The organism is Mesorhizobium marinum (assembly GCF_040813675.1).
Classification (GTDB): domain Bacteria; phylum Pseudomonadota; class Alphaproteobacteria; order Rhizobiales; family Rhizobiaceae; genus Mesorhizobium_K; species Mesorhizobium_K marinum.
The window spans coordinates 55,662-111,796 of the sequence record NZ_JBFOCI010000008.1 but is presented as its reverse complement, the minus strand read 5'-3'; the positions used below and the strand labels follow the sequence as shown (position 1 = coordinate 111,796).

Genomic DNA, 56,135 nt, shown 5'->3' with positions numbered 1-56,135 from the left:
CCTGCCTGCCGCTCGGCGACCTGATCGACCTCGGCGCGGAGGCGGCCAGGCTGCAGAAGGAACTCACCAAGGCCAGCCAGGAAATCGCCCGCCTGGACAAGAAGCTGTCGAACGAGAAGTTCGTCGCGAACGCGCCGGACGAGGTCGTCGCGGCCGAGCGCGAGAAGCTCGAGGAATACCGGGAAACCGAGGCCAAGCTCGCGACCGCGCTGTCGCGCGTGCGCAGCGAGGGCTGAGGGTCAAGGCGCATCCGGGTGTCCGTACTGGGGCGGACGCCCGGATTTCCGGTGAGCTCCGGTGCTTTTTCTGCGTAATGTTGCATTTTTGTTACAAGGTCGTCGGCGAGGCCGAGGGCAAACGCCGGTGCCCCAGCGTCTGCGGGGCTTTTTCGGCCGGAAACCATTGAATTTTGTCCGGTTCGGCTCGCCTTGCCTGCTCCCTGCAGCCGCCTCGGCGACAGAATGACCGCGTCGGCGCCCCGTCGTGCGGATCGCCCGCCAAATTGGCAGTTGCACAGAATCGGGGAAATCCATTTAGCTTGTAGAAGTGCTCCGGGGAGGGACCCATGAACAGGCTTCGTACCACCGCGCTTCTAGGGGGATGCGCGTTGCTGGCCGGGGTCGGGGCGGTGCAGGCCGGCGGGTTCGCCCGGGGAACGGCCGACACCGACATCATCTTCGAAGAAGGCAATTTCAACATGCGCGCCGGCGTGACCTTCGTGTCGCCGCAGCGTGGCTACGAGACGATCACAACACATCCCGGGTTGGGCGGCACCGGCAGCCCGGAAAAGACCAGCGACAGCGACCATGTGGACGGCTACGCGGTTCCGAGCATCGCCGTGAAGTTCAACCTGTCCGACGACCTGCGCTGCGCGGGCACCTACACGCAGAGCTTCGGCGCCGGCGCGACCTACGGCCCGGATGCGATCACCGCCGGCCTTATCGACGGCACAGGCACGATATCCGAAGGCTTCGAGTCGAACGAATTCGGCGCGACCTGCGGCTACAAGTTCGACCTGTCCAAGGGGCGCGTCTGGCTGATCGGCGGCGCTTTCGCGCAGGACTTCTCCTACCAGCAGGTGGTGCGGTTTGCCCCCGGACTGCCTTTCCCCTCGGGCGGCACCGGCACGCTGTCGTTCGATGACGACTGGCGCGCGGGCTATCGCGTCGGCGTCGCCTACGAGATTCCCGAGATCGCCATGCGCGCGCAGCTGATGTACCGATCAGCCGTAACCCATTCTCCCTCCGGCGGACCCGGCGATACCTTCGTCGTGAAGCTGCCCAATGGAACGACAGTCGCATCGTTCCCGACCGACGGCGAAGGAACATTGCCGCAGTCGCTCGAACTGAAGGTCCAGAGCGGCATCGCGCCCGGCTGGCTGGCGTTCGGCTCGGTCCGGTGGACCGACTGGAGCGTGCTCGACGTTTTGACCTACAACATCCAGGGCGTGCCAGTTAACCCGCGCGTACTCGAATATTATTACGAGGACGGGTGGACGGTCAGCGCCGGCATCGGGCACGCCTTCAACGAGACCGTGTCCGGCTCCGTCGGGCTCAGCTGGGACAAGGGCGTCTCCACCACCGAGGATGCGCTGACGGACACCTACACCGTGTTTGCCGGCGTTTCGCTGCGCGACAAGATCGGCGGCGAACTGCGCGCGGGCGCGGCGCTGAGCTACCTGACGTCGGGCTCCGTCGATGCCGATCCGACGCCATTGACGCCGGGACCCGGCAACAGCTTCGCCTATACCGTCGGAGACGACTGGAGCGTCGCGGGAACCCTGTCCTACGCCATCAACTGGTAGGCTGACCGAACGCCCGGGAGCAGGGAACCCGGCCGCCGCCGGTCATCTTTGATGTCCACTGCGGTGTTGCCGGCTTGCTACGCATGCCGCCTATCCGCGCGCTGTGGTGATTCGGCAACACTTTCTGAACAGAGTCTGCGGTAAGTTTCCCCGCGAGGAAATTGCCCCGATCCCGCCATAAACGCGGAGCACCGGAGAAGCCTCTTCTGGAGAGCAGCCGTCGGTACAAGGCTGCGGGAAGCATGCCGCGGGGCTGCGCGGCAAGGAAACGAATGGACGTCAGGTTAGTCGTGAACGCCAGTATGCCGAGCAATCGCAGGACAGACCGTCAGGCGCGCTCAGGCCGTACTTTGGCCGAAATGGGAGCGCATCGTCCTCCCCACGATCAGATTGGCGGCGTCGTCAGGCTCGATGTCGCGGGCGACCTGGGCGGTACGGCCCGGTCGAAGGCTCAGCAGGCGGAGCGGGCGAACGGTTGGAACACGCGCGGGCATAGTGCCGGCGCGACAGGAAGGCACTCGCATATCGTTGGCCCGGCGCGTCATGCCGCCGGCCATGCGGCTGCGGGAGAAACAAAAGCTGATGCGCACATTTGAGTTAGTCCGTGTCTGTGTCTTCGGCGCCAGCATGGCGGCCGCGTCGGCCGCCTGCACGAGCGCCGCTCTGGCTTTCGACGACGTCTTCGACGACGCCGGCGACGTCAGGGCGGAGTCGAACCCGTGGGCGGTCTTCCAGTTCGGCTACTCGGCCTACCAGAGTGGCCACAAGGACCAGGCGGCGGAAGCCTACCGCTATGCCGCCGAGAAGGGACAGATCGGCGCGAGCTGGAAGCTGGCCCGCATGTATGCCGCCGGCGACGGCGTCGCCCGCGACGACTACGAGGCGTTCAAGTTCTTCTCCGAGATCGCCGCGCAGGACGTCGAGCCCGGCAGCCGCGAGGAGAGCTATGTCTCCGACGCGCTGGTCGCGCTCGGCGGCTACCTGAGGACCGGCATTCCCGGAACGCCGGTGCTGGCCGATCCGGTTGCGGCGCAGGAATACTACATGCGCGCGGCGGCCAACTACCGCAATCCGAACGCCCAGTACGAGATGGGCAAGATCTTCCTCAAGGGCGAGGGCGGCGTGAAGGCCAGCGTCAGGCAGGCCGGGCGCTGGTTCCAGCTGGCGGCTGAAAAGGGCCATGCGGGCGCGCAGGCGACGCTCGGCAACCTGCTGTTCCAGAGCGGCAAGGTCGTGCGCGGGCTTGCCATGATGACGGCCGCGCTCGAGCGGGCGTCGCCTTCGGACCAGATCTGGATCCGCGGCATGCAGGAAGAGGCGTTCTCGCTCGCCGCCGAGGCCGACCGCCGCACGGCGATTGCGCTGGCGCAGGACATTCTCGGCAAGGGCACCAGCCAGTAGCCGGCCAGCGTCTTTGCACCGCCGCTTCAATCGCCTGTGCTAAATCCCTATTTTTGCTCGACTTGATCGCACCATTGCGGAAACAATGGCGCGGGCAAACCATTGAGTCTCGGAACGGGCAGACATGAGCAGCGAGCGACCGTCGCGCGATCCACTGGTGCGTGAGGCGAAGACAATGACGGCGGCGCCGGAGCCGGCGCAGCGCCCGTTCGTCCACCTCCGTGTGCATTCCGCCTATTCGCTGCTGGAAGGCGCGCTGCCACTGCAGACCATCGTCTCCCAGGCGGCGGGCGACGCCGCGCCGGCGGTCGCCGTGACCGACACCAACAACCTGTTCGGGGCGCTGGAGTTCGCGCAGAAGGCCGTCAAGGACGGCGTGCAGCCGATCGTCGGCTGCCAGCTGGATACGGCCTTCGCCGACGCCAGCGACGACGCCAATCGCGCGTACCAGAAGCGACAGGGACCGGAGCTTTTCCCGCTGGTTCTGATCGCTGCCACCGAGGCCGGCTACGGCAATCTCGTGCGCCTCGTCAGCCGCGCCTACCTCGACAACGGGCCGGGCGACCCTGTGCACGTCTCGCTCAAGTGGATCGAGGAACTGGCCGAGGGGCTGATCTGCCTGAGCGGCGGGCCGCGCGGGCCGATCGGCGCGGCGCTGAAGACCGACCATGTGCAGCTTGCCGAGACGCGCCTGCGCGCGCTGAAGCGCATCTTCGGCGACCGGCTCTATGTCGAACTGGAGCGGGTCGCCGGCTACGACCGCCAGGTCGAGGCGAAGACGATCGACCTCGCCTACGCGCTCGAACTGCCGCTTGTCGCTACCAACGAGGCCTACTTCCCGGCGCGCGACGACTACGAGGCCCATGACGCGCTGGTCGCCATCGCCGAGGGGTCGGTGATCGCCGTCGACGACCGAAGGCGGCTTGCCCCCGACAACTTCCTGAAGACGCAAAAGGACATGTCGGCGCTGTTTGCCGACCTGCCCGAGGCGCTCGACAACACGATCGAGGTGGCGAGGCGCTGCTCCTACTATCCGAGGAACCGCAGCCCGATCCTGCCGCGCTTCACCGGCGCCGACGCCGCCGACGCCGACGCCGCGCTGGAGGCGGAAGCCGACGAACTCGCGCGCCAGGCGCATGAGGGCCTGAAGAAGCGGCTCGAGGCGCACGGGCCGACGCCAGGCTACACCGAGGAGGACTACAACAAGCGGCTGGAGTTCGAGATCGGCATCATCACCCGGATGAAGTTCCCGGGCTACTTCCTGATCGTCTCGGACTTCATCAAATGGGCCAAGGCGCACGACATCCCGGTGGGGCCGGGCCGCGGTTCGGGCGCCGGCTCGCTGGTGGCCTACGCGCTCACCATCACCGACATCGACCCGCTGCGCTTCTCGCTGCTGTTCGAGCGCTTCCTCAACCCGGACCGCGTCTCGATGCCGGACTTCGACATCGACTTCTGCCAGGACCGGCGCGAGGAGGTGATCCGCTACGTCCAGCAGAAATACGGCCGCGACCAGGTCGGCCAGATCATCACCTTCGGAACGCTGCAGGCGCGCGCCGTGCTGCGCGATGTCGGCCGCGTGTTGCAGATGCCCTACGGACAGGTCGACCGGCTCTGCAAGATGGTGCCGCAGAACCCCGCCAACCCGGTCAAGCTCGCCGACGCGATCGCCAACGAGCCGCGCTTCGCCGAGGAGGTGGAGAAGGAGCCGGCGGTCCAGACCCTGCTCGACATCGCGCAGAAGCTGGAGGGGCTATACCGGCACGCGTCGACGCACGCCGCCGGCATCGTCATCGGCGACCGGCCGCTGTCGGAACTGGTGCCGATGTACCGCGACCCGCGCTCCGATATGCCGGTCACCCAGTTCAACATGAAGAAGGTCGAGGACGCCGGCCTGGTTAAGTTCGACTTCCTCGGCCTGAAGACGCTGACCGTGCTCGACCGCGCGGTGAAGCTGATCCGCCGGCGCGGCATCGACATCGACCTCGCGCACATCCCGCTCGACGATCCCGACACCTACGCCATGCTGTCGCGCGGCGAGGTCGTCGGCATCTTCCAGGTTGAAAGCGCCGGCATGCGCAAGGCGCTGGTCGGCATGAAGCCCGACCGCATTGAGGACATCATCGCGCTGGTGGCGCTCTACCGCCCCGGCCCGATGGAGAACATCCCGACCTACAACGCGCGCAAGCATGGCGAGGAGGAGATCGCCTCGATCCATCCCAAGATCGACCACCTGGTGAAGGAGACGCAGGGCGTCATCGTCTACCAGGAACAGGTGATGCAGATCGCGCAGGAACTGTCGGGCTACTCGCTCGGCGAAGCCGACCTGCTGCGCCGCGCCATGGGCAAGAAGATCCGCGCCGAGATGGACGCGCAGCGCGTGCGCTTCGTGGACGGCGCCGTGCAGAACGGGCTGACCAAGCCGCAGGCCGACTTCATCTTCGACCTGCTCGCAAAATTCGCCGACTACGGCTTCAACAAGTCGCACGCCGCCGCCTACGCCGTCGTCTCCTACCAGACGGCCTACCTGAAGGCGCATTATCCGGTCGAGTTCCTGGCCGCGTCGATGACGCTCGACATGGGCAACACCGACAAGCTGGCCGACTTCCGCCAGGATGCGCTGAGGCTCGGCATCGACGTCGTGCCGCCGTCGGTGACCTCCAGCTTCCGCGACTTCGAAGTGGGCGAGAACAGGATCTACTATTCGCTGGCGGCGCTGAAGGGCGTCGGCGACGCAGCGGTCGAGCACATCGTCGCCAAGCGCAAGGAGAAGCCGTTCGCGAGCCTCGAGGACTTCTGCGAGCGCGTCGACCCCAAGGTCGTCGGCAAGCGCGTCCTGGAAACGCTGATCATGGCGGGCGCGCTCGACTGCTTCGGCCACGAACGCGCGGCCATGATGGCGGGCCTCGACCGCATGATGGGCCTGGCCTCGCGCGCCTACGAGGATGCCGCGCTCGGCATCACCGACATGTTCGGCGGCTCGGCCGCCAGCCAGCAGAAGCTGCACCTGCCGGTCACCGATGCGTGGCTGCCGGCGGACCGCCTGCACCGGGAGTTCCAGGTCGTCGGCTTCTACCTGTCGGCGCATCCGCTCGACGAGTATCGCGCGGCGCTGAAGAAGCTGCGCGTGCAGACCTGGTCGGAATTCAACGCGGCGGTGAAGCAGGGGGCGACGGCCGGACGCCTCGCCGGAACCGTGACCTCCAAGCAGGAGCGCAAGACGCGCACCGGCAACAAGATGGGGGTCGTCAATTTCTCCGACACGTCCGGCCAGTACGAGGCGGTGCTGTTTTCGGAGGGGCTGGCGCAGTATCGCGACATGCTGGAGCCCGGCCGCTCGCTGGTGATCACGGTGGCCGCCGAGGACAGGCCGGAGGGCGTCAACCTGCGCATCCAGACCGTGCAGTCGCTGGAGGACATGGCGAGCCAGGTGCAGAAGGCGCTGCGCATCTACCTGCGCGATCCCGGGCCCGTCAGCGCGCTAGCCGGCCAGCTGACCACGCGCGGCGAGGGACAGGTGAGCTTCGTCGTCATCAAGGACAACGCCGCCGGCGAGGTGGAGATCGAGTTGCCCGACCGCTACCGCGTCTCGCCGCAGGTCGCTTCGGCCATGCGCGCCGTGCCCGGCGTCGTCGAAGTCGAACTGGTCTAGGACGAGGCAAAGTGGCGAGCGGACGCGCCGACGATTCCCCGCTGACCGGCATCGCCCGGCTGCGCGACACGTTGCGCCGCCTCTATCACGGGCGCACGAAATCGGCGGTGCGCTTCCAGCTTGCGGTGGTGGTCATCGACCTCGCCATCATCGGCTTCTTCATCGCAACGCCTGTACTTTCGGAGACGCCGTCGTTCCTGTGGATCGACTATTCCGTCGCGGCGCTGGTGGCCGCCGACATGATCGCCCGGCTGCTCGCCTCGACGGACATGCTGCGGCTGTTGCGGCAGCCGACATCCTGGGTCGACATCTTCATCCTCGCCACGCTGCTGTTCCCGCAGGCGCTGGCCAATCTCGGCTTCCTGCGCATCCTCAGGCTGTGGTCTCTGGCGCACAGCCGGGCGCTGCTGACGCCGCTCGAGCAGCGCGGACTGATCAAGTGGCGCGAACCGATCGTCGCGGTCGTCAACCTGGTGACATTCCTCTTCATCGCCACCGGCTTCATCTACACCTTCTTCTTCATCGACGGCTCGGGGATCGAGGGCTACATCGACGCCTTCTATTTCACGGTAACAACGATGACGACGACGGGTTTCGGCGACATCACGCTGCCCGGCATCGCGGGCAAGCTGACGTCGATCGTCACCATGATCGTCGGCATCTCGCTGTTCGTGAAGCTGGCGCAGGCGGTGTTTCGGCCGGCCAAGGTGTATTTCGAGTGCCCGAGCTGCGGGCTGCGCCGGCACGAGCCCGACGCGGTCCATTGCAAGGCCTGCGGCTACCTCCTGAAGATCCCCGACGACGGGGTCTGAGAGTCAGGGCGCCGCCGCCTCGACGGCGCGGACGTTGCGCCGCAGATTGAACAGGTTGCCGGCGAGGATGAGCGTCGCGCCGACCGCGGTGTAGACGTCGATCTGTTCGCTGTAGAGCAGGACGCCGATCAGCGCCGACAGCGGCAGCCTGAGGAAGTCCATCGGCATCACGACCATCGCCTCCGCATGCCACAGCGCGCGCGCCATGCAGAAGTGCGACGACATGCCGGTGAACGAGACGAGAAGGATCCACGGCCACATCTCGGGCGTCGGCGTGCGCCACACCGCGATCGCCGGGACGAGGCCGATGAGCGTCTGGACCACCATCATCCAGAAGATGATGGCGACGACGCTGTCGGTGCGCGTCAGCGACTTGACCATCACCACGGAGGCGCCGAAGCAGACCGCGCCGGCCAGGATGATGAGGTGGCCGGGGTCGACGGCCGTGGCGCCCGGCCTGACGATGATGATGACGCCGACCAGGCCGAAGGCGATCGCCGCGGCCTTGCGCACGGTCAGCCGCTCGCCGAGGAAGAACGCGGCCAGCAGCGCGCCCCAGATCGGCGAGGTGAACTCGATCGACATGAGCTGGGCGAGGGGGATCATCGTCAGCGCCTGCAGCCATGCGAACTGGCCGGCATAGTGAACGACGTTTCGGCCGACATGCAGCGCCGGCCGGCGGGTGCGCATGACGGCGAAGCCGCCGGAGGCGAGGACGAGCGGCAAGAGCAAGAACCAGCCGATGACCGACCGCATCTCCATGACCTGGAAGACATGGAGCTCCGGCATGATGGCGCGTCCGGCGACGGTCATGGTCAGGAACGAGGTGATCGACCCACCCATCCAGAGGGCGGCCTTGATGGTGGATTGCGTCTGCGACATGACCCGCTCTCTCGCAGGCGGCGGCAGGCTCCGCAACCTGTAGTCGGCTGAAACGGGTGGGCCAGCCGCCGGGGCCTACACATGGCTGTCAAGGACGGGTGCGACAAGGCGACTGGTTCAACCGTCCGATTCGCAGGAGGGACTCCAATGTCTCGGCTTTCGAGCTTGCTTGCCGCAGCAGCCCTGTGCAGCGCCGCCTTTCCCGCGCATGCCGACGATGCATCGTTCCTGGCTTCGTTTGCCGGCAACTGGTCCGGCGCAGGGCAGTTCCGGATTTCGACCGCGTCGCCGCCGGTTCCCGTCACCTGCGCCTTCGATGCGACGACGTCGGCGACGCGGCTGACGCTCGACGGCAAGTGCCGCGGCATGGTCGTTGTCTCGCGGCGAATCGGCGTCACCCTCAACACGGAGGCGAACGGCGTGTCGGGATCCTATGTCGGCTCGACGACCGGCCCGGCCGGCCTTGCCGGAGGCCGCTCGGGCGACGCCTTCGACCTGGCGATCCGCTGGGCCAAGACGGTCAACGGCGACCGCGACGCGAGGATGAAGGTCGAGAAGACCGGCGCGGGCGGCATGCGGCTCACCACCACGGACGTCGACCCGAAGACCGGCCGCAGCGTCGTGACCGGCAAAATCGAACTCACGCGGCTGTAGGCAGCCTCAGTCCTCGTCGGGTTCGGGCGGATCGGGCGGCAGCGTCTTGCGGCCGCGGCCGAAGGTGTAGCCGGTCTCGACGGCCGTCCTGCCGAATTTCTCGCGCAGGCTGTCGATCGCGCCCTCGGCGAGCGCGCGCTTGCGCGCGCCGGCGTCGACCAGGTCGGGCGGATCGGCCCGATCGGAGCCGGTGAGGTCGCTGACGCCGATGCCGAGCAGCCTGTACTTCGTGCCGTCGGTTTCCTTGCGGAGGAGGTGCAGGCCGGTCTGGAAGATGCGGTCGGCAAGCCGCGTCGGGTCGCCCAGCTGCCGGTTGCGGGTGCGCAGCTTGAAATCCTGCGTCTTGAGCTTGAGGACCACCGTGCGGCCGGCGAGGCCTGACTTCTTCAGCCGTGCCGAGACCTTTTCCGAGAGCGCCCTCAGGACCGGAACCAGGTCGGCCGGCGAGGCGAGGTCGGTGTCGAAGGTGGTTTCGGCCGACACGCTCTTGGCGTCGCGGTCGGGGTGCACGACGCGCTCGTCCTGGCCGCGCGACAGGTGGTAGAGCCGGTCGCCCATCGAGCCGTAGCGCCGCATCAGCTCGGCGCGGTCGAGCCGCTGCAGCTGGCCGATCATGCGGATACCGTCGCGCTCCAGCGTCGCGGCGAAGGCCTTGCCGACGCCCCAGATCAGCGTCACCGGCTGCTCGGCGAGGAACCCGACAGCCTCCGCCTCGCCGATTACCGAAAAGCCGCGCGGCTTGCGGAAATCCGAGGCGACCTTGGCGAGGAACTTGCAGTAGGAAAGGCCGGCCGAGACGGTGATGCCGATCTCGCGCTCGACGTCGCGGGCGAAACCGGCGAGCACCAGCGCCGGCGGGCGGCCATGCAGCCGTTCGGTGCCGGACAGGTCGAGGAAGGCCTCGTCGATCGACAAGGGCTCGACCAGCGGGGTGAGCGCCTGCATCATCGCCCTGACCTCGCGGCCGACGCGCACGTATTTCTCCATGTCCGGCGGAATGACGACCGCCTCCGGGCAGGCTTCGAGCGCCTTGAACATCGGCATCGCCGAGCGCACGCCCTTGATGCGGGCGATGTAGCAGGCGGTCGAGACGACGCCACGCTTGCCGCCGCCGATGATGACCGGCTTGTCCTTGAGGGCCGGGTTGTCGCGCTTCTCCACCGCCGCATAGAAGGCGTCGCAGTCGATGTGGGCGAGTTGCAGGCGGTAGAGCTCCGGATGCCTGGCGATGCGCGGGCTGCCGCACTGGCCGCAGCGCCGGGTCTCGCCCGACTGCAGGGCAAGGCAGTCGCGGCAGAAGCCGTGGTCGGGAGCGTTGACAGTCACCGGAATCGCTGCGAACATAAAGAGAACATCGGAAATCATATTGCAGCGCGCCGCCTCGAACAAGCGGCCAGGGAGGCCGTCTTGTCCATCGCCATCGCGCCACTGACACCGGACCTCTGGCCGGCCTTCGAGGACCTCTTCGGCAAGCAGGGCGCGTGCTACGGCTGCTGGTGCACCTATTTCCGGCTGCCGCCGGCGGCCAGAAAGGTCAACGACAGCCAGCAGAAGAAGGCGATCATCCGGCAGCGCATCGAGGCGGGTCCGCCGCCGGGCCTGCTCGCGCTGGATGGCGAATGCGCCGTCGGGTGGATGCAGATCGGCCCGCGCGCCGACGTTCCCGAGTGGAACAATGCGGGCAGGGGTTCGGCCCCGCTCGAGCCGGGCGATGCCGCCGACCCCGCCGTCTGGGCGATTTCCTGCTTCTTCCTGCGCGCCAGCGCGCGCGGCAAGGGGCTGACGCATGCACTGGTGGCGGGCGGCCTGGCTTTCGCGAGGGAAAGCGGCGCCCGATTCGTCGAGGCCTGCCCGATGGACCAGGCGAAGAACGCGCGTTCGATCGGGCTATTCGTCGGTTCGACCGGCGTGTTCGAGAAGGCGGGTTTTACAAGGCTCGCGGAACGCAAGCCGGGGCGGCCGCTGATGCGCTGCGCGCTTTGACCGGCGCCGGACCGTGTCAGACGGAGCGGTCGTGGTTGTCGTCGCCGAACGGCAGCGCGCGCATGGCCGCGGTGACCTGCTGCGGCGGAATTCCGGTTTCCTCCGAGAACCGCATCAAGGTCGGCTCGTGCGCTACGATGAACTGCAGGACGCCGGCCAGGAAGCCCGGCTCGCGCGCCGCCTGGCGTATCGCCTGGGCGTCGATGCCCGATATCGCCAGGAACCGCGGCAGCAGTTCGGGATCCGACGCGACGAAGGCCAGCGCCTGGATCGCCAGCGCCTCGGCGTTTTCGCTGTTGCGGTCATCTCTCGTCATGCGCGGCCGGCCTTTCGGATTGCCGATCGAGTATCTATCCTGGAGGCGGCGCGCAAGGCCGGTTTCGGGCACCCGGTTTGTGTTTCGTCAATGTTCTTGTCGTAGGGTCACGACGGGGTCTGAGCCCCCGCAACGGCGTTGCGGCGATGCCCGCCCAATCGGTGCGGGAGGCTGAAACGGGAAGTCCATGCCGAAGAAAGTCATGATCGTCGAGGACAACGAGCTCAACATGAAGCTCTTTCGCGACCTGATCGAAGCCAGCGGCTACGAGACGGTGCGCACCCGCAACGGGCTCGAGGCGCTCGACCTGGCGCGCCAGCACAGGCCCGACCTGATCCTCATGGACATCCAGCTGCCCGAGGTTTCCGGGCTCGACGTGACGCGCTGGCTGAAGGAAGACGACGACCTGCATTCCATCCCGGTGATCGCGGTGACCGCATTCGCCATGAAGGGCGACGAGGAGCGCATCCGCCAGGGCGGCTGCGAGGCCTACATCTCCAAGCCGATCTCCGTGCCCCGCTTCATCGAGACCATCAAATCCTACCTGGGCGACGCCTGATGACCGCGCGCATTCTCGTCGTCGATGACATGCCCGCGAGCATAAGGCTGCTCGAGGCGCGGCTGCTTGCCGAATATTTCGAGGTCGTCACCGCCGCCAACGGCGCCGACGCGATCGCCGCCTGCGAGACCGGCGAGGTCGACGTCGTCCTGCTCGACGTGATGATGCCGGACATGGACGGCTTCGAGGTCTGCCGCCGCCTGAAGTCGGATCCGGCCACCTCGCATATCCCGGTCGTGATGATCACGGCGCTCGACCATGTTTCCGACCGCATCCGCGGGCTGGAGGCGGGGGCCGACGATTTCCTGACGAAGCCGGTCAACGACCTTCAGTTGATGACGCGGGTGAGGAGCCTGGTCAGGCTGAAGATGCTGACCGACGAACTGAGGCTGCGGGCGTCGACCACGCGCAACATCGGCATCGAGGAGATGCTGGCGCGCCGCGCGCCCGCCGGCGAGGCAAGGCCGCAGGTGCTGCTGATCGACGAGGATCGCCAAGCCGGCCGCCGGATCGCCGAGATGCTGGAGGAAACGGCCGACGTGCGCGTCGCGCCGGACCCGCAGGCAGGCTTCTTCGAGGCGGCCGAGGGCGCCTTCGAATGCATCGTCGTGTCGGCCGGGTTCACCGCTTTCGATCCGCTGCGGCTCTGCGCGCAGTTGCGCTCCCTGGACCGCACCCGCTTCGTGCCGATCATCCTCCTGGCCGGCGATGGCGAGGAGGACCGTATCGTGCGCGGCCTCGAACTGGGCATCAACGACTTCCTGCTGCGGCCGGCCGACCGCCAGGAACTGACGGCGCGGCTGCGCACCCAGGTCCGGCGCAAGCGCTACAACGACCATCTGCGGGCCAGCGTCGTGCAGACGATCGAGATGGCCGTCACCGATCCGCTGACCGGCCTCCACAACCGGCGCTACCTCGACAGCCACCTGCAGACGCTGTTCGATCGCGCCAGGGCTCGCCGCCGGCCGCTTTCGCTGATGATCGCGGACATCGACCGCTTCAAGTCGATCAACGATGCGCATGGCCATGACGGCGGCGACGCCGTGCTCCTGGAGTTCGCGCGCCGGCTGCGCGCCAATGTGCGCGGCATCGACCTCGCCTGCCGCTTCGGCGGCGAGGAATTCATCATCGTCATGCCGGATACAGAAGGCGAGGTGGCCGAGGACGTCGCCGAGCGGGTTCGTGCCGAAATCGCCGGAAATCCCTTCCGCGTCGACGGCAAAGAGGTCGCGGTGACCGTGAGCGTCGGCGTCTCGTCGTTGAAGCGGGGCGACGATTCGGTGCAGGAGCTGCTGAAACGCGCCGATATCGCGCTCTACGAGGCCAAGACGGGCGGCCGCAACCGCGTCGTCGCCAGGGCGGCGTGACGGCAGGCGACGGGCGGTGGCGTCAAGCCGGCAAGGTTAGGAATTTACCTTAACCCACGCGATTCGCGGGCCGTGGTTAAGAAAGTATTGATTTTCAAGCGCCTCTGAGCAAATGTGACGCAAAAGCAGGCGGCGGAACGAGAAGACGCAAAGTCCGCATCGCCTGCGACAAACCCCATGATGCTCAGGTCCGCCGCATCTCCTGGGTCCGTGGGGTCGGCCGGCCGGCGTTGGCACATAGTGGCCTCCTCGTACCGCTGCCAGACGTCGTCCGGCCCCCATCTCTCCTCGAATCAAGAAAGAGCGCCAACCCGTTGATCGGGTTGGATATTGCGTGTTCGATGGCAGGGTGGGCCGGCGCCGCGACGGGCTGCGCGGCATGGCCCGCAAACAAAAACGCCGCCAGACGGCGGCGTTCTTTCTGCGGCGGATCCGAGATCGTTACTTGATCTTGGTTTCCTTGAATTCGACGTGCTTCTTGGCGACCGGGTCGTACTTGCGGAACGACAGCTTGTCGGTCTTCGTGCGGCTGTTCTTGCTCGTCACGTAGAAGAAACCGGTATCGGCGGTCGACAGAAGCTTGATCTTGAGTTTTGCAGCCTTGGCCATTTTTTCGTCCGTTCGATTGTCTGGAGTTCATGCCGCCTGAACGCGGGTAGACCCCGGACGCGGAAAACTTGGCGCGACACATAAAGAACGTTGCCCGAAAGTCAAGTGCGGCGGGCGCGTCGGCGGCGTCAGCCGAGATGCCGGCCGATGCCGGGCACGGTGCGGCATATGACGACGGCGATGTAGAACGCGAAGAAAAGGCTGAGCGACCAGCCGAATCCATCGGTGCCGAAAACGTCCATGCCGATGCCGATCGCCTGGGGACCCAGCACCATGCCGAGCCCGTAGCAGAGCACGAACGCCGCATTGGCCGACGCCAGGTCGCGCCCGGAAAGCCGGGAGCCGAGATGGGCAAGACCGATGGTGTAGAGCGCGGCGACGACCCCGCCCCAGATGAACAGCAGGCCAGCCATGACATGCCAGTTGGCCGAAAGGTGGGGCATCAGGAGCGTGCCGGCCAGCCCAACGACGGCGCAGGCCAGGAGCAGGTGGCGCCGGTCGCCGATGCGGTCGGACAGCATGCCGATGGGTATCTGCAGCATGACGTTGCCGAGCCCGATCATGCTCAAGAGCAAGGCGGCGTCGGCCTCGGAATAGCCGATGCGCGCGCCGTAGACCGGAAAGAGCGCAAAGCCACCGGTCTCGACGGCGCCGAAGACCAGCACCGCCGCGGTGGCCGTCGGCACCAGCCAGATGAAGCGCAGGAAACCCGTCGTTTCCTCTTCGCTCCCGGTCGATATGCGCGGGCTCTCGCGCCATGCGGCCAGCACCGGAATGGCAGCCAGTGCGACGAGGCAGAAAGTTATCCCGAACGGCAGGAAGCCCTGGCTGCCTACCTGCGCGAAGATCCAGGGGCCGCCGGCGAAGCCGAGCGACAGCACCGTCGCGTAGATGCCGAGCACGAAGCCGCGCCTGCTGGGCGGGGCAGATGCGCTGATCCAGAATTCCGAGAGGATGAAGAGGACGGTGAGCGCGACATGCAGCGCGACGCGCAGCGGAAACCACATCCAGAACGCGGTAGCGAAATGGAAGCCGATGAAAGCGAACGCGCCGAGCGCGATCATGCCGAGCATGGTCCAGACCACGCCGTAGCGGACGGCGAGGGGAGTGGCCAGCGGGGCGGCGACGATGGAGGCGATGCCCGCAACCGCGGTGTTGAGGCCGATCATGGTGGCCGAAATGCCGCGCGATTCGAGGATCACCGAAAGAAGCGGCATGCCGAGCCCGATGGCGATGCCCACGACGCTGATCGACGAAACGGCGGCGATGATCGGCAGCCAGTGCAGTCGGTCATCTTGAGGGGAGGCTGACGGGCTGTGCATGGAAGGCGGGACGGCCGGTTGCGGGAGTGACGCGAGGCGCGTCGCCCAATTTGGCGGCGATGTCAATGGACCCGGGCAAAGCAGGGCTTGGGACAGGGCGGCGCGGGCGGCGTGCTCGCGGCATTGTCCGGCCTGCTCGGCGGTTTAGCGGTCCGTAAGTTGGAGACGACCGTCGCGCTGTTCGACCAGTCCCTGGCGCACGTCGGCGAAGTCGCCTTCTGTCCAGAAGCGGCGTCCGGCGTCCAGTTGCGCGGCACGGCGGGCGCGCGTCGGCTCGTCCAGCTTGCCACGCAGCCGGCGCGACACGCGCTTGAACTCCCAGGCGACGCTGCCCCAGAGGTCCCTGGCGCTCCATTGTTCGTCCAGCCAGCCGGGCCACGGCGTTTCTTTCAGAAACGCCTCGTAGTGCCGGTAGGCGGCGCGATCCGGAAACAGGCGTTTTCGATAGCCGTAGCGACGCCACGGCTTGTCGTGGCCGGCATAGTGGAGGACGACCGGCTCGATGAATGGCAGGGCGGCCCTGCCTTCTCCCGAAGGCGGTCGGGCATTCCAGACCAGCGTCAGTTCGGCGAGACTGCCGTCCAGCACGGCGTTGAGGGCATGCTCGTCGGGCAGGAAGCAGAGGTCCGGGTTGTCGCGGATATAGGCAAGGGCGCGATCACCCAGTCGGGCGCGGTTCCACTTGTTGACGTCGATGTAGAGGACCCCGCTGTTGAAGAAGCGGAAGGGCTCGGTCATGCCGAGAGCCCGGAAATGCGCAAAGGTTTCGTCCCGCTGCTTTTCGGTCAATTGAAGGAGAAGGCGACCGGCGGGGACCGCGGCGATCTCGTACCCGCCCGTGTCCAGCGAGAAGATCCGGCCGATGTCGCCATGAATGGAGACATCGCTGTCGAGATAGAGAATACGGTCGTAGGAACCGGCCAGATGCTCCGCCAGCAGCAATTTCATGAGCGTCGCCGCGGTCAGCCGGCCGGAGAACCGCTTCAGCGCCGAGAGCCGCGCCATGTCCATGTCGTCGCGAAGGACGATGCCGCGATCCTGCATCCAGCGCCGATGGCCCTCCGTTACCTCGGAGGCCTCGCAAAACACGATGACGTCATATCGATGCGCCGATGCAGGCAGGCGCGATCGGACGGAATCGGCGACGAACAATGCCGGAATGAGCATGTTCCGGTCGGTGCAGAGGCAGACGGCGTTGCGCGACGGCCGCTCGCCGCTTCCGGCAAGACCGGACGCGCCAGGGGCCGGCCGGTCCGCGACGCCTGGCCCAGGCTTCATTCAATGGGCTCGAAGGGGTGCAGGTTGGTCTTCGTCAGGTGCGGAAACGGCTTGACGTTTCCATGGAGGTCGACGCCGCGCTGGTAGTGCTTCTGCCACCCTGCCTTCCGAGCTGCCGATCCCTTGACCTTCAGATCCTCGTTGAAGCGTTCTCGCGACGCGAGCCACTCGGCATGGGCCGCGTCGAGTTCCGGGTCATCGGACATCGGCAGGAATTTTGGGCGGACCTCTTCGAGCGCGCCGCGCCGCGCCAATGTGAGGCTGCAGAACGGCTCGCCCTTTTCGAACCGGATCGCCGTCTTCGCCCGCGTGAACTTCCAGTTCATGGTGAAGCTGAACGGGCCCCAATCGCTCTCGATCACCCCGGTCAGCGCTGCTATCGCGTCTTTCGGCCGATTGACCGGTCCCTGGACGATCAGGTCGGTTCCGGGGTCTGTCCTGAACAGGAGCGGCATCCGGAAGGTGAGGATGCCCTCGCCGAAATGGCTGACGGCGGGCGGCGTGGTGCCGCGATCCTCGAGAATGACGACGCCGTCGATGGCAGGACCGCCGTTCCAGATCGCCGTGAAACCGACCGGGCAGAGGATGTCCCAGCCATGACGGTTCGCCATGACGAGCGGAAGGCACCTGTACGGCGAACGCTCGTGCGCCGCATCCATCCAATCGCGACGCGACGGCGCAGGCACGATCTCGAAATCGCTATTGCCGTCCCGGACGTAGCAGACAAGTTCCATGGCGACGCGAAGTATCCGTCACACGTCTTCGGATTCTCAACGATCCGAACCTGGCGCCAGCAGGGTGTCGCCAGAAAATCCTGACTCAGGGGGCCGGGGCCGGGCCCGGAACCAAAGGCGCCGATCCGCCGCCGGCGGTGACTGACGGCAGTACCACGCGCTTGTCGAGAAGCGGCTTCGAGTATCCCTTCTTCATGCAGGCCTCCAGAAAGTTCCAATCCAAACGATGTCGCAAGCTTAGCTGTGCGTCCACCGAAATGGAATAGCCCGCCGGCAGTCCGTTTTCTGAAGCCCAATCAACACGCTACGCGGGCCGCCGCTACGACGTGCGCCGGTTTCTCCAGTCACCAAGAAGCAGGGTAGCGTGACGCGATTCGCGGCGTCCGTGCACCCGGAAAGCCCCCCGATCGCGGGGGGACGAAGATTACCTCAGTTAGGCGGAGGTACCAAGGGCGCCGATCCGGAGGCTGCGGTGACTGTCGGCAAGACGACGCGCTTGTCGAGAAGCGGTCTTGAGTACGCCTTCTTCATGCAGGTCTCCTGTGTCTCTCACAATGAAGTCTATGTCCTCGGATCGCGAAATGGAACAGCTATGAATTTCCCTTCTCTTGGGATCAAATTCAATGGCTTGTCTTGCCTTTCCTGACGCTCGGACCAGCGGTGCGGGGGGCGCAGAAATTCGGCGGGCAATACGATTCGCGGCGTGCGCGAGGCTCGACAGCCTTGTTCGGCGCGCCGAACCGTGCCAGCACCAGCCGACGCCCCGAATTGCCCGGCAAGCAGAAGGAGCACCACCGCCCCGATGTCGATCCTTGCGAATGTTGACCTGCTGATCGTCGGCGCGGGTTTCTACGGTGCCACCATCGCCGAGCGGGCGGCCGCAAGGCTCGGCCGCCGGGTTCTCGTGATCGACCGGCGCAACCACATCGGCGGCAACGCCTATACCGAGACCGACGCCGAAACAGGCATCGAGACGCATCGTTATGGCGCGCATCTGTTCCATACGTCGAACGAGGCGGTGTGGCGCTACCTGCGCGGGTTCACCGGGTTCAGCGCCTACCGCCACAGGGGCGTGACGCTCCATGCCGGCAAGGTCTATTCGCTGCCGATCAACCTCGGCACGATCTGCCAGTTCTTCGGGCGGCATTTCTCCCCCGACGAGGCGCGCGCGCTGATTGCCGAGCACGCAACGGAGATGGTGGGTCGCCAGCCGGAGAACCTCGAGGAAAAGGCCATCGCGATGATCGGCCGGCCGCTCTACGAGGCGCTGGTTCGCGGCTACACGGCGAAGCAATGGCAGACCGATCCGCGCGAACTGCCGCCGGGCATCATCGCGCGGCTGCCGGTGCGCTACACGTTCGACGACGCCTATTTCACCGACCGGTTCCAGGGCCAGCCGCTCGACGGATACACGGCGATCTTCGAGAGGATGCTGGCGCATCCACTGATCGAGACGCGGCTCGGCGTCGACTTCTTCGACCTGCGCGATGAGGTGCCCCGCGACATGCCGGTGGTGTTCACCGGGCCGATCGACCGGTATTTCGACTATGCCGAAGGCGCCCTCGGCTGGCGCACGGTCGATTTCGAGAACCAAGTCGTATCCACCGGCGACTTCCAGGGCGTGTCGATCATGAACTACGCCGACGAGGACGTGCCCTTCACGCGCATCCTGGAGTTCCGACACTTCAACCCCGAGCGGGCCTACCAGACCGAGAAGACGCTGATCGCGCGGGAATATTCGCGCTTCGCGGGGCGCGCCGACGAGCCGTACTATCCGATCGGCACGGCGGCCGACAAGGCGATGCTGGCGCGCTACAGGGCGCGGGCGGCGGCCGAGCCGAACGTGCATTTCGGCGGCCGGCTCGGCACCTACCGCTATCTCGACATGCACCAGGCGGTCGCCGCGGCCCTGAAGGCGTTCGAGACGGTGTTCGAGCCGATGTTCGCAGGCGAGGGCAGCGCGGCCCTCGCGGCCGGCGGGACGACCTGATCGCCGCCACTGCGACCGGCTTGGGCTAGCCCGCCGACGGCTCCCGCAGCGCGATGGCGTAGCGGGGAATATGCGCGGTTTTTGGCCGCCGCCATGGCCGCAGCCGATCCTTCAGCCGCTTGTGGTCGACCGGCTTCTCGTAGTGGGGAACCGGCAGTCCCGCGAGCTCGTAGTATCTGTCCAGGATGTCGGTCTGAAGGAGCTTCTGCTCCTGGGTGTAGAAGCTGAAATGCGACACGAAGAGGTTGCCGAAGACGTGCCCGCATGTGTCGAGCCTGGCCGGCAGCGCCGCTGAAAACCACTCTTCCTCGTTGCCGGCCGGCGGAAAGAAGAGCTCGCCGAGCCGCCTGATGTCCTCGCCGAAGAAGGCGATGGCGTTGATCGAGAACCGCGAGAGGCGGATGTCGCGGTCGGGCACGCGAAAATCGTCGAGCCGCCCGCGCTTGACGGCGTCGATGAACACCGGATGGAGGGCCTTGGGGAAGGCCGCATATCTCCATGCGTACGGACACATCGCCTGGCAGGTGATCGGCCCGTCGATGATGACCTTCGAGAGGTTCTTCAGCAGCGAGCCGCAGATCGTGTTGTTGATGATCATCGGAGCGAACCACAGGGCCGAACCCCGGGCGGCTATCGCCCTTGCCTTGAAGGCCTCGAAGAAGCCGGGCTCTGCGTAGACGACGTCGTCGTCGAGACGAAGGTAGAGCGCGTCCGGATCGTCGCAGAAGCGGTAGAAGTCGCCGATAATGCCAAAGCCGCCGTCGGCGCCGGGCAGTTCCTTGATGGTGCATCGGGGGTCGCTGGCCGCCAGCGTCCGCAGGTACCGGCGATCGCTTTCGTTGCGGCAATTGTCCCACAGCTGCCACTCGACCACCTCCGCGCAGCCGAGAACATAGTGGCTGAGAAGGCGCAGGTAGCGCTCCCGGCCGGCCGGCGTGACGACGATCAGCTTCATTCTGGCGGTCCCTCGCTTCCGAACCGGAATAGAGCGAAGAGCGCTCCGCCGTGCAAGGCGCGGGCCGCATTCGACGTGGGCCGATGCGTTTCGGCGCCGGCGTCATGCAGCCGACGGATCTGTGCATGGCGCACGCCTCGATGCCGTCGGCCATTGACAATGCATCGATCCGACGGTGTAGTGGTCTGACCACTGTAAGGCCAGTTAGGGAGGAGGCCGGCCGGATGGCGACGATGCTTGCCGAAAACAACGACCTGTCGGGCGCGGAGAAGGTTTTCGCCTTCTTCCGCAATGCGCTGGTCGACGGCACGCTGAAGGCGGGCGAGCGGCTGCTGGGCGAGCGGGAGCTGTCGCTGAAGCTCGGCGTTTCCAGGCCGCTTTTGCGAGAGGCGCTGCGTTCGCTGGCCATGCTCGGCTTCCTCGACATCCAGCACGGGCGGGGCGCGTTCGTGAAGAAGGCCGACATCTCCGTGCTGTCCGACTTCTTCACCTTCAGCCTGGCGCAGCAGCCCGACATCCTCGACGACGTGATGGAGGCGCGCATCGCGATCGAATGCCAGGCGATCCGCATCGCCTGCGACAGGGCGAGCGAGACCGACCTGAAGCGGATCGGATCGAAGCTGTCGCGGCTGATGGACACGCTGAACGACCCGGTCGAGGGCGGTGCTGCCGATTTCGCCTTTCACCAGGCGATCGTCGAGGCGAGCCGCAGCGAGGCGCTGATCACGCTCTACGGCGCGATCGGGGACCTCCTGCGCCGCAGCCACGTGCAGCGTCGCGAGGTGACCGTCATGGAGCCCGGCATCGTCGACTACCTGGTCGAGGCGCATCGCGAAGTCTTCCTGTCGATCGTCGACAGGAACCCCGATGTCGCGGACCGCAAGCTGCGGGAGCATTTCGCGATCGGCGACGAGTTCCGCCGGCGCAGCCTTATCTCGGCCTTCGCCCGAAGGCCGGCGACCTGAGCAAGACGTGAAAACCAAGGGAGGAAGTGCATATGTTTCACAGTAGAGTCCTGGGCGCCCTGACCGGCGCCGCGATGGCGCTCGGCATGACCGGCGCCGCGTCCGCGGCCGAACTTCGGTACGCGCATGTCGGCGCTGAAGGCGATATCCAGACGATCTTCGCGGCGCAGGCGGCCGAGGGCATCGGATCGGCTACAAATGGCGAGGTGACGGTGAACGTCTATCCGGCCAGCCAGCTCGGCGGCGTCGCCGAGATGGTCGACGGCGTCCGCATGGGTTCGATCTCGCTCGGCCACCACGACTTTGCGTCGCTTGCCCGGCTCGTGCCCGAGGTGGCGGTCTTCAACGCGCCGTTCATCTACCGCGACGGCGCCCATGCGCTGGCGGCGACCGACCCGGCGACCTCGCCGGCGCTGCAGGCGATCAACGAGAAGCTGGTGGCGCAGGGCGTGCGCATCATCGGCCGCATCTACCGCGGCGACCGCCAGATTTCGGCCAACTTCCCGGTCAAGTCGCCGGCCGACCTCGCGGGCAAGCCGTTCCGCGCGGTGCCGCTGGAGCTCTGGGTGTCGATGGTGAAGGGTTTCGGCGCGATCCCGACGCCGGTCGAGGTGGCCGAGCTGCCGACCGCCCTGATGACCGGCGTCGTCGTTGGCCAGGAGAACCCGCTGACGATGATCGCCGCCAACAACCTCAACGAGGTGCAGTCGCACATCGCCATGACCGGCCACATGCGCGCCGTGCTCGCCGTCTTCGTCAACGAGGACGTCTGGCAGGGTCTCACCGAGGAGCAGCGGACGGCCATCACCAAGGTTTTGGACGACGAGGCGAAGAAGTCGCTCCAGATGGCGCAGGAAGGCGAGGCCAAGCTGGTGGAGGAACTGAAGGGCCGCGGCATGACCATCATCACCGAGGCGGACGGGCTCGACATCGCCGCCTTCCGCGAGAAGGTCAATGCGCAGATCGCGCAGGACTTCCCGAACTTCACGCCGCTGATCGAGCAGATCGCGGCCATCCAGTAGTCAGGTGTCCAGGCTCCGGGCCGGGGCATCGCCCCGGCCCGGATATCGACCGAAGCCAGCGGCCGGAATAGCCCGCCGCCGCGCCCGACGGAGGAACAATGCGCTTCGCTGAACGCAGCCTCACCGCCCTCGTGGTGGCGATCATGGCGGGCCTGGTGCTCGTGCCGACGGCGCAGGTCATCATGCGCGGCGTCTTCGTGCTGCCGTTCATCGGCGCCGAGGAACTGACCCGCTTCCTGCTGATCTGCCTGATCTTCTGCGCCTATCCGCTCGTCGTGAAGAACGGCGAGAACATCGTCATGGGCGAATTCAAGGCGGCCTTGCCGGCGCGGCTGCGCGGGGTGGTGAACTGGTGCATCTCGATCTGCGCCGTCGCCATCACCGGCTTCATCGCGTGGGTCACGGCAGCCAATATCTCGAAGAACCTCAACAACGCGACGCCGACGCTCGGCATTCCCTTCTGGATCTTCCTCGGCGCCACGCTGTTCGGCTTCGGGGCGGCGGCCGTGGTGCATCTGCTGCACCTGCGCAAGGCGCCGCAGGCCGACAAGAACGTCGCGGTCTAGCAGCCATGGGATTCGCCATCGTCATCGCCTTCCTGGCGCTCTTCATGCTCGGCTTTCCGGTCGTCTATGCGATCCTGCTGCCGTCGGCGGCCTATGTGCTGATCGAGGGCCTGCCGGTCGGCCTTGTCGCGCAACGCATCACCTACGCCCTCGATTCATTCCCGCTGGTGGCGGTGCCGCTCTTCATCTTCGTCGGCAACCTGATGAACCTATCGGGAATCACCGACCGGATCTTCCGCTTCGCCTACACGCTGGTCGGGCGCATCCCGGGCGGGCTCGCGCAGGTCAACGTCTTCGGCAGCCTGGTCTTTCCGGCATGTCGGGCGCGGCGCTTGCCGACATCGGCGGGCTCGGGCGCATCGAGGTCGACGCGATGAAGAAGCGCGGCTTCGATCCGGCCTTCGCGGGCGCCGTGACCGGCGCCTCCGCCACGATCGGCCCGATCTTCCCGCCGTCGATCCCGCTCATCGTCTACGGCTCGGTGACCAGCGTCTCGATCGTCCAGCTGCTGGTCGCCGGCATCATGCCGGCGATCGTCTGCACGATGCTGCTGATGCTGACGGTGTTCATCATCGCAACCCGCAACAAGCATCCGCGCGCCGACCGCTGGCCGACGCCGCGCGAACTCGTCCGCGATTTCCTGCCCGCTCTGCCGGCCATCGTCGCGCCGGCCCTGATGATCTCCGGCATGATCTTCGGGGCCTTCACGCCAACCGAAGCGGCGGCCATCACGGCGGTCTACGTGATCATCATCAGCGCCTTGCTCTATCGCGAGCTCACCGTGCAGCACCTGTGGAACTCGGCGGTGCTGACGGCGCGCAGCTCGTCGGCGATCCTGATCATCGTCGCGGCGGCCTCGCTGTTCGGCTGGATCCTCGCGGTCGAGCAGGTGCCGCAAACCTTCGCCGCCGCCTTGCTCGGGCTCTCCAAGGACCCGATCATGCTGCTGATCATCGCGAACCTGATCTTCTGCGTGGCCGGAATGTTCCTGGACTCCACGACGGCCACGCTGCTTCTGGTGCCGATCATCGCGCCGCCGCTGGTGCTGGCCGGCGTCGATCCGGTCCAGCTCGGCATCGTCACCATCTTCAACCTGATGCTGGGGCTGCTGACGCCGCCTATGGGGCTGTCGCTGTTCCTCGTGTCCGACATCGCGAAGGTCTCGATCCGCCAGCTCCTGCGCGCGCTCCTGCCGTTCTACATCCCGCTCATATCCACGCTTGCGATCCTGACCTTTGCGAAGGATTTCACGCTGTGGCTGCCCCGCCTGATCGCACAATAACCCCTGGAGACTTCCAACAATGCGTATCGTCATCGGCTCCGACCACGCCGGCTTCCCCCTCAAGGCAACGATCGTCGATCACATCAAGTCGCTGGGGCACGAGGTTCACGATGCCGGCTCCTACGACGCGAACCCTGTCGATTTTCCCGACATCGCCAAGGCGGTGACGTCGGCTATCATCGGCGGCGAGGCCGACCGCGGCATGATGGTCTGCGGCACGGGCGTCGGCGCCTCGATCGCGGCAAACAAGGTGAAGGGCATCCGCGCCGCCGTGTGCCACGACGTGCATTCGGCGCACCAGTCGGTCGAGCACGACGACGTGAACGTCATGTGCATCGGCGCGCAGATCGTCGGCGCCTGGCTCGCCAAGGACCTGGTCGACGCCTACCTCAAGGCGGAGTTTTCGACCGACGAGGATTTCCGCCGGCGCGTGCGCAAGCTGGCCGAGATGGACGGCGAGCGCTCCTGAATCGATCCGCCCCGTCGGCAAGTGCACTAGGCGTTCGGCCCTGACATGCTATGGTGACGCGAAACGCCTGCCGCGGCAGGGCAGGCGGGAGCGTGTGAGAGGACGGGGATGAAGGTTTTTCTGCGTACGGCGATGCTGGTGGCCGGCATCTTGATCGCGCCCGCGGCGGCTTCGGCCTGCGAGGGCGGCAAGGTGCTGATGGAGGACAGTTTCAACAAGCTCAACCGGGCCTGGGGCGTGGCGATCGATCCCAAGCTCGAGCGGATCGACGGCGATGGCCTGTCGACGGACTATCCGCCGGGCACGGTGAAGCGCGCCATCAGCCAGTGGGGCTTCTTCGACAATGCGGTGGCCTGCGCCACCTTCTCGGTCGCCTATAGCTGCACCGACGCGGATCGCTGCGAGACGCAACCCTATGTCGGCCTGATCGTCTGGGGCGTCGACCTCGAGAACTACTACGCCTTCGAAGTCGCGCCGCTGGTCGGCATCTACAGCGTGCAGCGCCTGCAGAACAACAAGTGGCTGACGCCCGTCAACTGGACGGCGCTGCCCGGCCGCACCAAGTTCAATGCCGGCGACAAGTTCGAGATTTCCGCCGTCATGAAGGGCGGCCTGATCACCTTCAAGGTGAACGACCGGCCGGTGATCGAATTCGAGGCGATGGCGCCGGATGGCGGCTCGCTTGTCGGCTTCGAACTGGCGGCGGCGCAGACGGGCCGCTCCAAGACGCAGCTCAACCTGTCGCGCTTCGAGGTCAGGGAACTGACAGCCGAATCGCAGTGAGCCGGANGTCGGCTTCGAACTGGCGGCGGCGCAGACGGGCCGCTCCAAGACGCAGCTCAACCTGTCGCGCTTCGAGGTCAGGGAACTGACAGCCGAATCGCAGTGAGCCGGAACCCGTGGCGCGCCGGGCTGGCCCGGCGCGTGGCTCGTTCCCGGCGTGCCGAGCGAGCGCTACCGGTGATCAGAGCAGTTCGCGGATGAAGGTCTTGCCGACCATCCTGTAGCAAGGGACGGACCTGCCGGGCGAAAGCCTGGGGTCGTCGGCCAGCTGCATCTCGAGTTCGCCGAGCACGGTGCGGGTGATCTCGGGAATGTCCGCCTGCCGGGCCTCGGCAAGCGGCAGCCAGACCAGTTCCTCCAGTTCGTCGGTCGGACCGCCGCCCGCCAGTTCGGCGGCGGCGTCGCCGCGCCAGGCGGCGAGGAAGCGCGTGTCGTAGCGGCGCACGCGGCCCGGCGGCGTGATGGCGCGCGCGATCATGCGCAGGCCGGACAGCGCAGGGCGCACCTCGTGCTCGGCAAAGGCCTGCCATTCGGCGCGGCTGGCGGCGAACGGCCCCTTCTCGCCGATCAGGATGCCGGCTTCCTCATAGGTCTCGCGGATCGCCGACAGCGCGATGGCGCGCGCCCGCGCATGGCTGGTCCGGCCGACGCCGGCGATGAGCTTGGCTTCTTCTTCGGGATGCAGCGCGGAGGCGACCGGCACGCGGCTGTCGGTCGGATCGGTTCGTCCGCCCGGAAACACGTACTTGCCGGGCATGAAGGCGTGGCGCATGTGGCGTCGGCCCATCAGGACGCGAAAGCCGGAGCCCTGCCGGTCGATGAGGATGAGCGTGCCGGCGTCGCGCGGCCGGAGCGGACCGGGGCCGAGCGCCTTCGCCTCGAGCCGGTCGACCTCGGCCTTGCTCAGCCCTTCCACGGATTACGTCCGGCGCTGGCGGGGGAGAGTTGCCGCACCGTCCCGCCTCACATCTCCGGGTGCGACTCGACGAGGTCATGCTCGCCGCCGAAACCGTGCATGTAGAACGCCCATTGCAGGCCGACCACGGCGCCCTTGATCGGGCGAAGCAGGGCCAGCGACATGGCTACCGTGAGCGGCGCCCAGATGGCGAGATGCTGCCAGGTGGAGAGCGTGCTGGTCGCCTCCACGCCCATGAAGGCGCCGATGATGACATGGCCGACGATGACCACCACGAGGTAGGCCGGGAGGTCGTCGGCGCGGTGGTGGTGCATCTCCTCGCCGCAATGCGCGCATTTCGGCGTGATCTTCAGGTAGGACGAGAACAGGCGGCCTTCGCCGCAATGCGGGCACTTGCCGCGAAAGCCGTTCCACATGGCGTTCCAGAGCGGGCGCGTCGGACGTCCGGTGTGGCGCTCGCCGCCGAAAACCTGACTTTCCATTCTCATCTCCTTGCGCGGCCGCGCGACTGGGAAGCGCGTTCCCGCGAACGCCGGCCGGTTTTCGACTTGTGATACGAGCGCTTCGAACCCGGCAGGGGTTTCGGCTCGCTCAGCATCTCGAAGCGCATCGCTCCTGCGAGCGGCGCCACTTCGAGGAGACGGACCTCGACATGGTCGGCGAGCTGATAGCCCTTGCCCGACTGACTGCCGAACAGGGCGCGCGCCGCTTCATCGAAGTGGTAGTAGTCGTCTCCAAGCGAAGATATGGGTATGAAACCATCCGCGCCGTATTGCGGCAACTGGACAAATAGTCCCGCCTTGGTGACGCCGGAGACGCGGGCCTCGAACGTCTGGTCGACCTGTTCGGCCAGATAGGCGGCGATCAGCCGGTCGACCGTCTCGCGCTCGGCGGCCATGGCGCGACGCTCGGTCGCGGATATCAGGCCGGCGATTTCCTCCAGGCGTTCCTCCTCGGCTCGCGTGATGCCGTCTGAGCCGAGCTTCAGCGACGAGATCAGCGCGCGGTGGACGATGAGGTCCGCATAGCGCCGGATCGGCGAGGTGAAATGCGCATAGCGGCGCAGGTTGAGGCCGAAATGGCCGAGATTCTCGGGCGAATAGATGGCCTGGCTCTGCGTGCGCAGCACCACCTCGTTGACCAGCGCCTCGTTGTCGGCGCCTTCGACCTGCGCCAGGATACCGTTGAACGAGCGCGGGGTGAGCGAGGCGCCGCGCGCCAGCGACATGCCGAGCGTGGCCAAAAACTCGCGCAGCGATTCCTGCTTGGCGAGCGAAGGTGCGTCGTGCACGCGGTAGACCAGCGCCTGCAGCTTCGATTCGAGGGTCTCGGCAGCCGCCACGTTGGCCTGGATCATGAACTCCTCGATCAGCTTGTGGGCGTCGAGGCGCTCGGGGACGATCACCTTGTCCACGGTGCCGTCGGGCTTGAGCAGGATCTTGCGTTCCGGCAGGTCGAGTTCGAGGGGCTGGCGCGCGCTGCGGCCACGCTTCAGCACCGCATAGGCGTCCCAGAGCGGCTTCAGCATGGTATCGAGGATGGGGCTGGTGGCGTCGTCGGGCGCGCCGTCGATGGCGGCCTGCGCCTGGCGGTAGGCGAGCTTCGCGGCCGACTTCATCATGACACGGTGGAAGGTGTGGCGAATCTTCTTGCCGTCGGCCGAGAACGTCATGCGCACGGCCAGCGCCGGGCGGTCGACGCCCTCGCGGAGCGAGCAGAGATCGTTTGAGATGCGCTCCGGCAGCATCGGCACGACGCGGTCGGGGAAGTAGACCGAGTTGCCGCGCCTGAGCGCCTCCCGGTCGAGCGCGGAGCCCGGTCTGACATAGGCGGCGACGTCGGCGATGGCGACGGTGACGATGACGCCGCCGGTGTTCTTCTCGTCTGTGTCCGGTTCGGCGTGGACCGCGTCGTCATGGTCCTTGGCGTCGGCCGGGTCGATGGTGATCAGCGGCAGGTCGCGAAAATCCTCGCGGCCGGACATGGTGGCGGGCTTCACCGCTTCGGCCTCGGCCAGCACGTCGGGCGGGAAGATGTGCGGGATGTCGTGGGCATGCAGCGCGATCATCGAGACCGCCTTCTCGCTGGTCAGCGAGCCGAGCCTCTGGAGGACGCGCCCGCGCGGCAGGCCGTAGCGGGACGAGGACAACTGCTCGACCTCGACGAGGTCGCCTTTCTCGGCGCCGTTCAGATCGTCGCGCGAAACGGTCATTTCCGGCTGCCGGCGTTCGACCGGCTCGATGCGGAATGAGCCGTCGTCGGCCTGGCGCAGGACGCCGAGGACCGCCTCGGGGCGCTTCTCGAAGACCTTCATGACGCGGCCGGTGTAAGCCGGGCCTTCGCCTTCGTCGGACGGGAACGTCTTCGCCAGGACGCGGTCGCCGAGGCCCGGCGCCGGACCGTTGCGCGACGGCCTCAGCGAAACGACCGGCGGTTCGCCGAAGCGGTCGTTCCATTCGCTCGGGCGCGCCAGCAGTCCGCCGTCGGCGTCGCGCGCATAAATCTCGAGCACGCTGACATGCGGCAGGCTGCCGGCGCGCGTCAGGCGCTTGCGGTCCTTGCTGAGCAGGCCCTCGTCCTGAAGGTCGCGCAGCACGTCCTTCAGCCAGACCCGGTCGTCGCCCTTCAGCGAAAATGCCTTTGCGATCTCGCGCTTGCCGGCGCGGTCGGGGTTCTCGGCGATATATTTCAGGATGTCGTCCCGCGACGGGCGGAAGTCGCCCTTCGAGGCCGCGCGCCTGGCGGCGGGTTTTCCGGTTCCGGGTATCCGCCGCGCCAAGGTCTCAGGCCTCTTGCTTCGGCGCGGACTTCTTCGCCGCCGGCTTCCTGGCCGCAGTCTTTTTCGCCGCGCCGCCCGACTTCGCGGCCTTGGCCTTGCGCGCGGGCTTCTTGCCGCCGCCCTTGGCCGCCCGCTCGGCGATCAGTTCCAGCGCCTCCTCGAGCGTCACCGACATCGGGTCCTTGCCCTTGGGCAGGGTGGCGTTGACCTTCTCGTGGTTGACATAGGGGCCATAGCGGCCGTCGCGGACGGTCACCTTGCCGCCGTCGGGATGGTCGCCCAGTTCCTTCAGCGCCGCGGGGGTTCCGCCGTTTCGCGCACCACGGCCCTTGGCGAGTTTCTCGGCGATGACCGAGACTGCACGGTTGATTCCGATGGTGAATACGTCCTCGATGGATTCGACGTTGGCGTAGGTACCGTCGTGCAGGACGAACGGCCCGTAGCGGCCGAGGCCGGCCGAGATCATCTTGCCGGTCTCGGGGTGCATGCCGACATCGCGTGGCAGCGCAAGCAGGGCCAGCGCCTTCTCATGGTCGATGGAATCGGGCGTCCAGCCCTTGGGCAGGCTGGACCGCTTGGCGTCCTTGCCTTCGCCCCGCTGCAGGTAGGGTCCGAAGCGGCCCGAGCGCAGGGTGATCTCCTCGCCCGTGTAAGGATCCTTGCCGAGTTCCCTGGGCCCCTCGGCGTCGCCGTCGGCGCCTTCCGCGCCGAACTGGCGGGTGTAGTTGCACTCGGGATAGTTGGAGCAGCCGATGAAGCCGCCGCTCTTGCCGAGCCTGAGCGACAGCGTGCCGGTGCCGCATTTCGGGCAGGTGCGCGGGTTCGAGCCGTCGGCACGAGCCGGGAAAAGCAGCGGCGCGAGGTCCTCGTTCAGGGCGTCGAGCACCTCGGATATCCTGAGGTCCTTGATCTCGGCGATCGCCGCGGAGAAGTCGCGCCAGAAGTCGCGCAGCACGTCCTTGTAGGCGAGCTTGCCGTCGGAGATCTCGTCGAGTTTTTCCTCCAGCGATGCAGTGAAGTCGTACTCGACGTAGTGCTCGAAGAAGCTTTCCATGAAGGCGGTGACCAGCCGGCCCTTGGGCTGCGGTATAAGCTTGCGGTTCTCGATCGTGACGTATTCGCGGTCTTCCAGCGTCTTCAGCGTGGCCACGTAAGTGGAGGGGCGACCGATGCCGAGCTCTTCCATCTTCTTGATGAAGGATGCTTCCGAGTAGCGCGGCGGCGGCTCGGTGGTGTGGGCCGTGACATTGATCGTGTCGCGGGCGAGGGTTTCGCCCGCGATGACCTGCGGCAGGCGGCGGCTGTCCTCGTCCTCGGCGTCTTCGTCCTTCTGGTCGGTGTAGGCGGCGATGAAGCCGTCGAAGCGGACAACCGAACCGACCGCGCGCAGGCCGGCGACCTGACCGCCGTTGCGCGCCTCGATCTCGACCGTGGTCCGCTCGATCTCGGCAGGCAGCATCTGGCTGGCGATGGCGCGCTTCCAGATCATGTCGTAGAGGCGGGCCTGGTCGGCATCGAGGAACTTGCGCATCTCGGCCGGCGTGCGCGAAAAGTCGGTCGGGCGGATTGCCTCGTGCGCTTCCTGGGCGTTCTTGGCCTTGGTCGTGTACTGGCGCGGCTGCTCGGGCAGGTACTTTTCGCCGAACTCCCTGGCAATGGCGTCGCGGGCGGCGCCGATCGCCTCCGGCGCCATCTGCACGCCGTCGGTACGCATGTAGGTGATGAGGCCTGCCGTCTCGCCGCCGATCTCCATGCCCTCGTAGAGGCGCTGCGCCACCTGCATGGTGCGCTGCGCCGAGAAGCCGAGCCGCGAGGAGGCGGCCTGCTGCATGGTCGAGGTGGTGAAGGGCGGCGCGGGGTTGCGGCGCGTCGGCTTGGATTCGACTGAGAGCGCCTTGAAGGCCGCCCCGTCGAGCATAGCCTTGATGCCGGCGGCCTGTTCGGCCGACTTGATGTCGAGCTTCTCGAGCTTCTTGCCGTCGAGCGTAGTCAGGCGGGCTTCGAAAGTTTCGCTGCGCGGCGTGCCGAGGATGGCGGCGATCAGCCAGTAGTCCTCGCGGATGAAGCGCTCGATCTCGGCCTCGCGGTCGCAGACGAAACGCAGCGCGACGGACTGCACGCGGCCGGCCGAACGGGCACCGGGCAGCTTGCGCCACAGCACGGGCGACAGGTTGAAGCCGACCAGATAGTCGAGCGCGCGGCGGGCCAGATAGGCATCGACAAGCGCCGGGTCGATGTCGCGGGGTGCGGCCATCGCGTCGAGCACGGCCTTCTTGGTGATCGAGTTGAACACGACGCGCTTGACCGGCTTGTCCTTCAGCGCGCGCTTCTGCCGGAGCACTTCGAGCACGTGCCAGGAGATGGCCTCGCCCTCGCGATCCGGGTCGGTCGCGAGGATCAGGCCGTCGGCGTCCTTCACCGCCCTGGCGATGTCGGTCATGCGCTTCGAGGACGGGGCATCGACCTCCCAGGACATCGAGAAGTCGTCGTCGGGACGCACCGAGCCGTCCTTTGCCGGCAGGTCGCGGATGTGGCCGAAGGACGCCAGAACCTTGTAGTTCTTGCCCAGGTACTTGTTGATCGATTTGACCTTGTTGGGGGACTCGACGACGACGACATCCATGAGCGGCTTTGTTCCCTATGGCGCGGATGACGGAGTGTAGCTGCGCCCGAATTTTTCAGAATCGTCCGTCACATGGCTGCCGTTTGCCGTCCGGTCAAGCCCGCGGCCTGAAAATCGGGTCACTCGGACGGACTGCAACTTTTGCGATTGCTTGAAGTTTGTTGCAACTCACAGTAAATGTGCTAGTGGTCGTGGCTCGAAGGGATTGCCGCAAAAAACCGCATAAGAAACGAGGGGCCGAAACATCGCCTGGCGTAATTTCGATGGCGGCGGCCGGCCGTGGAGTCTTGAGATGCATTCCCAGCCTGGCAGAAGAAATGCCGACACCATCGACTATATCCAGTCGATGCTCGGCCAGTTGCGCACCATGGCCGAAATCGAGCAGTGCGACATGCTGGCCTACCTGATCGAGATGGCCTACGTCGAAGCGGGCGACATCCTGAGCGGTTCACAGCCGTCACAGGTCGCCAACCAGCAGCGACACAGCGCCTCCTGAATGGCGCTCGAGCCGACCCGCGAGGTCGAGTTCGAGTAGAATCATGAACACCTGCGCCGGGTGCAGGCCGGTGTGCCGGATAAGCTCGTCGACGCTGACCGGCGTCGGCCCCAGCGCCTCGACGACGCGCTGGCGGTCGCTGTCCCGGGGCGGTGGCGTGGCGCCAAAGTCGGGCGGCTCGTCCAGCCTGGGGGGGAGCTGGATCGTCGCGCCGGTGAGGGGAGCGATGGCCTCGAGGATGTCGGCGGCCTCGGTCACCAGGATCGCTCCCTGCTTCAGCAGATCGTTTGCCCCGGCGGCGCGCGGATCGAGCGGCGATCCCGGCACGGCGAAGACGAGCCTGCCCATTTCGCCGGCCAGCCGCGCGCTGATCAGCGAGCCGGATCTCTTGGCCGCTTCGACCACGACAAGGCCGAGGGACAGGCCGGCGATGATGCGGTTGCGCCGCGGAAAATCCTGCGCGCGCGGCTCCCAGCCCATCGGCATTTCAGAAACGACCGCGCCGCCGCGCATGGCGATCTCCCCGGCGAGTTCGACGTTTTCGGGCGGGTAGGGGCGGTCGATGCCCCCGGCCAGCACCGCCACCGTTCCGGTGGACAGGCTCCCGTCGTGGGCGGCGGTGTCGATGCCGCGCGCCAGGCCGGAGACGACGCCATAACCCTGCCGACCGAGTTCGGCGGCTAGCGCGCGCGCCATCTTGATGCCGGCCAGCGACGCGTTGCGCGCGCCGACGATGGCGACAGGCGGCAGCGAAAAGACGGCGGGTTCGCCCTTTACCGCCAGCAGCGGCGGCGGATGGTCCATCCGTTTCAGGAGCGGCGGATAGTCCGGCTCGCCGATGCCGACGAAGCGGGCACCGGCCCTGGCCGCCGCCTCAAGTTCAGCCTCGGCCTCGGCGACTGAGGGAATCCGCACCGGCCGGCCCGCGCCGCCCGCCAGCATCAGTTCGGGCATCATCTCAATGGCGGCTTCGGCCGAGCCGAACCGGTTGACGAGGTCGCGGAAACTCGCCGGCCCGACATTGGGCGTGCGGATCAGGCGGAGCCAGTTGAGGCGCTGGCGGTCGCTGAGCTGGGGAGCGGCCGCCGGCTTGTTCACGGCCTCAGCCCTTCGCCCCGATCTTGCCTTCGGTGCCGGCGACGAGCCGGGCGATGTTCGCCCGGTGCTTGATGAAGACGACGATGCTGAGGCCGGCGAACAGGGTCGCGAGCTCGGGGCGGCCCATCAGCAAAAGCGCGACCGGCGTGACGACACAGGCGACAAGCGCGGACAGCGACGAATAGCGCAGCGCCAGCGCAACGGCGATCCAGACCGCGAGGAACAGCAGCGCCGCCTGCCACATCAGCCCGAACAGCACGCCGATGTAGGTTGCCACGCCCTTGCCGCCCTTGAAGCCCAGCCAGACCGGGAACAGGTGGCCGGCGAAGGCGCCGAGCCCGGCGGCGATGGCCGTTTCGGGGCCATAGGCGCCGGCGATCAGGACGGCCGCCGTGCCCTTCAGTAGATCGAGGAGCAGCGTGGCCGCGGCGAGCGCCTTGTTGCCGGTGCGCAGGACGTTGGTGGCGCCGATGTTGCCGGAACCGATGCTCCTGACGTCGCCGAGGCCGGCCGCGCGGGTGAGCAGGAGGCCGAAGGGGATCGAGCCCAGCAGATAGCCGAAGGCGAGGGCAACGAGCGTTTCATAGGTCATGGAGCACCATTCCCTGGCATGGCCTTAGCGGCGAGCTACGCGGAAAAGACTGTGCGTCCCGCGACCATCGTTTGCAAGACCCGGCCCTGCATCCTGGCGCCCTCGAAGCAGGTGTTCTTGGAGAGCGAGCGGATTGCCGCCTCCTGGACCACCCAAGGTTCGTCGAGATCGACCAGGACGAGGTCGGCCGGCGCGCCGGGCCGAAGCGTGCCGCCGGGCAAGCCGAAGAGCTTCGCCGGCGCGGCCGACAGCAGTTCGACCAGCCGTGGCAGCGGCACGTCGCCGTTGTGATGGAGCCGCAGCGCCGCGGCGAGCAGCGTCTCGAGGCCGATCGCGCCTTCGGCAGCGTCGGCGAAGGGGAGCCGCTTGGTGTCGACGTCCTGCGGATCATGCGAGGAGACGATAATGTCGATCGTTCCGTCCTTCAGCGCCTCGATCATGGCGAGCCGGTCCTCCTCGGCGCGCAGCGGCGGCGAGAGGCGGAAAAATGTGCGGTATTCGCCGATGTCGTTCTCGTTGAGCGAGAGGTTGTTGATCGACACGCCGGCGGTGACGTTGGCGCCATCCGACTTGGCGCGCGACACGGCGGCGGCCGACATCGCCGTCGAGATCTTGGCGGCATGGTAGGCGCCGCGCGTCAACCGGGCGAGCATGAGGTCGCGTTCGAGCGGGATCGCCTCGGCCTCGCGCGGGATGCCTGATAGCCCGAGCCAGCTGGCGAACAGTCCCTCGTTCATGACGCCCGCCGCCGACAGTCCGGCATCCTGCGTCTCGTGCGCGATCACCGCGCCGAAGTCGCGCGCATAGGTCAGCGCGCGGCGCATCAGCGCGGAACTGGCCACCGTGTGGCGGCCGTCGGTGAAGGCGACGGCGCCGGCCTCGCGCAGCAGGCCGAACTCGGTCATCTCGGCGCCTTCGAGCCCGCGGCTGATCGCAGCCGCAGGGTAGACGTTGACCGAGGCGGTGTCGCGGGCGGCGCGCAGGACGTGCTCGACGAGCGCGATGTCGTCGATGACCGGGTCGGTGTCGGGCATCATGACGATCGAGGTCACGCCGCCGGCGGCCGCGGCTTCGCTGGCCGAGCGGATGGTCTCGCGATGCTCCGCGCCCGGCTCGCCGATATAGACGCGCGCGTCTACCAGGCCCGGAAGGACGGTCTTGCCTTGGCAGTCGACGACCGCTGCTCCCTCGGGAAAACCCTGGTTGAGCGCGTCGGCGCCGGCGGCGACGATCTTCGCGCCCTGGACGATGACGGCGCCGCTCTCGTCGATGCCGCGCGACGGATCGACGACGCGGGCGCGGTTGAAGACGGTGACGCTCATGGTGCGGTTCCCGCGGGATTGCGGCGGGGGTCGAGAAGCGCCTCCATCACCGCCATGCGGACGGCGACGCCCATCTCGACCTGTTCCTGGATGACGCTCTGGGGACCGTCGGCGATCGCGCTGGCGATCTCGACGCCGCGGTTCATCGGACCCGGATGCATGACCAGGGCGTCATCCTTGGCTGCCTTCAGCTTCTCGGCGTCGAGGCCGAAATAGCGGAAATACTCGCGCACCGACGGCACGAAGGCGCCGGTCATGCGTTCGCGCTGCAGGCGCAGCATCATGACGACGTCGGCGTCCTTCAGGCCTTCGGCCATGGTGCGCGACACGATCACGCCCATCTTCTCGATGCCGGACGGCAGGAGCGTGGACGGGGCCACCACGCGGACCTGCGCGCCGAGTGCGTTCAGGAGCATGATGTTGGAGCGGGCGACCCGCGAATGCAGGATGTCGCCGCAGATGGCGACGATCAGCTTGGACAGCGGCCCCTTGGCGCGGCGGATGGTCAGCGCGTCGAGCAGGGCCTGCGTCGGGTGCTCATGCGCGCCGTCGCCCGCGTTGACGACCGAGCAGCCGACCTTCTGGGCGAGCAGGGCCGCCGCGCCCGCCGACTGATGGCGGATGATCAGGATGTCGGGCCGCATCGCGTTCAGCGTGATGGCGGTGTCGATCAGCGTCTCGCCCTTCTTCACCGACGAACTTGCGACCGACATGTTCATCACGTCGGCGCCGAGCCGCTTGCCGGCCAGTTCGAAGGAAGACTGGGTGCGGGTCGAGGCCTCGTAGAACAGGTTGATCTGCGTGCGCCCGCGCAGCGTCGAGGTCTTCTTCTCCGGCTGGCGCGAAATCGCCACCGCGGCGTCGGCGCGGTCGAGCAGCATTTCTATGTCGGCGGGAGACAGATCGCGGATGCCAAGCAGATGGCGATGCGGGAAGAGCGGCGGTGGGGTCGCTTGGATCATGTCAAGGCGCTGCTATAGGGCGCAGGTTCCCGTCCCGCAAGCGTCAAGGCTTTGGACGGCGGCCATTCTCCCCGGTATTTTGGTCGCGTTAACACAGCATCAGATATATATGGCCGGCGGGGACAAAGCCGGATTCGGCCGGCGGAAGGATTGTGCGTGACGGACGAGGTGACCAACCAGACGCCACCGATCGCCGGCGGCAACGCCTGGCGCGGCGATCCGCTGCTGATCCAGATCGCCGAGGACTTTTCCGCCCCCATCCGCAAGGATCTCGACAATATCGGCCGTTTCGTGCTGAGCCAGGAGGCGCAGGACACCGCGCGCCTCGCCAACAGCGAGATTCCTGTCCTGAGAACGCACGACCGGCAGGGCCGGCGCATCGACACGGTCGACTACCATCCGGCCTATCACGCGCTGATGCGCCGCTCGGTGGCAAGCGGGCTGCACTCCTCGATCTGGGAAAACGGACCCGCCGAGACCGGCAGGCGGCACCAGGCGCGGGCGGCGCGCTTCTACCTGACGGCGCAGCTCGAGACCGGGCACCTCTGCCCGATCACCATGACCAGCGCGTCGCTTGCGGCGTTGATGGCGACGCCGCAGCTGTTTCGCGAGTGGGCCCCGCGCATCACCACGCGAAAGTACGACCAGGCGAGCAAACCGCCGGTCGAAAAGACCGGGCTGACGCTCGGCATGGGGATGACCGAAAGGCAGGGCGGCACCGACGTGCGCGCCAACACGACCAAGGCCGACCGCGCCGGCAGCGGCTTCTACCGGCTGAGCGGGCACAAGTGGTTCATGTCGGCGCCGATGTCGGACGCCTTCCTGGTGCTGGCGCAGGCGAGCGAGGGCCTGTCCTGCTTCCTGGTCCCGCGCATCCTCGGCGACGGAACGGGCAACGGGTTCCGCTTCCAGCGCCTGAAGGACAAGCTCGGCAACCGCTCGAACGCCTCGTCCGAGGTCGAGTTCGTCGGCGCGATCGGCCAGATGGTCGGCGAGCCCGGCGGCGGCATCAAGACGATCATGGACATGGTGACGCTGACCAGGCTCGACTGCGCGGTCGCATCGTCCGGCCTGATGCGTGCGGGACTGGCCGAGGCCATCCACCACGCGCGGCACCGCCAGGTGTTCGGTCGCAAGCTGATCGACCAGGGGCTGATGCAGCGCGTGCTGGCCGACATGGCGCTCGACGTCGCCGGCGCCTCGGCGCTCTCCTTCCGGCTCGCGCGCTCCTTCGACGAGGCCGCCAGCAACCGCACCGAGGCGTCGTTCGCGCGGGCGATGACGCCGGTGGTGAAGTACTGGGTCTGCAAGATCGCTCCGGCGCTGCTCTACGAGGCGATGGAGTGCCTGGGCGGCAACGGCTATGTCGAGGAGATGCCGCTGGCGCGCTACTACCGCGAGGCGCCGGTCAACGCGATCTGGGAAGGGTCGGGCAATGTCATGGCGCTCGACGTGCTGCGGGTGCTCGGGCGCGCGCCCGGCCTGTTCGACGAGGTGCTGGCCGGCATCGAGCGCGACCTCGGCGCAGGCGGCCCTGGCACGGTCGCGGTGCTGCGGGCGGCGATGCAGGTTGCCGCCTCCGACGAGGGATCGGCGCGCATCCTGACCGAGCAGCTTGCGCTCGCGGCGGCTGCGGCGGAACTCAAGCGGATGGGGGCAGGGCGCATCGCCGACGCCTTCATCGAGACACGGCTCGCCGGCCAGTGGCGCACCACCTACGGCATGCTCGACGCGCGCCACGACGCGCAACTGATCGTCGACACCCTGTACCCCCCGACAGCCTGAAAAGGCCGAAGAGAGAGAGCCGGCCGGCCAGACTTCGTCGCCGGGCCGAAATGCGCGGCCGCGTCAAAATCAACGGCCGCCGACATCCGTCCACAGTAACCGTCTGTTAACCTTAACAAATGGTTTACGTTGCACCGGCTTGTCCCCCATATGACTGTTTGCGAGCGAGTGAAGGGATTCTCATGCTTCGACGGACCATTGGCGCACAGGGACCTTGCCGGGCGGCAGCCGGTCCACGGCGCGCGCCCGGGGATGCGGGCTGATGCGCTGGGTCTTCGCCGCCTGGGCGCTGCCCATGGGCATCTTCTGGGGATGGTACTTCCTGTCGCTGAACGACATGAACTTCGGCTACGTGATGCTGACCCGGCAGGCGCACGACCTGCTGTTCGAGCTCTACGGGCAGACGCTCGGCATCGATCCGGCGACGATCCCGCCGCTGGTCGCCAAGGCCTGCATCCTCGATACGCTGCTGATCCTGGCGATCTGGGCGTTCCGGCGCCGGCGGGAGATCGCCGCCTGTGTGCGCGCCACGCGCGACCGCTATTTCGGCGTGGAGCCTTCGCCGAGCGCGTGAAGCCGGTCGAGCACGCCCTGCAGGATGAACGCCGCTGCCGCCGAATCGATCTTGCCGGCCCGCTTCCTGCGTGAAAAATCCATCTCGATCAGCGTGCGCTCGGCTGCGACCGTCGACAGCCGCTCATCCCAGAACAGGAAGGGCAGGTCGCTCAGCCGCGCCATGTTGCGCACGAAGGCGCGCGACGCCTGCGCACGCGGGCCTTCCGAGCCGTCCATGTTGACCGGCAGCCCCATCGCGACGGCGCCGACGTTCTCCTTGCCCAAGAGGTCGAGCAGGGCGGCGGCGTCGATCGAGAACTTCCTGCGGACGATCACCGGCCGCGGATGCGCGAAGGAAAGGCCGCGGTCCGAGACGGCGACGCCGATCGTCTTCTCGCCGAGATCGAGGCCGGCGAGCGTCCTGCCGCCGGCGAGGGACGCGTTGAGGTCGGAGACGTCGATGACGGCCAATGGATGTCCTTTACTTCGTTGATACCCCTTCTACCTTCTTAGCGTCGGTTGGACATCCGGATTCGGAGCGTCGCCGGTCGGACCGGCCCGCCGGACCCGACTTTCACCGGCGGGCGACGCCCGCGGACAGACAGCGAGGAGACCCACAATGAAACTGACCTGGTACGGGCATTCCGCCTTCCGCGTGGAAGCGGCGGGCGCGGCGATCCTGATAGACCCGTTCCTGTCGGGCAACCCGGCGTGGGGCAATGGGTGGGAAGGCCCGGCCGAGGGCGTCACCCATGTGCTCGTCACGCACGGCCACAACGACCATTTCGGGGATGCGATCGACATCCTGAAGAAGACCGGCGCGATGCTCGTCGCCAATGCGGAAATTTCCGACTACGTCGCCGGCAAGGGCATCGACAACGTCAATCCCGGCAACCACGGCGGCACCGTCGATTGCGGCGGCTTCACCACCACCTTCGTCAACGCGGTCCATTCGTCGGCCTTCACGCTGGATGACGGCTCCAACGTCTATCTCGGCAATCCGAACGGGCTTGTCCTGCACTTCCCGGACGACAAGACGCTCTACCACATGGGCGACACGGACATCTTCTCCGACATGGCGCTGATCAACGAGCTGCATCAGCCGGATGTCGGGCTGGTGCCGGTCGGCGACCGCTTCACCATGGGCGGGGCCGTCGCCGCGCTCGCGTGCCGCCGCTTCTTCAAGTTCGAGACGGCGATCCCCTGCCACTACAGGACGTTCGGCCTGCTCGACCAGACGCCGGACCGGTTCGTCGAGGGCATGGACGGATCGGGGACGAAGGTTCTTCTGCCGGAGATCGGCAAGGCGTTGCGGCTGTAGCGCTCAATCGGTCGCCGCCGACAGAATGGGGCCGCCGTCAGGCTCCTGGACGAGAACGGCCGTCTTCAACCCGCTGGCGGCTTTGGGGCGCGGGAACTCGGCCGCAGCGCCGTTCCAGGTCCCGACCCTGAACAGTTCGCGCACGACGTTGGCATGGGGGAGCGTGCGTCCGGTGTTCTCGCCGCGCTTCACGGCAACCTCGATCACATCCGGCTCGTAGAGCGCCACCCAGACATCGGCCAATCGGCCTTTTGCGCCTGCGCCGACGCCAACCGTGCGGGCTCCGATGGCGATTGCCGGAACCTGGCCCGGATCGGCTGCCGCCAGCGTGTCCTCGACCTCCGGCTGATGGTTGCCGACGATGCTGACGCGGCCATTGATGACCATCTGCGGCGTGAACGGCCCGCGCTCGCCGAGGGCCGGTTCGTAGACGCGCTGCCTCTCGGTGAATTTTTCCTGGCCGAAGACGTCCTTCCAGCCGAGACGATCCCAATAGGTGACGCTGAAGCTCAGCGGCAGCACGTCGGGACGGCCGCGCAGCCTGATCAGATTGGCGTTGGCCGGCGGGCAGGACGAGCAACCCTGGCTGGTGAACAGTTCGACGACGTTGACCGCCCGTTCGCCCGACGCGGCCGGCCCGGCAACGGCCAGGGACACCGCAAGCGCTGCAACCGACCTCAGAAGCATGGCATTCTCCTCGTCGCGACCCGATCGCCCGAGTGCTACTTCGGTCCGTGGGCCGGGATCGTTACATCGGCGCGGCCCGACGCGGCGGAACGGACCGCGATATTGCGCTGCGGCAGCCGTCTCGCTATAGCCCGGGGCTGATTTTCCTCAGGGATCGAGTGTCGCCATGTCCGTCGATATCGCCACAGTGAAGCGCGTCGCCCGCCTTGCCCGCATTGCGGTGAGCGAGGACGACGCCGAGCGCATGACCGGCGAACTGAACACCATTCTGGGTTTCGTGGAGCAGCTGAACGAGGTCGACGTGACCGGCGTGGAGCCGATGACGTCGGTGATCCCGATGGCGATGAAGAAGCGACAGGACGCGGTGACGGACGGCAACAAGGCGGACGACATCGTCGCCAACGCGCCGGCGACCGACGAAAACTTCTTCCTCGTGCCGAAGGTGGTGGAGTAGGCCGTGGCGATCACGATTGCGGCCGAGACGCCCCTGCAGGACGACGTGCGCGCGATGGTCGCCGACCTCAACGCGACGATGATTCCGCTGACGCCGCGCGAATTCCAGTTCCAGCTGACCGTCGAGCAGATGGCCGAGCCGGCGCTGACCACCTTCGTGGCGCGCGACGGGAACGGCCGGCACGTCGGCATGGCGTCGCTGAAGGATCACGGCGGCGGGCTCGGCGAGGTCAAGCGCATGTTCACGCTGCCCGAAGTGCGCGGCCAGCGCGTCGGCTCGATGCTGCTGGAGCGGCTTGAGCAACTGGCGCGCGAGAAGGGCCTTTCGAGGCTGGTGCTGGAGACCGGCGAAGCGCCGGGCTTCGAGGCGGCCTACCGCGTCTACGAACGCGGCGGTTTCACGGTTTGCGGCGCGGTCCTGGACTATCCGGACTCCGGGTTTTCGCGCTTTTACGAGAAGAAGATATCCTGATGAGCGACCTGACCAGACTGACGATTGCCGATGCGCGCGCCAAGCTCCGTTCCAAGGAGATCCGGGCCGTCGAGATCACCGACGCCTATGTCGAGGCGATCGAACGCGCCAATCCGGCGCTGAACGCCTATGTCGCGGTGACGCCGGACAAGGCGCGCGACATGGCCAAGGCGTCCGACGCGCGGCTGGCCAACGGCGAGGGCGGCGCGCTCGAGGGCATCCCGCTCGGCATCAAGGATCTTTTCGCGACCGAGGGCGTGCACACCCAGGCGTGCAGCCATGTGCTGGACGGCTTCAAGCCGCGCTACGAATCGACCGTTACCGCCAACCTGTGGGCCGACGGCGCGGTGATGCTCGGCAAGCTCAACATGGACGAGTTCGCGATGGGCTCGTCCAACGAGACGTCCTACTACGGCCCGGTCGTCAATCCGTGGCGGGCAGCCGGCAGCAACGCCGACCTGGTGCCGGGCGGCTCGTCGGGCGGCTCGGCCTCGGCGGTCTCGGCGTTCCTGTGCGCGGGCGCGACGGCAACCGACACCGGCGGCTCGATCCGCCAACCGGCCGCCTTCACCGGCACCGTCGGCATCAAGCCGACCTATGGCCGCTGCTCGCGCTGGGGAATCGCTGCCTTCGCCTCGTCGCTCGACCAGGCAGGGCCGATCGCCCGCGACGTACGCGACGCCGCGATCCTGCTGAAGTCGATGGCCTCGGTCGATCCGAAGGACACGACGTCGGTCGACAGGCCTGTGCCCGACTACGAGGCAGCGCTCGGCCGCTCGCTGAAGGGCATGAAGGTCGGCATCCCCAGGGAGTACCGTGTCGACGGGATGCCCGAGGAAATCGAGGCGCTCTGGCAGAAGGGCATCGCCTGGCTGAGGGACGCGGGCGCGGAGATTGTCGACATCTCGCTGCCGCACACGAAGTATGCGCTGCCAGCCTACTACATCGTCGCGCCGGCCGAAGCGTCCTCCAACCTCGCCCGCTACGACGGCGTGCGCTACGGGCTGCGGGTGCCAGGCAAGGACATCGTCGAGATGTACGAGAACACGCGCGCCAGCGGCTTCGGCCAGGAGGTGAAGCGTCGCATCATGATCGGCACCTACGTGCTCTCGGCCGGCTACTACGACGCCTACTACCTGCAGGCGCAGAAGGTCCGCACCCTGATCAAGCGCGACTTCGAGACGGTGTTCGACGCGGGCGTCGACATCATCCTGACGCCGGCGACGCCATCGGCGGCGTTCGGCGTGGCCGACCAGGAGATGGCCGCCGATCCGGTCAAGATGTACCTCAACGACATCTTCACGGTGACCGTGAACATGGCCGGGCTGCCCGGCATCGCGGTGCCGGCGGGCCTCGACGGGCGCGGACTGCCGCTCGGTCTGCAGCTGATCGGCAAGCCGTTCGAGGAAGAGACGCTGTTCCAGGCGGGCCACGTCATCGAGCAGGCCGCCGGCCGGTTCGAACCTGAAAAGTGGTGGTAACGGGCGCAAGCCTCCGTACTGATTGAAAAATTCACCCCGGCGCGGTAGACGTTTCAGGCCGCACGGGGGGAACAGCGAGTGCCGCCCATTTCCGACAGCCGCAAGCGCATCCTGGTAACGGGCGGCGCGGGATTTCTCGGTTCTCACCTGATCGATCGGCTGCTCGCGCAGGGCCATGAGGTCATCTGCGCCGACAACCTGTTTTCCTCGACGAAACGCAACATCGACCACATGCACTCGAATCCGCGCTTCGAGTTCATGCGCCACGACGTCTCCTTCCCGCTCTATGTCGAGGTCGACGAGATCTACAACCTGGCCTGTCCGGCCTCGCCGATCCACTACCAGCACGATCCGATCCAGACGCTCAAGACGTCGGTGCACGGCGCGATCAACATGCTGGGGCTGGCCAAGCGGCTGAAATGCAAGATCCTGCAGGCGTCGACCAGCGAGGTGTACGGCGACCCGACGATGCACCCGCAGCGCGAGGAATACTGGGGCAACGTCAATCCGATCGGCCCGCGCGCCTGCTACGACGAGGGCAAGCGCGCTGCCGAGACGCTGTTCTTCGACTACCACCGGCAGGCGGGCGTGCCGATCAAGGTGGCGCGCATCTTCAACACCTACGGCCCGCGCATGCACCGGCAGGACGGTCGCGTGGTTTCGAACTTCATCGTGCAGGCGCTGCTCGACCAGCCGATCACGGTTTATGGCGACGGCGCCCAGACGCGATCGTTCTGCTATGTCGACGACCTGATCGACGGGCTGCTGAAGCTGATGGCAAGCCCGGCCGACGTAACGGGTCCGATCAACATCGGCAACACCCGGGAGTTCACGATCCTCGAACTTGCCAAGCTGGTGATCGAGATCACCGGATCGCGCTCGCAGATCGTCCGCAAGGACTTGCCGCGCGACGATCCGCACCAGCGCCAGCCCGACATATCGAGGGCGCGCGCCCAACTCGGCTGGGAAGCGACGACGCCGCTGCGCGACGGTCTCGAGCGCACGATCGCCTATTTCAGAGAAATCCTGGCCGACGAGCTGCCGATCGGCGGGGAAAATCGGAAAGCCTCCTTGAACAGCTGAGAGCCAGCGCGTAGGCCCTAGGCGTAGAGTTCCGTGAGGTTGGAATGTCCGAAGCCACCCTGCTGTTCTATCTGTCGAAGGTCTTCTGGTTCCTCGTCCAGCCGCTGAACCTGTCGCTGTTCCTGCTCGGCTTTGCGATCCTGGTCGGCTGGTTCGGCTGGCGAAAGACGCGCGGCGTCTTCGCATTCACCGCCTTCCTGGTGCTCGCCGTTTCGGCGTGGACGTCGCTTGGCGCGCTCATGCTCAATCCGCTCGAGGAGCGCTTCCAGCGCCCCGACCAGCCCGGCAAGGTCGCCGGCATCATCGTGCTCGGCGGCGGTTTCGAGGGGGCGATCAATCTGGCGCGCGGCGGCTACGACATCAACAGCGGCGGCGACCGATACATCGAGGCGGCGGCGCTGGCGCTGCGCTATCCGGCCGCCAAGGTGGTGGTGTCGGGCGGCACCGGCACGCTCATCCTCGACGGCGAGGGCGATGCCGACACGTCGGCAAAGCTCTTCGCGGCGCTGGGCGTCCCGGCAAGCCGGCTGATCCTGGAGCCGGAATCGCGAAACACCTACGAGAACGTCGAGAACATCCGCAAGCTGGTGACGCCCGGGCCCGACGAGACCTGGCTGCTGGTGACTTCCGCGTTCCACATGCCGCGCTCGGTCGGCCTGTTCCGCAAGGCGGCGTTCCCCGTCGTGCCGTGGCCCGTCGACTACCGGACATCGGGGCAGGAGGGGATCGGCGTCATGCGCGACAACCCGACGGATTCGCTGGCGACGACGACGATGGCCATCCGCGAATGGATCGGGCTCATCGCATACAAGTTCGTGGGAAGGATCGATTCCGTCTTCCCGGGGCCGGACGCCTAGGCGTCAACCACCGACCGCCGCGCCTGCGAGAAGAACTGGCGGCGCACGAGGACGGCGAGGATCAGCAGCGTCGTCACCGCGAACACGACAGGCCCCAGGAACCAGCCGAGGTAGCCGATCGAGAAGAAGATGCCGCGCATGCCGGCGTTGAAATGCTTGCCGGCGAGCACGTTCATGCGCGCCGCCCTCTCGACGGCAATATCGATTTCGCGGGACGCGCCGGGATCGTCGCGCAGGGGCACCGCGCCGATCAGGATCGAGCAATAGTTGAACAGCCTGTAGGACCAGCCGAACTTGAAGAAGGAGTAGGCCAGGATCAGGGCGAGCCCGATCACCTTCACCTCGAAGAGGGGGCGCGAGGCGGCTTGCGAGAGCGGCAGGTCGCCGAGCACGTTCAGCACCTGGTCGCTCGATCCCAGAAGCGCGAAGCAGCCGCCGATGGCGATCAGCGCGCTCGACCCGAAGAAGGCAGTGCCCTGCTGGAGGCCCTGCATGATCGAGGTGTCGATCATGCGCAGTTCGCGGCGGGCCATGGTGCGCATCCATGCCTCGCGCTGCCGGTTCATGGCGGTGGAGAGCGAGGCGCGGCTGAAGAACCTGCCTTCGGTCGCCAGCGAATGGCCTGTCCAGACGGCCAGGAAGAAGGCCAGCGCGGCGAGGTCGGCGAGGGAAAGCAGCATTCGAAACGCCCGATCATTGTCATTGCGCTCGCTACTCTATACGGCAATGTCGCCGGCGGATCACCCGACGTCGGCCAAAACCAAGCGCTTGGCCGGCAAAGCGCCGCACCCTCCGGCAAACGTCGTCAACCAGGAGCCACGACTTGTTCCTTTCGGTATTCGACCTGTTCAAGATAGGCATCGGCCCGTCGAGCTCGCACACGATGGGGCCGATGACGGCCGCGGCGCGCTTTCTCGACGAGATCAGGTCGGGCGACTGGCCGCGCCCGGCGGGCGTCAGCGTGGACCGCATCGCAGTCAGCCTGCACGGATCGCTCGCCTACACCGGCGTCGGCCACGGAACCGACCGCGCGGTGATCCTCGGCCTGGCCGGCGAGACGCCGCAGACGGTCGACCCCGACAAGACGGATGCGACGATTGCCTCGATCACGGCGGCCAGGCGGGTCTCGCCGCCGGGGCATCCCGCCTACCGTTTCGACCCCGCCGAAGACCTCGTCCTCGACCGCAAGACGCCGCTCACCGGCCACGCCAACGGCATGGCCTTCCTCGCCCTCGACGCCGACGGCCGCCTGCTTCTCAAGCGCATCTATTATTCGATCGGCGGCGGCTTCGTGGTGTCTGACGAGGAGTTGCAGCGGCTGAAGGCGAAGGGGCCGGACAAGTCCGGCAAGCGCGTGCCCTATCCCTTCAAGAACGCGGTCGAGATGCTGTCGATGGCGAGCAAGAGCGGGCTCACCGTCGCCGAGATGAAGCGCGCCAACGAGGAAGCGCACATGCCGCGCGCCGAACTCGACGCCGGCCTCGATGCGATCTGGGCGGCGATGCTCGGCTGCATCGAGCGCGGCCTGTCGCAGGAAGGCGTCATGCCGGGCGGGCTGAAGGTGCGGCGGCGCGCCAAGGCGCTGCATGACCGGCTGAACGAGGACTGGCGCACCAACCGGCCGAACCCGCTGCTCGCCAACGACTGGCTGTCGATCTACGCGATGGCGGTCAACGAGGAGAACGCGGCGGGCGGACGCGTGGTGACCGCGCCGACCAACGGCGCCGCCGGCACGCTGCCTGCGGTCCTGCGCTACTGGCTGCATTTCCATCCGGAAGCCGACCAGGCGAGCATCCGCGACTTCCTGCTGACGGCGGCGGCCGTGGGCGGCATCATCAAGACCAACGCCTCGATCTCCGGCGCCGAGGTCGGCTGCCAGGGCGAGGTCGGCTCGGCGTCGGCGATGGCGGCGGCCGGGTTGTGCGCCGTGATGGGCGGCTCCGCGGCCCAGGTCGAGAACGCCGCCGAGATCGCGCTCGAACATCACCTCGGCATGACCTGCGATCCGGTCGGCGGGCTGGTGCAGGTGCCCTGCATCGAGCGCAACGCGCTCGGGGCCGTGAAGGCGGTGACGGCGGCGTCGCTCGCCATCAAGGGCGACGGCAGCCACTTCGTGCCGCTCGACGCGGCGATCGAGACGATGCGCCAGACCGGCCTCGACATGAGCGAGAAATACAAGGAGACCAGCCTCGGCGGGCTCGCCGTCAACGTGGTGGAGTGCTGAAAGGCCCCAGTCGGCGACGCTCCGCGGCGAGGCCGCGTCAGCGCTCGGTGCGCTTGATGGCCTGGTTGGCGACGCTGAGCTTCTCGGACAGGTTGATCGCCAGCAGGCGGTGGGCGAGGAAGGCGACCTCGGGATCGTCGCGCTCCAGGCGGCTGAGGTCGGCGGCGCTCAGCCTGAAGATCTCCGAGGGTGTCTCGACGATCACGTCAGCCGTCCGTTCCTGCCCGAGGTAGAGCGCGATTTCGCCGACGAATGCGCCGTCCGTCATGGTCCGAAGCCGCAGCTTCCTTCCGTTGGGCAGCGTGACTTGGACGCGCACGCGGCCGCTGGCGATGAAGAACACGTCGTCCGCCGTCTCGCCGGCCCTGATGACGAGGTCGCCGACCTCGACCGGCACGCGCGTCATGTGGTCGAGGAGATCGCCCATGCGGCGGTGAGGGCCGGCGATCGCCGTCAGGTGGCTGAGGAGTCCTGCGTGGACGCCATGCTCCGGCTGCTCCTGAAGGATCGCTTCCTCGGCGTGCTCGAGCGCGTGATCGATATCGACCTCGAGCGTCATCGCTCCCTGGCCGCCGAACTTGATGCCGGCAAGCCCGAGCGTCTTCTCGACCTCGTCGGACACATGCGTGAGGAAGACCTTGACCCTATGATCCTCGCTCATCCGCGCGATCTTGAGGAAGCCGCTGGTCGCTGCGGAGTCGAGGCCGCTGACATGGCGGAAATCGAGGATGAGAAAACGCAAGGGAGCCCGGTTGGGCGCCCGCAGGCGACGCCGGATGTAGTTGACCATGCGGTCGGCGGAACCGAAGAAAAGGTAGCCCTGCAACTGCACGATCTCGATGGCGTCGCCATGGCGGCTGAGCAGGCGCGATGCGGAGGACGAGCGGTCGACCGAGCTTCGGTGCTCGACGCCGCTGGTGTTGAGCCGGACGACCGGCAGGCGCGAATAGTTGAAGACGAAGACCGCGATCGACACCAGCAGGCCGACGGCCAGTCCCTCCAGGAAGCCGACGACGGCGATCGCCAGCATGATGAGCACGACGATCAGCCACTCGACCAGCGGCAGTTCGCGGCGGGTCGCGACCAGCCATTCCAGGAGCAGGCCGACGCCGAGGAACAGAACGAAGCCGGCGGTGAGGAAAACCGGAACCTGGAAGATGAGGCCGCCCGCCGCGGCAAGCCCGAGAAGCATGGCGAGCGCGGTGGCAACGCCGGCGCCGCGGCCGTGGACGCCGGTCTTCTGCGCCAGCACCGTCATGGTGAGGCCGACATAGCCGGAGGGGCCGCCTATCGCGCCGGACAGGACGTTGGCGAGGCCGGTCGAGCGCAACTCGGCATTGACCTCGATATCGCGCCCGACCGCGAGTTCGAGACCGCTGATGTTGAGCAGCAGCCCGATCATGCTGAGTGCCGCGATGGACAGGATGGTCGGGCCGGCCGACAGCACCGCGTGCCAGTCGACGGTCCAGAGCATCTGGACGGTCGGAAGCTCGACGCCGCCATGCGCGGTCAGTTTCGGCAGGTAGCCCAGCGCGCGGGCGTCCTCGACGCCCAGCCCGGCAGCCGCGATGGCACCGAAGAAGGCGAGGCCGCCGACGAGCATGACGACCGGCACCGTCGCGGGATGGCTGAAGCGGCCGAGCGCGAGGTGCAGGGCAAGCGCAAACAGGACGGCCGGGCCGATCAGCATCAGCACGGATGTCTGGCGCGCGATGTCGAAGAAGGCGGGTCCGATGCCGTGGCCGGTGAGCATGACCATGGAGCCGTCGACGAGCAGCCAGCCCGACCCGGCGAGAAATCCCGCGACGACGGGGTAGGGGAGGAAGCGGACGAGTCCCCCGAGACCGAGGCGGCCGGTGACCCAGAACAGCGCTCCGGTGGCAAGGCTGGAAACGCCGAGGATGGCGACCGCGGTTGCGACCCTTGCCTCGGTCGGCCCTTCCAGGGTGGCGGTTGCGGTGACGATGGCCGCCGCAAGAATTGCGACCGGCGTTTCCTGGACCAGCGCCACCGAATTCGGCAGCGTGCTTCTCAGTGCGACGACCAGCGCGAGGACGGCGCCGCCGACGAGGACGACACCGACGCCGAGCCCCAGCCCCGACGACAGCGGGCCGGCAAACAGCAGGGATGCGATTGCCAGCGCAGCGGCGATGTTGTCGACGCCCGCGATCACGCCGATCAGCGCGGCCGGCAGCCACGCATTGCCGCGCTGCGCCTTCAATTCCAACGCCATGCTCCCCCCTCGGTCGCGCGAAGTTAGCCGTGCGCGTGGGCAAGTCAATCGCGACGGGATGGCGTCGATGGCCATGTGCAAGCGTGGCCTGTGTACAAATGCGAACCGTGTACATGCGAAGCTGATTCAAAGAAGCAGCAGCGGCTCGATCTTCCTGACCGGCGGGCCTTTCAGGGTCTGATAGGGCAGTTCGCCGAACATGCGCTTGTAGTCACGCGCAAAGCGTCCGCCATCGTAGAATCCCAGGTCGTAGGAGGCTTCCGTGACGCTCGTTTCCGTTCGATCGGCATAGAGCAGCCGTCGTCTTGCCTCGTGAATCCGCATTCGGCGAAGCAGGTCCTGCACCGTGCAGTCGAACTTGGCGCGGACCGCCCGCTCCAGGGTTCGTTCGTGGATCCCGGCGTTGGCGCACAACTGACCGACGGTGACCACCAGATCCCCCGTCGACATGATCCAGTCGTACATGTCGGCAATGGCCCGGCTTTCGCGCTTGCCGATCACCGTGCTGGTCGCGTTTGGCTGCTGGAACAATGCCTGGGTCAGCGCGAAAATCAGGTCGCTTCGGAGCCTGTCGGCGATTGCCGCATCGCCGACGACCTTGGGGTCGCGCGACAGTTTCAGGAGCAGCCTGAAGAATGACGCGGCGGCCCTGAGGGACTGAAGATTGCGGGAAACCGAAGGCTTGGCGCTGCTGAACCAGTCGACGATTCCTGCAAGCTCCTGCCGAGCTTCGGTATCGATCAGCAAGATGAACTGGTCGTAGTTTTGCGCAGTGACGCTGTCGATCTCGTTGTGAAAGGTCGAATAGACGCATCGCGGGTCGACCGACCTGCCCCAGAACGCCGATTCATCGGTCACCCCGCTGATCGGGACGGCGATCGTCAGCGTATGGGGCGGCGTCATGCCCTGCAGCCGCATGTCGTGGCGGTACCGGTCCCTGTAGATCGCGATCCCGTCGAACTTCAGGTATTCGATCGAGCACTCGAAGCGTCCGGACCGACGCAGATCCACGTTGAGTTCCCACGGCCGTATCGCGGCCTCGTAGAGGACCGGATCGTTCGTCGAAAAGTCACCGGCTTCCGTCTTGATCGCTCCACCCTTCTCCATCGGAATACCTCGGTCCGAAGTGTCGGATATTACGTAGTGCGGCCGCAGAAGGCCATATAAGTTCTCCAAGATCAGTTTCCTGCAATCGCTTCCGGCGCCACGTCCGCGACGTGCCTGCGCGACCGGGAATATTTGCCTTGGACTGTCGACAACGGTGTCGGCTTGGCAAGCACGGCACAAACACTTTTCGGGAACAAGGAGGACGTTCCATGCGATTTTCACTGACCTGTATTTCAGGTTGTCTGGTCCTGGCGGCAATGGCGAGCGATGCATCGGCTTTCGACCCCGCATTGCTGACGCCCGAAACGATCACCAAGAACATTCCGATGGATGTCGAGCCCTATGCCGACCCTCAAATTCTGAAGTCGCTGGCCCCCATTCGGAAGCAGTTCGACAATCTCGCCGTCACCGAGGCTTCCAAGACCATCAACCCCCGCATGACGAGCTTCGCCAACCAGATGGCCAAGACCATCTACGAGCCGGTCAAGGACAGGGCGTTCCTCATGTCAGGCTGGCAGCTGACGGCGACGCTGATCGTCGTCGGAGAAAGCGGCCTCATCGTCGTGGACCCCGGCGAAGGCGACGAGCCGGCCAGGCACCTGATGGAGGCGTTTCGCGAAGCCACGGGCGTGAAGCTCCCGGTCACGGGGGTCGTCTACAGCCACCGCCATCCCGACCATGCGTTCGGCATTGCCGGCCTTGGCGTAAAACAGGAGGATGTCGACAGCGGCAAGGTCCGGATTTTCGCCCATCACGAATTCATGGACTATCTGGCCAACGACGCCAGCGTCGTCGGAGAAATCCTGACCGAGCGTACTGCCTACGGCGGCGCGAGCTATATCGGCCAGAACGCGCAGGGACTTGTCCATGGCGGGCTTGGCCCGACATTCAGCGGCGGCGAAATCTCCTTCCTGAGGCCGACGGACCTGGTCACCGACAAGCTGGAGGTCGGCGTTTCCGGCGTGAAGATGGTGATGTTCGAAGCCTACGGCGATGCCGAGGACGAGATCGACGTCTACTTCCCGGACCTGCGTCTCGTGCATGGATCCGAGACGATCCAGGGCGAGTCGTTTCCAAATCTGTACACGCTGCGGGGTACGAAGTATCGCGACCTCGTCAAGTGGTACAAGGGCGTGGACCGGCTGCTCGCCTACGCCCGCGAGAGCGACGCCTATACGCATTCGCACATGCGCGCCTGGGTCGGCAACGCGTTCATCGTCGAGCGCATCCAGAACTATCGCGATGCGATTCAGTATGTGCACGACCAGTCGATCCGCCAGATCAACAAGGGCGCGACGCCCGAAGAACTGGTGGACCTGATCGAACTGCCTGAAAATCTCAGGAAAGACCCCTGGCTGCAGGAGTTCTATGGCAGCGTCGAGCATGTCGTTCGAAACGTCTACAACGGCTATCTCGGATGGTTCTCGGGCGATGCCACGCAACTGGCGACGCCTTCCGTCGAGCGAAAGGCCAGGCTGTATGTCTCGGCCATGGGCGGCGCCGACAGCGTCAAGGAACTGGCGCGCATGGCCATCAAGGCGAAGGACTACGGCTGGGCCATGGAGATCATGACGCAGGCGATCCGGGCCAACCCCGGGGACAAGGAAGCAAGGCTCTTGAAAGCCGAGGCGATGCGGGCCTGGGGCTACGACCAGGCAAACATCTATTGGCGCGGTTTCGCGATCAGCGGCGCCGCCGAGCTGGACGGAAGCCTCGACAGGTCCGGCGCGTTCGACTTCGCCAATCCGGTCATCATCCAGCAGTTCTCCGTCGGGACGATCCTCGAGAATCTGAGGGTGAAGATCGATGCCGCAAAGGCGACCGGAGCGGACTTCAAGATCGGCTTCAACATAACCGACCGTGAGGAAGGCTATGGTTTCCACGTACGCAACGGCATTGCCGCATTCTATGAAGAAATCCCCGACAATGCGGACCTGGTCGTAAGCCTGCCGAGCAGCGTGGTCTACGATTTCGTGCTCGGCAAGTCGGCGATCAAGGATGCGATCGCGGCCGGAACCGCCTCGGCCAATGGCGATCTTGCCGGCCTTGAACTGTTCGCGTCGTTCTTCGATTTCTCCAAGGAACCGATCGACCTGGCTTCACGATAACGACGAAGGGTGGGGCAGCCAGGCTTCCCCACCCTTCCTGCATGTCACGCGGATGCAATCGGGAACGGAAGCGGTGTCAGGCACGCATTGCCCCTGTGCATAACGCGACCGGCGATTGAACCGCCGCCGCGCGGTCGCTAAATTTCGGGGCATGGCCCTGAACCTCCTCAAACTGTGCGTCGGCTGCGAGAGCGTCGAGGATCTGGAAGAGTGGATCGCGATGAAGCTCGACCAGCGCCGCCGCGCCGGCGAACCGGTGGAGCATTTCCACACCACGCGCATGGTGCCGACCCGCGCCGCCGAACTCGTCGAGGGCGGCTCGCTCTACTGGGTCATCAAGGGCAGCGTGCAGTGCCGCCAGCGCCTGCTCGAGGTTCGGCCGTTCATCGACGACGAGGGCATCTCGCGCTGCCGTCTCATTCTCGATCCGGCGGTGGTCAGGACCGAGTGGCAGCCGCGCCGCGCCTTCCAGGGCTGGCGGTATCTCCAGCAGAAGGAAGCGCCCGCCGATCTCGGCAAGGGCCGCGACGGCATTGCCGAGATGCCGCCTAAGCTGAGGCAGGAACTGGCGGAACTCGGATTGCTATAGGGGCGCCGTTGCTTCGGCGACGAAGCCGGGCGTTTGGCGCTGGGACGACTGGCGCGATCGCGCCACTGCAATCATGACATTCGAGTTGTAACCAACGCCGATCTCCTGCAGGTTTGCCGGCGCGCCATGCCGCATTGCTTGCGGGGACTGGGTCGCTGCTTCGGGGAGACTTCGATGCCGGATTTCTTTCGCGTTCTTTTTGCTTCGTTGCTTCTCGCGGGCGCCGCCCTTCTGCCCTCCCTGGCGCTGGCGCATACGGGTACGAGCGTCGCCGGCGGTTTCCTAAGCGGTTTCAGTCACCCGATCCTCGGCTGGGATCACGTGTTGGCGATGGTTGCCGTCGGCCTGTGGGGCGCATTCCTCGGCGCACCGGCGATGTGGCTGCTGCCGGTGGTGTTCCCGCTGGTGATGGCGTTTGGCGCGGTTCTGGGCATTGTCGGCGTACCCGTCCCGGCCGTCGAAACAGGCATTGCGGCATCGGCAATCGTGCTCGGTCTCTTGATCGCGTTCGCAGCAAGGCCGCCGCTCTGGATCGCGGCGATCATCGTCGGCGCGTTCGCGATCTTCCACGGACATGCGCACGGGACCGAACTGCCGGATGCGGCCAATTCCTTCGCATACGCCGTCGGTTTCGTCATCGCGACCGGGCTGCTGCATCTGGTCGGCATCGGCTTCGGGCTGCCGGTCAAGAAGCCGGCGGGCAGGATCGCGGTCCGCGCAGCCGGCGGCATCATCTCGATGGTCGGCTTCGGCTTCCTGCTTGGCCTCGCATAGGTGACGACCGGCCGGGGGATTGCCCTCGCGTTCCTTTTTCTGGTCGCGTCGGCGGACGAGGCGGCGGCGCACAGCCCAATTCCCGGCATGCAGGGTTTTTATCTCGGCATGCTGCATCCCCTGTCTACGCCGCCGCAGCTGCTGTCGCTGCTGGCGGCCGGACTCCTGCTCGGGCTCAGATGGCCCGGGCCCTTCAGATACTGCTGGCCGGCCTTCGCGGTTTCTTGCCTGGCGGGAATCGCGCTTGGCCAATGGGGCTGGTTGCGCGGCCTGGAAGACACCGCACTTCTGGCAGGCGGCATCGCCGCTGCGATTCTGGCTGCGCTCCTCACACCAAAGCTGACGGCGCCCTGCGTCGCGATCTCGGCTTGGACCGGCCTCTTCCTCGGGGTGGCGTCGATCCCGGACGAAGGACCGGCATGGCCGGTGATCGTGACGCTGGCCGGCTCGTTCGTCGGGGCGAACCTCGCACTGGTCTATCTTGCGTTCGCTGTCGGCTCGCTGCGGGCGCGTTTCACCGCGCAATGGGTGGGCATCGGGCTGCGCATCGCCGCCGCATGGATCGCCGCCGTTGCCGCTCTCATGCTCGCCCTGCTGCTGGTCGATCCGACGAGCGGCGGAGGAACGGGGATGTGACCCCAACGGGGCCGGGAGGCGCAAAATCGCGCCCGCAGGAACAGCGCCCTTGCAAGCTATGCCGCACCGTCACATGTTTTGCGCATGAGTGAGGAGAAAAGACCGGTTCCGGCAAGGGGCGACGCGAAGGCGCCCGAGAAGCGGTCGTCATCCGGCGAGATCGACGCATTCCTGCGGCAGGTGCGGGCTGTGGCGCAGACGCGAGGGGGCGCCGGCGGGCGGCTGATCCTGGCGCTCGACGCGACGATGAGCCGCCAGCCGACCTGGGATCTCGCCTGCGCGCTGCAGGCGCAGATGTTCGACGCGGTCGGAAAGGCCGGATCGCTCGCCGTGCAGCTCGTCTATTTTCGCGGCCTCGGTGAATGCCGGGCCTCCAGATTCGCCGACAATACCGACGAACTGAAGCGACTGATGACCGATATCGCCTGCCGCGGCGGCCACACCCAGATCGGCAAGGTGCTCGGCCACGCGCTGAAGGAGGCGGAGCGGAGCAAGATCGACGCGCTGGTCTATATCGGCGACGCCATGGAAGAGGAGGTCGACGACCTCGCCGACAAGGCAGGACGGCTCGGCCTGCGCGGCGTGCCGGTGTTCGTTTTCCAGGAGGGCAGGGACGGCGTCGCGGAAAAGGCCTTCAAGGAGATAGCCCGGCTGTCGAAGGGCGCCTGGTTCCGCTTCGACCGCAACGCGGCCGCGACGCTTGCCGGCCTGCTCTCGTCGGTGGCGGTGTTTGCCAGCGGCGGGCTCAAGGCGCTCGAAAGCCGCGACCGGCCCGAGGACAGGCTGATGATCGAGCAGATGCGGGGCCGCGGCGGATGAGCGCGACGATCGGCATCGTGGCGGCAGCGCTCGTGGCGGCCGGTCTCGTCGCGGCATTCCTGCGCGTCGATGCGAGGCAGCTTGCCGGGGCGGTGCGGCTGGCGGGGCCGGTGGTGCTCGGGGTCGCAGGTTTCGGGCTGATCGCTCTGGGCCGGGCCGGCGTCGGCGGCATGCTGCTGTCGCTCGCCGCTGGGTGGTACAGCTTCGGGCGCGTCCGTCGCACCCGGACGCGATCGACGGGCCAGCGCTCGACCGTGCGGACCGCGGCGCTCGAGATGGAACTCGACCACGACAGCGGCGGGCTGGAAGGCATGGTGCTGGCCGGAACCTTCGAGCAGAAGCTCCTGTCCAGCCTGTCGCGGAAACAGCTGATGCTGCTGCGCGAGGAACTGGCGGCGGACTTCGAGAGCCGCCAGCTACTGGAGACGTATCTTGACGGCCGCTTTCCCGCCTGGCGAGAGGACGCTGAGGCGGATGGTGGCAAGCGGCATGGTGTTGCGCCAGGTTCTGGCCCCATGACTAAGGAGGAGGCCTACAAGGTCCTTGGTCTTGAAGCGGGCGCCACCACGGCGGATATCCGAAAGGCGCACCGCCGCCTGATGCAGCGCCTGCATCCCGACCTCGGGGGCACCTCGTTCCTGGCGGCCCGGATCAACGAGGCCAAGGACGTCCTGTTGTCCAATCACGGGTAGTTCTCCTTCGACACGATACATACCGGAGGGTGTCGTCCAGCTACTGCTGGACGGCATAACAATCGA

The 56,135-nt window shown here is 66.7% G+C and carries 53 protein-coding genes and 1 pseudogene (2 of these 54 cut by a window edge); 32 read left to right on the top strand and 22 right to left on the bottom strand.

The genetic code is table 11. The annotated features are described in order from the left end of the window. The 5 genes from ABUE31_RS21000 to ABUE31_RS20980 all read left to right on the top strand — a co-directional run. Positions 1–236 carry the end of a valine--tRNA ligase gene (locus tag ABUE31_RS21000; RefSeq protein WP_367725706.1) on the top strand. Its footprint begins 2,671 nt before the window's first position, so the window shows 236 of its 2,907 coding nt (coding positions 2,672–2,907); its start codon lies beyond the left edge, outside the window; it ends in the stop codon at positions 234–236. Positions 237–565: 329 nt separating this feature from the next. Further along, positions 566–1,804: an OmpP1/FadL family transporter gene (locus tag ABUE31_RS20995; RefSeq protein ID WP_367725705.1), complete on the top strand. Its 1,239-nt coding sequence runs from the start codon at positions 566–568 to the stop codon at positions 1,802–1,804. Positions 1,805–2,386: 582 nt separating this feature from the next. After that, positions 2,387–3,205 (top strand): tetratricopeptide repeat protein, encoded by an 819-nt coding sequence (locus ABUE31_RS20990; RefSeq protein WP_367725704.1) that lies wholly within the window; start codon positions 2,387–2,389, stop codon positions 3,203–3,205. Positions 3,206–3,380: 175 nt separating this feature from the next. After that, positions 3,381–6,857, top strand: coding sequence for a DNA polymerase III subunit alpha (gene dnaE, locus ABUE31_RS20985; RefSeq protein ID WP_367725729.1), 3,477 nt, complete (start codon positions 3,381–3,383; stop codon positions 6,855–6,857). 11 nt (positions 6,858–6,868) lie between these two features. Continuing rightward, a complete protein-coding gene (locus ABUE31_RS20980) occupies positions 6,869–7,669 on the top strand; it encodes an ion channel (protein ID WP_367725703.1) in 801 nt (266 codons plus the stop codon). Positions 7,670–7,672: 3 nt separating this feature from the next. On the opposite strand, the gene ABUE31_RS20975 is transcribed toward ABUE31_RS20980, so the two are convergent. Then, complete coding sequence (locus ABUE31_RS20975) at positions 7,673–8,551, bottom strand: DMT family transporter (protein ID WP_367725702.1); 879 nt, start codon at positions 8,549–8,551, stop codon at positions 7,673–7,675. 147 nt (positions 8,552–8,698) lie between these two features. On the opposite strand from ABUE31_RS20975, the gene ABUE31_RS20970 reads away from it, so the two are divergent. Then, positions 8,699–9,205, top strand: a complete 507-nt coding sequence (locus tag ABUE31_RS20970; protein WP_367725701.1) for a hypothetical protein — start codon at positions 8,699–8,701, stop codon at positions 9,203–9,205. 6 nt (positions 9,206–9,211) lie between these two features. Here ABUE31_RS20970 and ABUE31_RS20965 read toward each other — a convergent pair whose 3' ends face one another. Further along, positions 9,212–10,549 (bottom strand): DNA polymerase IV, encoded by a 1,338-nt coding sequence (locus tag ABUE31_RS20965; protein WP_367725700.1) that lies wholly within the window; start codon positions 10,547–10,549, stop codon positions 9,212–9,214. A 63-nt stretch (positions 10,550–10,612) separates the two neighbouring features. Between ABUE31_RS20965 and ABUE31_RS20960 the strand changes: the two genes are divergently transcribed. Further along, positions 10,613–11,188: a GNAT family N-acetyltransferase gene (locus ABUE31_RS20960; RefSeq protein ID WP_367725699.1), complete on the top strand. Its 576-nt coding sequence runs from the start codon at positions 10,613–10,615 to the stop codon at positions 11,186–11,188. A gap of 16 nt (positions 11,189–11,204) precedes the next feature. Here ABUE31_RS20960 and ABUE31_RS20955 read toward each other — a convergent pair whose 3' ends face one another. After that, positions 11,205–11,504 (bottom strand): DUF3572 domain-containing protein, encoded by a 300-nt coding sequence (locus tag ABUE31_RS20955; RefSeq protein WP_367725698.1) that lies wholly within the window; start codon positions 11,502–11,504, stop codon positions 11,205–11,207. A gap of 187 nt (positions 11,505–11,691) precedes the next feature. On the opposite strand from ABUE31_RS20955, the gene ABUE31_RS20950 reads away from it, so the two are divergent. Together ABUE31_RS20950 and ABUE31_RS20945 are read left to right on the top strand one after the other, a co-directional pair. Continuing rightward, the gene (locus ABUE31_RS20950; RefSeq protein WP_367725697.1) at positions 11,692–12,063 is read left to right on the top strand and encodes a response regulator; all 372 of its coding nucleotides are present in this window, start codon (positions 11,692–11,694) and stop codon (positions 12,061–12,063) included. Beyond that, entirely contained in the window at positions 12,063–13,430 is a 1,368-nt protein-coding gene (locus tag ABUE31_RS20945; RefSeq protein WP_367725696.1) for a PleD family two-component system response regulator, read from the top strand. Before ABUE31_RS20950 ends, ABUE31_RS20945 begins: the two co-directional genes overlap by 1 nt. Positions 13,431–13,871: 441 nt before the next feature. On the opposite strand, the gene rpmG is transcribed toward ABUE31_RS20945, so the two are convergent. The 4 genes from rpmG to ABUE31_RS20925 all read right to left on the bottom strand — a co-directional run bounded on the left by rpmG (position 13,872) and on the right by ABUE31_RS20925 (position 17,373). Next, positions 13,872–14,039: a 50S ribosomal protein L33 gene (gene rpmG, locus ABUE31_RS20940; RefSeq protein ID WP_292765048.1), complete on the bottom strand. Its 168-nt coding sequence runs from the start codon at positions 14,037–14,039 to the stop codon at positions 13,872–13,874. Between the two features lie 128 nt (positions 14,040–14,167). Then, positions 14,168–15,361, bottom strand: coding sequence for an MFS transporter (locus ABUE31_RS20935; protein ID WP_367725695.1), 1,194 nt, complete (start codon positions 15,359–15,361; stop codon positions 14,168–14,170). A 144-nt stretch (positions 15,362–15,505) separates the two neighbouring features. Further along, positions 15,506–16,639, bottom strand: a complete 1,134-nt coding sequence (locus ABUE31_RS20930; RefSeq protein WP_367725694.1) for a glycosyltransferase family 8 protein — start codon at positions 16,637–16,639, stop codon at positions 15,506–15,508. Continuing rightward, positions 16,636–17,373, bottom strand: a complete 738-nt coding sequence (locus ABUE31_RS20925; protein WP_367725693.1) for a DUF6065 family protein — start codon at positions 17,371–17,373, stop codon at positions 16,636–16,638. The genes ABUE31_RS20930 and ABUE31_RS20925 overlap by 4 nt, the downstream gene beginning before the upstream one ends. Positions 17,374–18,175: 802 nt before the next feature. On the opposite strand from ABUE31_RS20925, the gene glf reads away from it, so the two are divergent. Then, positions 18,176–19,363 carry a UDP-galactopyranose mutase gene (gene glf / locus ABUE31_RS20920; protein ID WP_367725691.1) on the top strand — a complete coding sequence of 396 codons (1,188 nt, stop codon included), beginning with the start codon at positions 18,176–18,178 and terminating at the stop codon, positions 19,361–19,363. A 25-nt stretch (positions 19,364–19,388) separates the two neighbouring features. Here glf and ABUE31_RS20915 read toward each other — a convergent pair whose 3' ends face one another. After that, positions 19,389–20,318 carry a hypothetical protein gene (locus tag ABUE31_RS20915; protein WP_367725690.1) on the bottom strand — a complete coding sequence of 310 codons (930 nt, stop codon included), beginning with the start codon at positions 20,316–20,318 and terminating at the stop codon, positions 19,389–19,391. Between the two features lie 224 nt (positions 20,319–20,542). Here ABUE31_RS20915 and ABUE31_RS20910 point away from each other — a divergent pair, with 224 nt between their 5' ends. The 6 genes and pseudogenes from ABUE31_RS20910 to ABUE31_RS20885 all read left to right on the top strand — a co-directional run bounded on the left by ABUE31_RS20910 (position 20,543) and on the right by ABUE31_RS20885 (position 25,405). Beyond that, a complete protein-coding gene (locus ABUE31_RS20910; protein ID WP_367725689.1) occupies positions 20,543–21,283 on the top strand; it encodes a FadR/GntR family transcriptional regulator in 741 nt (246 codons plus the stop codon). Positions 21,284–21,315: 32 nt separating this feature from the next. Continuing rightward, positions 21,316–22,305, top strand: coding sequence for a TRAP transporter substrate-binding protein (locus ABUE31_RS20905; RefSeq protein WP_367725688.1), 990 nt, complete (start codon positions 21,316–21,318; stop codon positions 22,303–22,305). A gap of 98 nt (positions 22,306–22,403) precedes the next feature. Next, a complete protein-coding gene (locus ABUE31_RS20900) occupies positions 22,404–22,871 on the top strand; it encodes a TRAP transporter small permease (protein ID WP_367725687.1) in 468 nt (155 codons plus the stop codon). Positions 22,872–22,876: 5 nt separating this feature from the next. Then, positions 22,877–24,153: pseudogene (locus ABUE31_RS20895) on the top strand (TRAP transporter large permease). Positions 24,154–24,172: 19 nt separating this feature from the next. Next, a complete protein-coding gene (gene rpiB / locus ABUE31_RS20890; protein WP_367725686.1) occupies positions 24,173–24,622 on the top strand; it encodes a ribose 5-phosphate isomerase B in 450 nt (149 codons plus the stop codon). Between the two features lie 108 nt (positions 24,623–24,730). Beyond that, positions 24,731–25,405, top strand: a complete 675-nt coding sequence (locus ABUE31_RS20885; RefSeq protein WP_367725685.1) for a hypothetical protein — start codon at positions 24,731–24,733, stop codon at positions 25,403–25,405. A 181-nt stretch (positions 25,406–25,586) separates the two neighbouring features. On the opposite strand, the gene ABUE31_RS20880 is transcribed toward ABUE31_RS20885, so the two are convergent. Genes ABUE31_RS20880 through topA form a run of 4 tightly spaced genes read right to left on the bottom strand, consistent with a single transcriptional unit; the run spans position 25,587 to position 31,723 of the window. Then, on the bottom strand, positions 25,587–26,321 hold the full coding sequence (locus ABUE31_RS20880) for an NUDIX hydrolase (protein ID WP_367725684.1): 735 nt from the start codon (positions 26,319–26,321) through the stop codon (positions 25,587–25,589). 47 nt (positions 26,322–26,368) lie between these two features. Then, on the bottom strand, positions 26,369–26,803 hold the full coding sequence (locus ABUE31_RS20875) for a DUF983 domain-containing protein (protein WP_367725683.1): 435 nt from the start codon (positions 26,801–26,803) through the stop codon (positions 26,369–26,371). Between the two features lie 2 nt (positions 26,804–26,805). Next, on the bottom strand, positions 26,806–29,100 hold the full coding sequence (gene rnr, locus ABUE31_RS20870; RefSeq protein WP_367725682.1) for a ribonuclease R: 2,295 nt from the start codon (positions 29,098–29,100) through the stop codon (positions 26,806–26,808). 4 nt (positions 29,101–29,104) lie between these two features. Continuing rightward, a complete protein-coding gene (gene topA, locus ABUE31_RS20865) occupies positions 29,105–31,723 on the bottom strand; it encodes a type I DNA topoisomerase (RefSeq protein ID WP_367725681.1) in 2,619 nt (872 codons plus the stop codon). 292 nt (positions 31,724–32,015) lie between these two features. Between topA and ABUE31_RS20860 the strand changes: the two genes are divergently transcribed. Further along, complete coding sequence (locus ABUE31_RS20860) at positions 32,016–32,219, top strand: hypothetical protein (RefSeq protein ID WP_367725680.1); 204 nt, start codon at positions 32,016–32,018, stop codon at positions 32,217–32,219. On the opposite strand, the gene dprA is transcribed toward ABUE31_RS20860, so the two are convergent. From dprA to ABUE31_RS20840, 4 genes are read right to left on the bottom strand one after another with little or no spacing between them, the layout of a single operon-like run. Then, positions 32,181–33,317 (bottom strand): DNA-processing protein DprA, encoded by a 1,137-nt coding sequence (gene dprA, locus ABUE31_RS20855; protein WP_367725679.1) that lies wholly within the window; start codon positions 33,315–33,317, stop codon positions 32,181–32,183. The two genes, ABUE31_RS20860 and dprA, sit on opposite strands and share 39 nt — an antisense overlap. Positions 33,318–33,321: 4 nt before the next feature. Further along, positions 33,322–33,909: a glycerol-3-phosphate 1-O-acyltransferase PlsY gene (gene plsY, locus ABUE31_RS20850; RefSeq protein ID WP_367725678.1), complete on the bottom strand. Its 588-nt coding sequence runs from the start codon at positions 33,907–33,909 to the stop codon at positions 33,322–33,324. A gap of 35 nt (positions 33,910–33,944) precedes the next feature. Beyond that, complete coding sequence (locus tag ABUE31_RS20845; protein WP_367725677.1) at positions 33,945–35,231, bottom strand: dihydroorotase; 1,287 nt, start codon at positions 35,229–35,231, stop codon at positions 33,945–33,947. Beyond that, positions 35,228–36,193 carry an aspartate carbamoyltransferase catalytic subunit gene (locus tag ABUE31_RS20840; protein ID WP_367725676.1) on the bottom strand — a complete coding sequence of 322 codons (966 nt, stop codon included), beginning with the start codon at positions 36,191–36,193 and terminating at the stop codon, positions 35,228–35,230. The genes ABUE31_RS20845 and ABUE31_RS20840 overlap by 4 nt, the downstream gene beginning before the upstream one ends. 156 nt (positions 36,194–36,349) lie before the next feature. Between ABUE31_RS20840 and ABUE31_RS20835 the strand changes: the two genes are divergently transcribed. Next, on the top strand, positions 36,350–37,978 hold the full coding sequence (locus ABUE31_RS20835) for an acyl-CoA dehydrogenase family protein (protein WP_367725675.1): 1,629 nt from the start codon (positions 36,350–36,352) through the stop codon (positions 37,976–37,978). Positions 37,979–38,240: 262 nt separating this feature from the next. Continuing rightward, the gene (locus ABUE31_RS20830; protein ID WP_367725674.1) at positions 38,241–38,552 is read left to right on the top strand and encodes a DUF6105 family protein; all 312 of its coding nucleotides are present in this window, start codon (positions 38,241–38,243) and stop codon (positions 38,550–38,552) included. Here the strand turns inward: ABUE31_RS20830 and ruvX are convergent. Next, positions 38,519–39,004 carry a Holliday junction resolvase RuvX gene (gene ruvX, locus ABUE31_RS20825; protein ID WP_367725673.1) on the bottom strand — a complete coding sequence of 162 codons (486 nt, stop codon included), beginning with the start codon at positions 39,002–39,004 and terminating at the stop codon, positions 38,519–38,521. The genes ABUE31_RS20830 and ruvX overlap by 34 nt on opposite strands. 148 nt (positions 39,005–39,152) lie before the next feature. Here ruvX and ABUE31_RS20820 point away from each other — a divergent pair, with 148 nt between their 5' ends. Then, positions 39,153–39,854: a metal-dependent hydrolase gene (locus ABUE31_RS20820; protein ID WP_367725672.1), complete on the top strand. Its 702-nt coding sequence runs from the start codon at positions 39,153–39,155 to the stop codon at positions 39,852–39,854. Between the two features lie 3 nt (positions 39,855–39,857). Here ABUE31_RS20820 and ABUE31_RS20815 read toward each other — a convergent pair whose 3' ends face one another. Next, on the bottom strand, positions 39,858–40,541 hold the full coding sequence (locus tag ABUE31_RS20815) for a DUF1223 domain-containing protein (protein WP_367725671.1): 684 nt from the start codon (positions 40,539–40,541) through the stop codon (positions 39,858–39,860). 166 nt (positions 40,542–40,707) lie between these two features. Here ABUE31_RS20815 and gatC point away from each other — a divergent pair, with 166 nt between their 5' ends. The 5 genes from gatC (at position 40,708) to ABUE31_RS20790 (ending at position 44,887) form a co-directional block, all read left to right on the top strand. Continuing rightward, positions 40,708–40,995: an Asp-tRNA(Asn)/Glu-tRNA(Gln) amidotransferase subunit GatC gene (gene gatC, locus ABUE31_RS20810; RefSeq protein WP_367725670.1), complete on the top strand. Its 288-nt coding sequence runs from the start codon at positions 40,708–40,710 to the stop codon at positions 40,993–40,995. Positions 40,996–40,998: 3 nt separating this feature from the next. Beyond that, positions 40,999–41,466: a GNAT family N-acetyltransferase gene (locus tag ABUE31_RS20805; RefSeq protein ID WP_367725669.1), complete on the top strand. Its 468-nt coding sequence runs from the start codon at positions 40,999–41,001 to the stop codon at positions 41,464–41,466. After that, positions 41,466–42,947, top strand: coding sequence for an Asp-tRNA(Asn)/Glu-tRNA(Gln) amidotransferase subunit GatA (gene gatA, locus ABUE31_RS20800; protein WP_367725668.1), 1,482 nt, complete (start codon positions 41,466–41,468; stop codon positions 42,945–42,947). The genes ABUE31_RS20805 and gatA overlap by 1 nt, the downstream gene beginning before the upstream one ends. Before the next feature lie 78 nt (positions 42,948–43,025). Next, positions 43,026–44,030: a UDP-glucuronic acid decarboxylase family protein gene (locus ABUE31_RS20795; RefSeq protein WP_367725667.1), complete on the top strand. Its 1,005-nt coding sequence runs from the start codon at positions 43,026–43,028 to the stop codon at positions 44,028–44,030. A 59-nt stretch (positions 44,031–44,089) separates the two neighbouring features. Further along, positions 44,090–44,887: a YdcF family protein gene (locus ABUE31_RS20790; RefSeq protein ID WP_367725728.1), complete on the top strand. Its 798-nt coding sequence runs from the start codon at positions 44,090–44,092 to the stop codon at positions 44,885–44,887. On the opposite strand, the gene ABUE31_RS20785 is transcribed toward ABUE31_RS20790, so the two are convergent. After that, positions 44,884–45,567 carry a DUF599 domain-containing protein gene (locus ABUE31_RS20785; RefSeq protein WP_367725666.1) on the bottom strand — a complete coding sequence of 228 codons (684 nt, stop codon included), beginning with the start codon at positions 45,565–45,567 and terminating at the stop codon, positions 44,884–44,886. The genes ABUE31_RS20790 and ABUE31_RS20785 overlap by 4 nt on opposite strands. A gap of 143 nt (positions 45,568–45,710) precedes the next feature. Here ABUE31_RS20785 and ABUE31_RS20780 point away from each other — a divergent pair, with 143 nt between their 5' ends. Continuing rightward, the gene (locus ABUE31_RS20780) at positions 45,711–47,111 is read left to right on the top strand and encodes an L-serine ammonia-lyase (protein ID WP_367725665.1); all 1,401 of its coding nucleotides are present in this window, start codon (positions 45,711–45,713) and stop codon (positions 47,109–47,111) included. Positions 47,112–47,148: 37 nt separating this feature from the next. Here ABUE31_RS20780 and ABUE31_RS20775 read toward each other — a convergent pair whose 3' ends face one another. Together ABUE31_RS20775 and ABUE31_RS20770 are read right to left on the bottom strand one after the other, a co-directional pair. Continuing rightward, on the bottom strand, positions 47,149–49,344 hold the full coding sequence (locus tag ABUE31_RS20775) for a cyclic nucleotide-binding domain-containing protein (protein WP_367725664.1): 2,196 nt from the start codon (positions 49,342–49,344) through the stop codon (positions 47,149–47,151). 126 nt (positions 49,345–49,470) lie between these two features. Beyond that, positions 49,471–50,724, bottom strand: a complete 1,254-nt coding sequence (locus ABUE31_RS20770) for an AraC family transcriptional regulator (protein WP_367725663.1) — start codon at positions 50,722–50,724, stop codon at positions 49,471–49,473. On the opposite strand from ABUE31_RS20770, the gene ABUE31_RS20765 reads away from it, so the two are divergent. The 6 genes from ABUE31_RS20765 to ABUE31_RS20740 all read left to right on the top strand — a co-directional run bounded on the left by ABUE31_RS20765 (position 50,709) and on the right by ABUE31_RS20740 (position 56,069). Then, positions 50,709–52,559, top strand: a complete 1,851-nt coding sequence (locus ABUE31_RS20765; protein ID WP_367725662.1) for an alkyl sulfatase dimerization domain-containing protein — start codon at positions 50,709–50,711, stop codon at positions 52,557–52,559. The genes ABUE31_RS20770 and ABUE31_RS20765 overlap by 16 nt on opposite strands. A gap of 151 nt (positions 52,560–52,710) precedes the next feature. Further along, a complete protein-coding gene (locus ABUE31_RS20760; protein WP_367725661.1) occupies positions 52,711–53,148 on the top strand; it encodes a DUF1489 family protein in 438 nt (145 codons plus the stop codon). Between the two features lie 174 nt (positions 53,149–53,322). After that, the gene (locus ABUE31_RS20755; RefSeq protein ID WP_367725660.1) at positions 53,323–53,922 is read left to right on the top strand and encodes a HupE/UreJ family protein; all 600 of its coding nucleotides are present in this window, start codon (positions 53,323–53,325) and stop codon (positions 53,920–53,922) included. Further along, positions 53,923–54,558, top strand: a complete 636-nt coding sequence (locus tag ABUE31_RS20750) for a HupE/UreJ family protein (protein ID WP_367725659.1) — start codon at positions 53,923–53,925, stop codon at positions 54,556–54,558. It abuts the gene before it with no gap. 84 nt (positions 54,559–54,642) lie between these two features. After that, a complete protein-coding gene (locus ABUE31_RS20745) occupies positions 54,643–55,377 on the top strand; it encodes a vWA domain-containing protein (protein ID WP_367725658.1) in 735 nt (244 codons plus the stop codon). Next, positions 55,374–56,069 (top strand): DnaJ domain-containing protein, encoded by a 696-nt coding sequence (locus ABUE31_RS20740; protein ID WP_367725657.1) that lies wholly within the window; start codon positions 55,374–55,376, stop codon positions 56,067–56,069. Before ABUE31_RS20745 ends, ABUE31_RS20740 begins: the two co-directional genes overlap by 4 nt. Positions 56,070–56,109: 40 nt before the next feature. Here ABUE31_RS20740 and ABUE31_RS20735 read toward each other — a convergent pair whose 3' ends face one another. Beyond that, a protein-coding gene (locus ABUE31_RS20735; RefSeq protein ID WP_367725656.1) for a serine hydrolase crosses the window boundary here: on the bottom strand, positions 56,110–56,135 show its final stretch. 1,318 nt of this gene lie beyond the right edge of the window; the window shows 26 of its 1,344 coding nt (coding positions 1,319–1,344); its start codon lies beyond the right edge, outside the window; it ends in the stop codon at positions 56,110–56,112.

What these genes read in the sequence shown, in the direction of transcription:
- ABUE31_RS20995 (WP_367725705.1), top strand. Translation starts at nt 566, where the DNA reads ATGAACAGGCTTCGTACCACCGCGCTTCTAGGGGGATGCGCGTTGCTG.
- ABUE31_RS20990 (WP_367725704.1), top strand. Translation starts at nt 2,387, where the DNA reads ATGCGCACATTTGAGTTAGTCCGTGTCTGTGTCTTCGGCGCCAGCATG.
- dnaE (WP_367725729.1), top strand. Translation starts at nt 3,381, where the DNA reads ATGACGGCGGCGCCGGAGCCGGCGCAGCGCCCGTTCGTCCACCTCCGT.
- ABUE31_RS20975 (WP_367725702.1), bottom strand. Translation starts at nt 8,551, where the DNA reads ATGTCGCAGACGCAATCCACCATCAAGGCCGCCCTCTGGATGGGTGGG.
- ABUE31_RS20970 (WP_367725701.1), top strand. Translation starts at nt 8,699, where the DNA reads ATGTCTCGGCTTTCGAGCTTGCTTGCCGCAGCAGCCCTGTGCAGCGCC.
- ABUE31_RS20965 (WP_367725700.1), bottom strand. Translation starts at nt 10,549, where the DNA reads ATGTTCGCAGCGATTCCGGTGACTGTCAACGCTCCCGACCACGGCTTC.
- ABUE31_RS20955 (WP_367725698.1), bottom strand. Translation starts at nt 11,504, where the DNA reads ATGACGAGAGATGACCGCAACAGCGAAAACGCCGAGGCGCTGGCGATC.
- ABUE31_RS20950 (WP_367725697.1), top strand. Translation starts at nt 11,692, where the DNA reads ATGCCGAAGAAAGTCATGATCGTCGAGGACAACGAGCTCAACATGAAG.
- ABUE31_RS20945 (WP_367725696.1), top strand. Translation starts at nt 12,063, where the DNA reads ATGACCGCGCGCATTCTCGTCGTCGATGACATGCCCGCGAGCATAAGG.
- rpmG (WP_292765048.1), bottom strand. Translation starts at nt 14,039, where the DNA reads ATGGCCAAGGCTGCAAAACTCAAGATCAAGCTTCTGTCGACCGCCGAT.
- ABUE31_RS20935 (WP_367725695.1), bottom strand. Translation starts at nt 15,361, where the DNA reads ATGCACAGCCCGTCAGCCTCCCCTCAAGATGACCGACTGCACTGGCTG.
- ABUE31_RS20930 (WP_367725694.1), bottom strand. Translation starts at nt 16,639, where the DNA reads ATGAAGCCTGGGCCAGGCGTCGCGGACCGGCCGGCCCCTGGCGCGTCC.
- ABUE31_RS20925 (WP_367725693.1), bottom strand. Translation starts at nt 17,373, where the DNA reads ATGGAACTTGTCTGCTACGTCCGGGACGGCAATAGCGATTTCGAGATC.
- glf (WP_367725691.1), top strand. Translation starts at nt 18,176, where the DNA reads ATGTCGATCCTTGCGAATGTTGACCTGCTGATCGTCGGCGCGGGTTTC.
- ABUE31_RS20915 (WP_367725690.1), bottom strand. Translation starts at nt 20,318, where the DNA reads ATGAAGCTGATCGTCGTCACGCCGGCCGGCCGGGAGCGCTACCTGCGC.
- ABUE31_RS20910 (WP_367725689.1), top strand. Translation starts at nt 20,543, where the DNA reads ATGGCGACGATGCTTGCCGAAAACAACGACCTGTCGGGCGCGGAGAAG.
- ABUE31_RS20905 (WP_367725688.1), top strand. Translation starts at nt 21,316, where the DNA reads ATGTTTCACAGTAGAGTCCTGGGCGCCCTGACCGGCGCCGCGATGGCG.
- ABUE31_RS20900 (WP_367725687.1), top strand. Translation starts at nt 22,404, where the DNA reads ATGCGCTTCGCTGAACGCAGCCTCACCGCCCTCGTGGTGGCGATCATG.
- rpiB (WP_367725686.1), top strand. Translation starts at nt 24,173, where the DNA reads ATGCGTATCGTCATCGGCTCCGACCACGCCGGCTTCCCCCTCAAGGCA.
- ABUE31_RS20885 (WP_367725685.1), top strand. Translation starts at nt 24,731, where the DNA reads ATGAAGGTTTTTCTGCGTACGGCGATGCTGGTGGCCGGCATCTTGATC.
- ABUE31_RS20875 (WP_367725683.1), bottom strand. Translation starts at nt 26,803, where the DNA reads ATGGAAAGTCAGGTTTTCGGCGGCGAGCGCCACACCGGACGTCCGACG.
- topA (WP_367725681.1), bottom strand. Translation starts at nt 31,723, where the DNA reads ATGGATGTCGTCGTCGTCGAGTCCCCCAACAAGGTCAAATCGATCAAC.
- ABUE31_RS20860 (WP_367725680.1), top strand. Translation starts at nt 32,016, where the DNA reads ATGCATTCCCAGCCTGGCAGAAGAAATGCCGACACCATCGACTATATC.
- plsY (WP_367725678.1), bottom strand. Translation starts at nt 33,909, where the DNA reads ATGACCTATGAAACGCTCGTTGCCCTCGCCTTCGGCTATCTGCTGGGC.
- ABUE31_RS20845 (WP_367725677.1), bottom strand. Translation starts at nt 35,231, where the DNA reads ATGAGCGTCACCGTCTTCAACCGCGCCCGCGTCGTCGATCCGTCGCGC.
- ABUE31_RS20840 (WP_367725676.1), bottom strand. Translation starts at nt 36,193, where the DNA reads ATGATCCAAGCGACCCCACCGCCGCTCTTCCCGCATCGCCATCTGCTT.
- ABUE31_RS20830 (WP_367725674.1), top strand. Translation starts at nt 38,241, where the DNA reads ATGCGCTGGGTCTTCGCCGCCTGGGCGCTGCCCATGGGCATCTTCTGG.
- ABUE31_RS20820 (WP_367725672.1), top strand. Translation starts at nt 39,153, where the DNA reads ATGAAACTGACCTGGTACGGGCATTCCGCCTTCCGCGTGGAAGCGGCG.
- ABUE31_RS20815 (WP_367725671.1), bottom strand. Translation starts at nt 40,541, where the DNA reads ATGCTTCTGAGGTCGGTTGCAGCGCTTGCGGTGTCCCTGGCCGTTGCC.
- gatC (WP_367725670.1), top strand. Translation starts at nt 40,708, where the DNA reads ATGTCCGTCGATATCGCCACAGTGAAGCGCGTCGCCCGCCTTGCCCGC.
- gatA (WP_367725668.1), top strand. Translation starts at nt 41,466, where the DNA reads ATGAGCGACCTGACCAGACTGACGATTGCCGATGCGCGCGCCAAGCTC.
- ABUE31_RS20785 (WP_367725666.1), bottom strand. Translation starts at nt 45,567, where the DNA reads ATGCTGCTTTCCCTCGCCGACCTCGCCGCGCTGGCCTTCTTCCTGGCC.
- ABUE31_RS20775 (WP_367725664.1), bottom strand. Translation starts at nt 49,344, where the DNA reads ATGGCGTTGGAATTGAAGGCGCAGCGCGGCAATGCGTGGCTGCCGGCC.
- ABUE31_RS20765 (WP_367725662.1), top strand. Translation starts at nt 50,709, where the DNA reads ATGGCGAGCGATGCATCGGCTTTCGACCCCGCATTGCTGACGCCCGAA.
- ABUE31_RS20770 (WP_367725663.1), bottom strand. Translation starts at nt 50,724, where the DNA reads ATGCATCGCTCGCCATTGCCGCCAGGACCAGACAACCTGAAATACAGG.
- ABUE31_RS20760 (WP_367725661.1), top strand. Translation starts at nt 52,711, where the DNA reads ATGGCCCTGAACCTCCTCAAACTGTGCGTCGGCTGCGAGAGCGTCGAG.
- ABUE31_RS20755 (WP_367725660.1), top strand. Translation starts at nt 53,323, where the DNA reads ATGCCGGATTTCTTTCGCGTTCTTTTTGCTTCGTTGCTTCTCGCGGGC.
- ABUE31_RS20745 (WP_367725658.1), top strand. Translation starts at nt 54,643, where the DNA reads ATGAGTGAGGAGAAAAGACCGGTTCCGGCAAGGGGCGACGCGAAGGCG.
- ABUE31_RS20740 (WP_367725657.1), top strand. Translation starts at nt 55,374, where the DNA reads ATGAGCGCGACGATCGGCATCGTGGCGGCAGCGCTCGTGGCGGCCGGT.